The organism is Lactobacillus sp. WILCCON 0149, from assembly GCF_057197965.1.
In genome coordinates this window covers 1,839,310-1,895,957 of record NZ_JBUBHO010000001.1, presented here as the reverse complement: position 1 = coordinate 1,895,957, position 56,648 = coordinate 1,839,310, and the positions used below count along the sequence as shown (strand labels likewise).

At 50.2% G+C, this 56,648-nt stretch carries 57 protein-coding genes, 4 tRNA genes and 2 pseudogenes (2 of these 63 only partly in view); 61 read left to right on the top strand and 2 right to left on the bottom strand.

The window, feature by feature from the left end:
- From ACYVUV_RS08780 to ACYVUV_RS08735, 10 genes are all read left to right on the top strand, one after another.
- Window positions 1-462, top strand: partial view of a DNA-directed RNA polymerase subunit alpha gene (locus ACYVUV_RS08780; protein ID WP_270447288.1) — the 3' portion only. 477 nt of this gene lie to the left of the window's left edge; the window shows 462 of its 939 coding nt (coding positions 478-939); the start codon falls outside the window, past its left edge; the stop codon is at window positions 460-462.
- Between the two features lie 23 nt (window positions 463-485).
- Window positions 486-869, top strand: a complete 384-nt coding sequence (rplQ, locus tag ACYVUV_RS08775) for a 50S ribosomal protein L17 (RefSeq protein ID WP_002878136.1) — start codon at window positions 486-488, stop codon at window positions 867-869.
- A gap of 188 nt (window positions 870-1,057) precedes the next feature.
- Window positions 1,058-1,906, top strand: a complete 849-nt coding sequence (locus tag ACYVUV_RS08770; protein ID WP_439776239.1) for an energy-coupling factor ABC transporter ATP-binding protein — start codon at window positions 1,058-1,060, stop codon at window positions 1,904-1,906.
- Window positions 1,882-2,745 (top strand): energy-coupling factor transporter ATPase, encoded by an 864-nt coding sequence (locus ACYVUV_RS08765; RefSeq protein WP_439776240.1) that lies wholly within the window; start codon window positions 1,882-1,884, stop codon window positions 2,743-2,745. Before ACYVUV_RS08770 ends, ACYVUV_RS08765 begins: the two co-directional genes overlap by 25 nt.
- Window positions 2,738-3,535, top strand: coding sequence for an energy-coupling factor transporter transmembrane component T family protein (locus tag ACYVUV_RS08760; RefSeq protein WP_439776241.1), 798 nt, complete (start codon window positions 2,738-2,740; stop codon window positions 3,533-3,535). Before ACYVUV_RS08765 ends, ACYVUV_RS08760 begins: the two co-directional genes overlap by 8 nt.
- On the top strand, window positions 3,535-4,323 hold the full coding sequence (truA, locus tag ACYVUV_RS08755; RefSeq protein WP_439776242.1) for a tRNA pseudouridine(38-40) synthase TruA: 789 nt from the start codon (window positions 3,535-3,537) through the stop codon (window positions 4,321-4,323). Before ACYVUV_RS08760 ends, truA begins: the two co-directional genes overlap by 1 nt.
- Window positions 4,324-4,428: 105 nt before the next feature.
- A complete protein-coding gene (rplM, locus tag ACYVUV_RS08750; protein ID WP_003613334.1) occupies window positions 4,429-4,872 on the top strand; it encodes a 50S ribosomal protein L13 in 444 nt (147 codons plus the stop codon).
- Between the two features lie 12 nt (window positions 4,873-4,884).
- On the top strand, window positions 4,885-5,280 hold the full coding sequence (gene rpsI, locus ACYVUV_RS08745) for a 30S ribosomal protein S9 (protein WP_154546862.1): 396 nt from the start codon (window positions 4,885-4,887) through the stop codon (window positions 5,278-5,280).
- 294 nt (window positions 5,281-5,574) lie between these two features.
- Entirely contained in the window at window positions 5,575-7,206 is a 1,632-nt protein-coding gene (locus ACYVUV_RS08740; RefSeq protein ID WP_439775497.1) for a peptide ABC transporter substrate-binding protein, read from the top strand.
- A 114-nt stretch (window positions 7,207-7,320) separates the two neighbouring features.
- A complete protein-coding gene (locus tag ACYVUV_RS08735) occupies window positions 7,321-7,944 on the top strand; it encodes an NUDIX hydrolase N-terminal domain-containing protein (RefSeq protein ID WP_439775498.1) in 624 nt (207 codons plus the stop codon).
- Window positions 7,945-8,008: 64 nt separating this feature from the next.
- Here ACYVUV_RS08735 and ACYVUV_RS08730 read toward each other — a convergent pair whose 3' ends face one another.
- The gene (locus ACYVUV_RS08730; RefSeq protein WP_439775499.1) at window positions 8,009-9,178 is read right to left on the bottom strand and encodes an MFS transporter; all 1,170 of its coding nucleotides are present in this window, start codon (window positions 9,176-9,178) and stop codon (window positions 8,009-8,011) included.
- Between the two features lie 101 nt (window positions 9,179-9,279).
- Between ACYVUV_RS08730 and ACYVUV_RS08725 the strand changes: the two genes are divergently transcribed.
- The 41 genes and pseudogenes from ACYVUV_RS08725 to ACYVUV_RS08525 form a co-directional block, all read left to right on the top strand.
- A complete protein-coding gene (locus ACYVUV_RS08725) occupies window positions 9,280-9,771 on the top strand; it encodes a YbhB/YbcL family Raf kinase inhibitor-like protein (protein ID WP_439775500.1) in 492 nt (163 codons plus the stop codon).
- Between the two features lie 99 nt (window positions 9,772-9,870).
- Window positions 9,871-9,942, top strand: a tRNA-Gln gene (locus tag ACYVUV_RS08720).
- A 118-nt stretch (window positions 9,943-10,060) separates the two neighbouring features.
- Window positions 10,061-10,231, top strand: coding sequence for a hypothetical protein (locus ACYVUV_RS08715; protein WP_439775501.1), 171 nt, complete (start codon window positions 10,061-10,063; stop codon window positions 10,229-10,231).
- A gap of 325 nt (window positions 10,232-10,556) precedes the next feature.
- Entirely contained in the window at window positions 10,557-11,738 is a 1,182-nt protein-coding gene (locus tag ACYVUV_RS08710; protein ID WP_439775502.1) for an aminotransferase class I/II-fold pyridoxal phosphate-dependent enzyme, read from the top strand.
- Complete coding sequence (locus ACYVUV_RS08705; RefSeq protein ID WP_439775503.1) at window positions 11,725-12,780, top strand: PTS sugar transporter subunit IIC; 1,056 nt, start codon at window positions 11,725-11,727, stop codon at window positions 12,778-12,780. Before ACYVUV_RS08710 ends, ACYVUV_RS08705 begins: the two co-directional genes overlap by 14 nt.
- Before the next feature lie 75 nt (window positions 12,781-12,855).
- Window positions 12,856-12,937, top strand: a tRNA-Tyr gene (locus ACYVUV_RS08700).
- Between the two features lie 5 nt (window positions 12,938-12,942).
- Window positions 12,943-13,014: transfer RNA gene (locus ACYVUV_RS08695), tRNA-Gln, on the top strand.
- Window positions 13,015-13,303: 289 nt separating this feature from the next.
- Entirely contained in the window at window positions 13,304-14,911 is a 1,608-nt protein-coding gene (locus ACYVUV_RS08690; protein ID WP_439776353.1) for a peptide ABC transporter substrate-binding protein, read from the top strand.
- Between the two features lie 145 nt (window positions 14,912-15,056).
- Window positions 15,057-16,169, top strand: a complete 1,113-nt coding sequence (locus ACYVUV_RS08685) for a phage tail protein (protein WP_439776352.1) — start codon at window positions 15,057-15,059, stop codon at window positions 16,167-16,169.
- A gap of 12 nt (window positions 16,170-16,181) precedes the next feature.
- Window positions 16,182-17,249, top strand: coding sequence for a hypothetical protein (locus ACYVUV_RS08680; RefSeq protein WP_439776351.1), 1,068 nt, complete (start codon window positions 16,182-16,184; stop codon window positions 17,247-17,249).
- A 65-nt stretch (window positions 17,250-17,314) separates the two neighbouring features.
- Complete coding sequence (locus tag ACYVUV_RS08675) at window positions 17,315-18,016, top strand: GntR family transcriptional regulator (RefSeq protein ID WP_439776350.1); 702 nt, start codon at window positions 17,315-17,317, stop codon at window positions 18,014-18,016.
- 157 nt (window positions 18,017-18,173) lie between these two features.
- On the top strand, window positions 18,174-19,313 hold the full coding sequence (locus ACYVUV_RS08670; protein WP_439776349.1) for a CDP-glycerol glycerophosphotransferase family protein: 1,140 nt from the start codon (window positions 18,174-18,176) through the stop codon (window positions 19,311-19,313).
- A gap of 3 nt (window positions 19,314-19,316) precedes the next feature.
- Window positions 19,317-20,744: an oligosaccharide flippase family protein gene (locus ACYVUV_RS08665; RefSeq protein ID WP_439776348.1), complete on the top strand. Its 1,428-nt coding sequence runs from the start codon at window positions 19,317-19,319 to the stop codon at window positions 20,742-20,744.
- 50 nt (window positions 20,745-20,794) lie between these two features.
- On the top strand, window positions 20,795-21,529 hold the full coding sequence (locus ACYVUV_RS08660) for a WecB/TagA/CpsF family glycosyltransferase (protein ID WP_439776347.1): 735 nt from the start codon (window positions 20,795-20,797) through the stop codon (window positions 21,527-21,529).
- Window positions 21,529-22,629, top strand: coding sequence for a glycosyltransferase (locus tag ACYVUV_RS08655; RefSeq protein ID WP_439776346.1), 1,101 nt, complete (start codon window positions 21,529-21,531; stop codon window positions 22,627-22,629). Before ACYVUV_RS08660 ends, ACYVUV_RS08655 begins: the two co-directional genes overlap by 1 nt.
- Window positions 22,626-23,327, top strand: a complete 702-nt coding sequence (locus ACYVUV_RS08650; protein ID WP_439776345.1) for a glycosyltransferase family 32 protein — start codon at window positions 22,626-22,628, stop codon at window positions 23,325-23,327. The genes ACYVUV_RS08655 and ACYVUV_RS08650 overlap by 4 nt, the downstream gene beginning before the upstream one ends.
- 105 nt (window positions 23,328-23,432) lie before the next feature.
- Complete coding sequence (gene nadE, locus ACYVUV_RS08645; RefSeq protein ID WP_439776344.1) at window positions 23,433-24,263, top strand: ammonia-dependent NAD(+) synthetase; 831 nt, start codon at window positions 23,433-23,435, stop codon at window positions 24,261-24,263.
- Window positions 24,264-24,451: 188 nt separating this feature from the next.
- The gene (locus ACYVUV_RS08640) at window positions 24,452-27,136 is read left to right on the top strand and encodes a calcium-translocating P-type ATPase, PMCA-type (protein ID WP_439776343.1); all 2,685 of its coding nucleotides are present in this window, start codon (window positions 24,452-24,454) and stop codon (window positions 27,134-27,136) included.
- Between the two features lie 327 nt (window positions 27,137-27,463).
- Complete coding sequence (locus ACYVUV_RS08635; protein WP_439776342.1) at window positions 27,464-27,775, top strand: hypothetical protein; 312 nt, start codon at window positions 27,464-27,466, stop codon at window positions 27,773-27,775.
- Window positions 27,776-27,880: 105 nt separating this feature from the next.
- Window positions 27,881-28,279: a hypothetical protein gene (locus ACYVUV_RS08630; RefSeq protein WP_484499262.1), complete on the top strand. Its 399-nt coding sequence runs from the start codon at window positions 27,881-27,883 to the stop codon at window positions 28,277-28,279.
- 197 nt (window positions 28,280-28,476) lie between these two features.
- Window positions 28,477-28,887 (top strand): choline-binding protein, encoded by a 411-nt coding sequence (locus tag ACYVUV_RS08625; RefSeq protein WP_439776340.1) that lies wholly within the window; start codon window positions 28,477-28,479, stop codon window positions 28,885-28,887.
- Between the two features lie 68 nt (window positions 28,888-28,955).
- The gene (locus ACYVUV_RS08620; RefSeq protein WP_439776339.1) at window positions 28,956-29,771 is read left to right on the top strand and encodes a hypothetical protein; all 816 of its coding nucleotides are present in this window, start codon (window positions 28,956-28,958) and stop codon (window positions 29,769-29,771) included.
- Between the two features lie 111 nt (window positions 29,772-29,882).
- Entirely contained in the window at window positions 29,883-30,353 is a 471-nt protein-coding gene (locus ACYVUV_RS08615; protein WP_439776354.1) for a hypothetical protein, read from the top strand.
- 17 nt (window positions 30,354-30,370) lie between these two features.
- On the top strand, window positions 30,371-30,973 hold the full coding sequence (locus ACYVUV_RS08610) for an ABC transporter ATP-binding protein (RefSeq protein ID WP_439776338.1): 603 nt from the start codon (window positions 30,371-30,373) through the stop codon (window positions 30,971-30,973).
- 39 nt (window positions 30,974-31,012) lie between these two features.
- Window positions 31,013-31,474, top strand: a complete 462-nt coding sequence (locus ACYVUV_RS08605; protein WP_484499374.1) for a SprT family protein — start codon at window positions 31,013-31,015, stop codon at window positions 31,472-31,474.
- Window positions 31,475-31,505: 31 nt separating this feature from the next.
- A tRNA-Leu gene (locus ACYVUV_RS08600) sits at window positions 31,506-31,591 on the top strand.
- A gap of 117 nt (window positions 31,592-31,708) precedes the next feature.
- Window positions 31,709-32,326, top strand: a complete 618-nt coding sequence (locus ACYVUV_RS08595; protein WP_439774768.1) for an ECF transporter S component — start codon at window positions 31,709-31,711, stop codon at window positions 32,324-32,326.
- A 13-nt stretch (window positions 32,327-32,339) separates the two neighbouring features.
- Window positions 32,340-32,993 (top strand): glycoside hydrolase family 73 protein, encoded by a 654-nt coding sequence (locus ACYVUV_RS08590; protein WP_439774767.1) that lies wholly within the window; start codon window positions 32,340-32,342, stop codon window positions 32,991-32,993.
- Window positions 32,994-33,083: 90 nt separating this feature from the next.
- A complete protein-coding gene (gene pcrA, locus ACYVUV_RS08585) occupies window positions 33,084-35,339 on the top strand; it encodes a DNA helicase PcrA (RefSeq protein ID WP_439774766.1) in 2,256 nt (751 codons plus the stop codon).
- 10 nt (window positions 35,340-35,349) lie between these two features.
- A complete protein-coding gene (ligA, locus tag ACYVUV_RS08580; protein ID WP_439774765.1) occupies window positions 35,350-37,365 on the top strand; it encodes an NAD-dependent DNA ligase LigA in 2,016 nt (671 codons plus the stop codon).
- Window positions 37,362-38,507, top strand: coding sequence for a CamS family sex pheromone protein (locus tag ACYVUV_RS08575; protein ID WP_439774764.1), 1,146 nt, complete (start codon window positions 37,362-37,364; stop codon window positions 38,505-38,507). The genes ligA and ACYVUV_RS08575 overlap by 4 nt, the downstream gene beginning before the upstream one ends.
- Before the next feature lie 11 nt (window positions 38,508-38,518).
- The gene (gene gatC, locus ACYVUV_RS08570; protein WP_003620937.1) at window positions 38,519-38,824 is read left to right on the top strand and encodes an Asp-tRNA(Asn)/Glu-tRNA(Gln) amidotransferase subunit GatC; all 306 of its coding nucleotides are present in this window, start codon (window positions 38,519-38,521) and stop codon (window positions 38,822-38,824) included.
- The gene (gatA, locus tag ACYVUV_RS08565) at window positions 38,824-40,266 is read left to right on the top strand and encodes an Asp-tRNA(Asn)/Glu-tRNA(Gln) amidotransferase subunit GatA (RefSeq protein WP_439774763.1); all 1,443 of its coding nucleotides are present in this window, start codon (window positions 38,824-38,826) and stop codon (window positions 40,264-40,266) included. Before gatC ends, gatA begins: the two co-directional genes overlap by 1 nt.
- A 5-nt stretch (window positions 40,267-40,271) precedes the next feature.
- Window positions 40,272-41,702: an Asp-tRNA(Asn)/Glu-tRNA(Gln) amidotransferase subunit GatB gene (gene gatB / locus ACYVUV_RS08560; RefSeq protein WP_439774762.1), complete on the top strand. Its 1,431-nt coding sequence runs from the start codon at window positions 40,272-40,274 to the stop codon at window positions 41,700-41,702.
- A 35-nt stretch (window positions 41,703-41,737) separates the two neighbouring features.
- The gene (locus ACYVUV_RS08555) at window positions 41,738-42,664 is read left to right on the top strand and encodes a diacylglycerol kinase family lipid kinase (protein ID WP_439774761.1); all 927 of its coding nucleotides are present in this window, start codon (window positions 41,738-41,740) and stop codon (window positions 42,662-42,664) included.
- Window positions 42,665-42,724: 60 nt separating this feature from the next.
- Entirely contained in the window at window positions 42,725-43,453 is a 729-nt protein-coding gene (locus ACYVUV_RS08550) for a TMEM175 family protein (protein WP_439774760.1), read from the top strand.
- Window positions 43,450-44,796: a 23S rRNA (uracil(1939)-C(5))-methyltransferase RlmD gene (rlmD, locus tag ACYVUV_RS08545; protein ID WP_439774759.1), complete on the top strand. Its 1,347-nt coding sequence runs from the start codon at window positions 43,450-43,452 to the stop codon at window positions 44,794-44,796. Before ACYVUV_RS08550 ends, rlmD begins: the two co-directional genes overlap by 4 nt.
- Before the next feature lie 67 nt (window positions 44,797-44,863).
- Entirely contained in the window at window positions 44,864-45,793 is a 930-nt protein-coding gene (locus ACYVUV_RS08540; RefSeq protein ID WP_439774758.1) for a Fic family protein, read from the top strand.
- Window positions 45,794-45,883: 90 nt separating this feature from the next.
- Window positions 45,884-46,543: an IS607 family transposase gene (locus tag ACYVUV_RS08535; protein ID WP_484499261.1), complete on the top strand. Its 660-nt coding sequence runs from the start codon at window positions 45,884-45,886 to the stop codon at window positions 46,541-46,543.
- Window positions 46,467-48,065, top strand: coding sequence for an RNA-guided endonuclease TnpB family protein (locus ACYVUV_RS08530; protein ID WP_484499260.1), 1,599 nt, complete (start codon window positions 46,467-46,469; stop codon window positions 48,063-48,065). The genes ACYVUV_RS08535 and ACYVUV_RS08530 overlap by 77 nt, the downstream gene beginning before the upstream one ends.
- 375 nt (window positions 48,066-48,440) lie before the next feature.
- Window positions 48,441-48,506: pseudogene (locus ACYVUV_RS08525) on the top strand (Fic family protein); the annotation flags it as partial.
- 1 nt (window position 48,507) lies between these two features.
- On the opposite strand, the gene ACYVUV_RS08520 reads toward ACYVUV_RS08525, so the two are convergent.
- Window positions 48,508-49,017, bottom strand: coding sequence for a hypothetical protein (locus ACYVUV_RS08520; protein ID WP_484499259.1), 510 nt, complete (start codon window positions 49,015-49,017; stop codon window positions 48,508-48,510).
- Between the two features lie 148 nt (window positions 49,018-49,165).
- On the opposite strand from ACYVUV_RS08520, the gene ACYVUV_RS08515 reads away from it, so the two are divergent.
- The 10 genes and pseudogenes from ACYVUV_RS08515 to ACYVUV_RS08470 all read left to right on the top strand — a co-directional run.
- Window positions 49,166-49,546, top strand: a complete 381-nt coding sequence (locus ACYVUV_RS08515) for a hypothetical protein (protein WP_439775722.1) — start codon at window positions 49,166-49,168, stop codon at window positions 49,544-49,546.
- A gap of 183 nt (window positions 49,547-49,729) precedes the next feature.
- Complete coding sequence (locus tag ACYVUV_RS08510) at window positions 49,730-50,791, top strand: Fic family protein (protein ID WP_439775721.1); 1,062 nt, start codon at window positions 49,730-49,732, stop codon at window positions 50,789-50,791.
- Window positions 50,792-50,818: 27 nt separating this feature from the next.
- Window positions 50,819-51,373: a GNAT family N-acetyltransferase gene (locus ACYVUV_RS08505; RefSeq protein ID WP_439775720.1), complete on the top strand. Its 555-nt coding sequence runs from the start codon at window positions 50,819-50,821 to the stop codon at window positions 51,371-51,373.
- Between the two features lie 167 nt (window positions 51,374-51,540).
- A pseudogene (locus tag ACYVUV_RS08500) lies at window positions 51,541-51,831 on the top strand (hypothetical protein); the annotation flags it as partial.
- 190 nt (window positions 51,832-52,021) lie between these two features.
- Window positions 52,022-52,891 carry a LysR family transcriptional regulator gene (locus tag ACYVUV_RS08495; RefSeq protein WP_439775719.1) on the top strand — a complete coding sequence of 290 codons (870 nt, stop codon included), beginning with the start codon at window positions 52,022-52,024 and terminating at the stop codon, window positions 52,889-52,891.
- A gap of 83 nt (window positions 52,892-52,974) precedes the next feature.
- The gene (locus ACYVUV_RS08490; protein WP_439775718.1) at window positions 52,975-53,322 is read left to right on the top strand and encodes a cyclophilin-like fold protein; all 348 of its coding nucleotides are present in this window, start codon (window positions 52,975-52,977) and stop codon (window positions 53,320-53,322) included.
- A gap of 20 nt (window positions 53,323-53,342) precedes the next feature.
- The gene (locus ACYVUV_RS08485) at window positions 53,343-54,095 is read left to right on the top strand and encodes a carboxymuconolactone decarboxylase family protein (RefSeq protein ID WP_439775717.1); all 753 of its coding nucleotides are present in this window, start codon (window positions 53,343-53,345) and stop codon (window positions 54,093-54,095) included.
- A gap of 145 nt (window positions 54,096-54,240) precedes the next feature.
- A complete protein-coding gene (locus tag ACYVUV_RS08480) occupies window positions 54,241-56,166 on the top strand; it encodes a heavy metal translocating P-type ATPase (protein ID WP_484499258.1) in 1,926 nt (641 codons plus the stop codon).
- 20 nt (window positions 56,167-56,186) lie between these two features.
- The gene (locus ACYVUV_RS08475; protein WP_439775715.1) at window positions 56,187-56,414 is read left to right on the top strand and encodes a heavy-metal-associated domain-containing protein; all 228 of its coding nucleotides are present in this window, start codon (window positions 56,187-56,189) and stop codon (window positions 56,412-56,414) included.
- A 66-nt stretch (window positions 56,415-56,480) separates the two neighbouring features.
- On the top strand, window positions 56,481-56,648 hold the 5' portion of the coding sequence (locus ACYVUV_RS08470; protein ID WP_439775714.1) for an iron-sulfur cluster repair di-iron protein, ric. Its footprint extends 114 nt past the window's final position; 168 of the gene's 282 nt are visible here — the first part of the coding sequence; the start codon lies at window positions 56,481-56,483; its stop codon lies beyond the right edge, outside the window.

Sequence of the window (56,648 nt, the reverse complement as noted above, 5' to 3'; positions counted from 1 at the left end):
GGCGACATTCCAGTTGACTCACTTTTCTCACCAATCGAAAAGGTCAACTACCAAGTTGAATCAACCCGGGTTGGTAAGAGAGAAGACTTTGACAAGCTTACCCTGGAAATTTGGACAAATGGTTCAATCGCTCCGAATGACGCCCTCAACTTTGCCGCTCGTGTTCTGGTAGAACACTTCAAGGCCTTCGAATCAGCTGACGCTGCTGCCGAAATCGGCGAAGTTATGGTAGAACAGGAGAACGACCAAAAGGAAAAGAAGCTCGAAATGACTATCGAGGACCTGGACCTTTCAGTTCGTTCATACAACTGCTTGAAGCGGGCTGGCATCAACACCCTGCAAGACTTGACTGTTAAGTCAGAAGCAGAAATGATGCGGGTACGCAACCTGGGACGTAAATCATTGGAAGAAGTTAAGAATAAATTGGCAGACCTGGGTCTTTCACTTCGTCAAGAAGACTAGTCTGTAATAAAGGAGGCACATTAATGTCATACCGTAAATTAGGTTGGGACAGTAGTCAAAGAAAAGCTATGCTCCGTGAAATGACTACCCAATTGATCATTAACGAACGCATCGTCACTACTGAAGCTCGCGCTAAGGAAGTACGTCGCACTGCTGAAAAGATGATCACTTTGGGCAAGCGCGGTGACTTGGCTGCAAGAAGAAAGGCTGCTGCTTTTGTACGTAACGAAATCGCTGATATCCACGAAGAAGGCGACGAAGTAGTTGTTAAGTCAGCACTTCAAAAGCTCTTCAGCGACGTAGCTCCTCGTTACAAGGACCGTAACGGTGGTTACACCCGGATCATGAAGCTGGCAGTTCCTCGTAAGGGTGACGCAGCTCCTATGGTAGTTTTGGAATTGGTTTAATTCTCAAGCTGCAAATTTAATACTTTTTGAAATTATTCATGAAAGCGAGAATAAGCGCGATGATGATGGGGAAACCTTAGTCTAGCTTAGATGGTTCGATATCATCCCTCTTCATGGATGATTTTTTTTTCGCTTTTTTTCTGTCACTTGATACAATAGAAGGAAATGAGCAAATAGGTGGTGACGCGATGAGCGACAATATTATTTCTTTTGACCATGTGACTTTTACTTACCCAGACAGCCCGCGGCCAGCGGTGTCTGACCTTTCTTTCGCGATTGAGCGGGGAAGCTGGACGGCTTTGATCGGCCATAACGGCTCCGGCAAGTCGACGGTTTCTAAATTGATCAATGGCCTGCTGGCACCAGATGATTTGGATAAGTCCACCATTATGGTTGACGGGGTCAAACTGGGGGCTGACACTGTTTGGGACGTTCGAGAAAAGGTCGGTATCGTCTTCCAGAATCCTGACAATCAGTTTGTCGGAGCCACGGTCAGTGACGATGTCGCTTTTGGCTTGGAAAACCGGGCTGTCCCCCGGCCAGAAATGCTGAAAATCGTCGCTCAGGCGGTCGCTGACGTCGGTATGGCTGATTATGCTGGCAGCGAGCCCAGCAACCTCTCAGGGGGGCAGAAACAGCGCGTAGCGATCGCCGGCATCCTGGCGGTCAAACCCCAGGTCATCATCCTGGATGAATCGACCTCCATGCTGGACCCGGAAGGCAAGGAGCAGATCTTGGACCTGGTCCGGAAGATCAAAGAAGACAATGACTTGACGGTTATTTCCATCACCCACGACCTGGAAGAAGCAGCAGGGGCTGACCAGGTTTTGGTCTTAGACGATGGCCAGCTGCTGGACCAGGGCAAGCCGGAGGAAATTTTTTCCAAGGTGGAGATGCTGGAGCGGATCGGCCTGGACATTCCCTTTGTCTACCGGCTCAAGCAGCTGTTGAAGGAACGGGACATTGAGCTCCCGGATGAAATTGATGATGAGGAAAAGTTGGTTCAGAGCTTATGGCAATTAAATTCGAAAATGTAAGTTACGTCTACAGCCCCGGCTCACCGCTGGAAGCTATCGGTCTGGACCAGCTGAATTTCAGCCTGGAAGAGGGGAAGTTCATCGCTTTGGTTGGCCACACGGGCAGCGGCAAGTCGACCCTGATGCAGCACTTTAACGCGCTGCTCAAGCCCACCAGCGGCAAGATCGAAATCGCGGGCTACACTATTACCCCCGAGACTGGCAATAAGGGCTTGAAGGACCTGCGCCGCAAGGTGAGCCTGGCCTTTCAGTTCCCTGAGGCTCAACTCTTCGAAAACACGATTCTAAAGGACGTTGAGTATGGGCCAAGGAACTTTGGCTTCAGTGAAGATGAGGCCCGTGAGGCGGCCTTAAAATGGCTTAAAAAGGTGGGTCTGAAAGACGACTTGATTGAGCATTCGCCATTTGACTTATCTGGCGGGCAGATGCGGCGGGTGGCCCTGGCTGGGGTTTTGGCCTACGAGCCGGATATCATTTGTTTAGATGAGCCGGCAGCTGGCCTGGATCCAATGGGGCGGCTGGAAATGATGCAGCTGTTTAAGGACTACCAGGCAGCCGGGCATACGGTGATTTTGGTAACCCACAACATGGATGACGTGGCTGATTACGCCGACGACGTCCTAGTTTTGGAACATGGCCGCTTGATCAAGCATGCCAGCCCTAAGGAAGTTTTTAAAGACAGTGAATGGCTCCAAAAGCACCACCTGGCTGAACCCCGCAGCGCCCGTTTTGCCGCAAAACTTGAGGCAGCCGGCTTAAAGCTGCCGGGCCAGCCTTTGACCATGCCGGAACTAGCGGATGCGATCAGCCAAAGCTTGAAGGGGGGAGAGCATGAGTAAGATTATTATCGGCCGCTACCTGCCGGGTACGACCTTTGTCTACCGGGTAGACCCGCGGGCCAAGCTGCTGACGACTTTTTACTTTATCATCATGATCTTTCTGGCCAACAACTGGGTCAGCTATCTGGTGATCAGCATCTTTGGCCTGGCCTGCGTTTTCGCGACGGGACTGAAGGCCAGGGTCTTTTGGGACGGGGTCAAGCCAATGATCTGGCTGATTGTTTTTACCTCTCTTCTGCAGACCTTCTTCATGGCCGGTGGAAAAGTCTACTGGCACTGGTGGATATTTACCCTGTCCAGCGAAGGCTTGATCAATGGTTTGTACGTCTTCATCCGTTTTGCCATGATCATTCTGGTGTCAACAGTGATGACGGTGACGACCAAGCCTCTGGAAATCGCGGATGCTATGGAATGGATGCTGATGCCGCTCAAGCTCTTCAAGGTCAACGTGGGCATGATCAGTCTGGTGATTTCGATCGCCTTGCGCTTCGTGCCGACCTTGTTTGACCAGACGGTCAAGATCATGAATGCCCAGCGGTCCCGGGGCGCCGACTTTAACGACGGCGGCCTGGTCAAGCGGGCCAAGTCAGTGGTCCCGATGCTGGTGCCGCTTTTTATCGATTCTTTGGAAGTGGCCCTGGACTTGTCCACAGCCATGGAATCCCGGGGCTACAAGGGCAGTGATGGCCGGACCCGCTACCGGATTCTGGAATGGAGCAAGGTGGACCTAATTCCGGCTGTTTACTGCCTGCTGTTGACAATTTTGATGATCACGACAAGGATGCATTGATGACGAGCAGATACAAATTGACATTGTCCTATGACGGCCATGACTTTCATGGTTTCCAGTCCCAGCCGGGGCAAAGAACGATCCAAGGGACGGTAGAGGAGATCCTCAAGCGGATGACCAAGGGCCAGGAAGTCCGGGTCTTTGGGTCAGGCCGGACTGATGCCGGAGTCCACTCAGTCGGGCAGGTAATTCATTTTGACTATCCAGGCCGGGAAATTCCGGCGGCCAACATGATCAAGGCCCTAAATTCCCAGCTGCCGATGGATATGGTTTTTACCGACTGTGAAATTGTGGATAAAGATTTCCACTCCCGCTTTTCCGTCAAGGGGAAGTGGTACCGCTACCGGGTCAGCCTGGACAGCTTCGTGAACCCCTTCAAGCGTTTTTACACCGGCCATTATCCATATCCGGTGGATGTGGATAAGATGCAAGAAGCCGCCAAGGACCTCCTGGGCCGGCATGATTTTACCAGTTTCGCGGCCAGCGGCGGGCAAATTGAGGACAAAGTCCGGGACATGTACTATGTCAACGTGGCCCTGGATGAAGAAAACAACGAAGTGATCATGGACTTTATCGCGACCGGCTTTTTGTACAACATGGTCCGGATCCTGGTGGCCACCTTGCTGGAGATCGGCAATGGTCGCCGGCCGGTTCACGACTTAAAGCGGGTGATCGCGGCCAAGAACCGGCTGGAGGTCCAGCAGACCGCCCAGGCCAGTGGCTTGTACCTCTATCATGTCTTTTACGAGGAAGTACCAAGAAAATATCGGCTCGACCTTGATTTATAATTGACATTTTGGTATTTAGGACATATGATATAAGAGTATGTTTGTCCACGATAGGCCCCGGAAACTTATTGTATTCAAACTACGAATTAAACGGAGGAATTTACATTGCGTACTACACCATTAGCAAAGACTAGTGAAATTGAACGTAAGTGGTACTTGATTGACGCTACTGATGTTTCATTGGGTCGTCTTTCAACTGCTGTTGCTACTATCCTTAGAGGTAAGAACAAGCCTCAATTTACCCCAAACGTTGACACTGGTGACAATGTCATCATCGTTAACGCTTCTAAGTTGAAGCTGACTGGTAAGAAGGCAACTGACAAGATCTACTACCACCACTCAGAATACCGTGGCGGCTTGAAGTCTGTATCAGCTGGCGAATTGCTTGCCAAGAACCCTGTTAAATTGGTTGAATTGTCAGTTAAGGGTATGCTTCCAAAGAACACTCTTGGCCACCAAGAATTCTTGAAGATGCACGTTTATGCTGGTGAAGAACACAAGCACGAAGCGCAAAAGCCTGAAAAGTTAGACATTAACAATTTGATCTAGGAGGTAGTTTAGATGGCACAACAAGCTGCATATGCAGGTACTGGTCGTCGTAAGGACGCCGTAGCTCGCGTTCGTTTAGTACCAGGCGATGGTAAGATCACTGTTAACAACAAGGATGTTGCTGACTACATTCCATTGCCAATCTTGGTTAAGGACCTTAAGCAACCTTTGACTTTGACTGAAACTGAAGGCCAATACGACGTTATCGTTAACGTTAACGGTGGTGGTTTCTCAGGTCAAGCCGGTGCGATCCGTCATGGTATCGCCCGTGCCCTTCTTGAAGTAGACCCAGACTTCCGTGGTCCACTGAAGAAGGCTGGCTTCTTGACTCGTGACCCAAGAATGAAGGAAAGAAAGAAGCCAGGTCTGAAGAAGGCCCGCAAGGCTTCACAATTCTCAAAGCGTTAATCTTACGATTACGTTTTGCCTTCAAAAAGCGTTGTTCCGCAGGGAACGGCGCTTTTTTGTTTTTCTCCCATAAGCAGACCAATTTTTCTCCCCAACTTATCCACATAAGAAAATTAAGCAAAAGTCTAGACCAACTGAATAAAGTAAATCAGTCCCCGACAGAAAATTTCCAAAATGAAGAGTTTCCCGGAATAAAGTACAAGTCCTTGCATATGCTACAAAATGAAAATACAATGAATGCGAGCTTAAAAAGTGACCCGTGATGATAAAGATGTGAAAGCAGGGGACAAGACAATGAAAATTCCGAAAAACTTAGGTCAAGCAGCTTGCGTCTGTCTGGCGGCACTCGCATTAACGGCATGTGGTTCTTCAAAGGCAAGTTCTTCTAGCAAAAAGACCTTGAATTGGTCAGCTAGTGCTGAAATTCCGACCATGGACCTGTCAAAGGCGACCGACTCGGTTTCCTTTACCCAGATCTCCAACACCTTTGAAGGCCTCTACCGCCTGGGCAAGGACTCAAAAATTACTCCGGGCCTGGCAACCTCTGAAAAAGTTTCCAAAGACGGTAAAACTTACACCTTCACCTTGAGAAAGAACGACAAGTGGTCCAACGGGGACCCGGTGACGGCCCAGGACTTTGTCTACTCCTGGCGGCGGACGGTCAACCCGAAGACTGAATCAGAATATTCATACCTTTTCTCAGGCATCAAGAATGCTGACAAGATCGTAGCTGGCAAGAAGCCGGCAACGAGCCTGGGGATCAAAGCGGTTGGCAAGTACAAGCTGGTCGTGACCCTGGAACGGCGGATCCCATACTTCAACAAGCTGATGGGCTTCGCGGTCTTCTTCCCGCAAAATGAAAAAGCCGTCAAGAAGTATGGCTCCAAGTACGGGACAGCTTCCAAGTACCTGGTCTACAACGGTCCTTACATCCAGAAGGGCTGGACCGGGTCCAACCTGTCTTGGAAGATGGTCAAGAACAAGTACTACTGGGACAAGAGCAAGGTCAAGCTGAGCCAGATCAACTGGAGCGTGCAGAAGTCAACCACGACTTCTTACAACCTCTACCAGGCTAAGAAGCTGGACGCTACTTCCCTTGACTCCTCACAAATCAAGCAGCTGAAGAGCGACAAGGCCTTCACCTTGCTGCCACAAGGCGGGACCTACTACATGGAATTCGGCCAGGGCAAGAGCGGCAACGAATACGTTAAGAATGCCAACATCCGCAAGGCCCTGTCACTGGCAATTGACCGCGGGGGCCTGGTTTCTACCATCGACGGCGGGGCCAGCCAGCCGGCCAACACCTTGACTTCCAAGGACTTGACCAAGGTCAACGGCAAAGACTACACCAGCTTGATCTCCAGCAGCGCCAAGAGCCTCTACCCGAAGGACGGCAACAAGAAGCTGGCCAAGCAGTACCTGGCCAAGGGCTTGGCTGAACTGGGCAAGAGCAAGATCAAGCTGACCTTGATCTCCAGCGACACGGACAGTGCCAAGAAGACGGCTGAATCAATTCAGTCCAACATTGAAGCGACCCTGCCGCAGGTCAAGGTGGAAGTCAACAGCGTTCCGTTTAAGACCCTGCTGAACCGCCTGGCCAGCCACAACTTCCAGCTGGGGCTGATCGACTGGATCGCCGACTTCGCTGACCCGATCTCCTTCCTGGACCTGTTCACGACTGGCAACAGCCAAAACGACGGGCAATGGTCAAACAGCGAATACGACAAGCTGATTGCTGACTCCAAGACCACCACGTCTACTAGCCAGCGCTGGAGCGACATGAGCAAGGCTGAAGATATCCTCTTAAACGATGCCGGCATCTGCCCGCTCTACTACTCAACCAGCGTCATGCTGGTCCGGACCAGTGTTAAGAAGGCGGTCTACAACCGGGGCAACTGGGACTTCAAGGAAGCCTACGTCAAATAATCAAGATTAAAGATAGTCAAGAAAGCAGATCTCCGGATCTGCTTTTTTGCGCAAAAATTTTTCCCTTTGACTATAATTAAGGCAGAAACAATTACAGCAGAAGGAAAAGAGGGCATGATGAAAAAAGGCGACAAATTAATTGACTGGGCCATGGAAATCCAAGCGATCGGGCAGACCGGCCTGGCCTACAGCAAGGATGTTTTTGACACGGAGCGCTACAGCCGCTTGCGGGAAATTGCCGCGGAAATGCTAGCGGAAAAAAGTGAGGTCAATTATGACAAGGTCAAGGAGCTCTTTTGCAATGAAATTGGCTATCAGACTCCGAAGATCGCGACCAGGGCAGCCATCTTCAAGGATGACCAGATTCTCCTGGTCCAAGAAAAAGAAGGGCACTGGTCCCTGCCCGGCGGCTGGTGTGACGTCGACCAGTCCCCAGCTGACAACTGCGTCAAGGAGTGCCGGGAAGAGTCCGGCTTAACTGTTAAACCGGTCAAAATTATTGCTGTTCAAGATCACTTTAAGCACCATGGCTCCATCCACCCTTACGGAATTACCGACATCTATTATCTCTGCCAGTCCCTGGGCGGGGAATTCAAAGCCAACTCCGAAACCAGCCAGGCAGCTTGGTTTAAGGAAGCTGACCTGCCGCCTCTGGCGGAAAACAAGAACTCGACTGAACAGGTCAAGATGTGCTTTGCTGCCCAACGTAACTCTGACTGGCAAACTTTATTCGACTAAAAAAACTCGCTGTGAGGCGAGTTTTTGTTTTCTATCTCTATTTTATTCTCTATTCTGTTTTTCTTTACTTCTTAGCAGCTAATTGCCGGCAAACCAGGATCATCAGAAGGCAGCTGAGTAAGCTGTAGACACCGCCAAAGTAGGGGGTGCTGGAAATACCAGTCAAGCCTGCCGCTTGTGCAGCTGTAAAGGAGCCCAGGGAAATGCCGATATTGGCAAAAATCGAGTTGAAGCTGGAGGCAAAGTCAATTGACTCTGGATATTCAGCCGCGGCCAGGTCCAGGAAATAAACCTGGGTGGAAGACCCGTACATGCTGTTGAGGCAGCAGATGCCGACGATGCATAGGAAGGCCAGCCAGGACAGCGGCAAAAGCGGCGCCAAGAGGAAGAGCAGGACGGTCTGGATGCCGAAAACCAATGGCAGGCGCTTGATTCCGCCATGGTCGGCCAGAAAGCCCCCAGTCTTGTTGCCGGCGATAAAGGCCAAGCCCAGCAGCAAGAGCAAGATGTTCAGCCAGCTCTTTGGAAAATGCATGTAGTCGGTGATCAAGGACCTGATATAAGTATAGTAGGTATACTGGGCCGCGCAGACCAGGACGATGGCCAAGAGGGTCAGCTGGATCTGCCGGTTGCCCAGGATGGCAAACTGCTTATTGCCCTTGCTGGACTGGCTCTGCGGGGTATCCCGGGGCACGAATACCAGTAAAAGGACGAAGGTTACAAGTGTCAGAACTGAGATCATCCAGAAACTGGCATGCCAGGAAAAAGTGGTTGAGATGAAGGTACCAATCGGCAGGCCGATGATGGAAGCAATCGAGAAGCCGGCAAAAATCCAGGACAGAAGCGAGGCTCTTTTTTCCAAGGGCGCCACGAAATTGGCGATAACCAGGATCAGGGAAATAATTGCCCCGGCCGTAGTGGCAGACAGGATTCTGGACAAAAGCAGGCTGATATAGCTGTGGGACAATGCCGTCCAGGTGTTGCCGATGAAGAAGACGCCCATCAAAAAGAAGAGGAGCTGGTGGCGCTTGAAATACTTGGTTAGGGAAGTAACTATGGGCGTAGCGATGGCATAAACCAGGGCAAATACGGTAACCAGGTAGCCTAAGCTGCTGAGTGAGGCATTTATTTCCCGGGAAATATCCGGCAAAACACCGACGATCATATATTCATTGCAGCCGAGCATGAAGGCCACGAAGACAAAGAGAAAAGCTTGAATTTTATAACGTGACATACTAAAACTCCTATAAAAGACACTGTTAATTAGTTTAACAGAAAAAATGTTAAAATGAAGATGATAATAGTAAGTCTTGAGTAAAGAAAGCAGGTTTGACCATGCAAATTCAAGTGAAATTGAACAAGGGCTATTTACCCGACGAATATGCCAAGTATGCCAGCGTTAAAGAAGCTGGCAACCCGGTAGTGTCTTTTCCGTTTACCCTGACGGACCTGCCAGAAGGGACCAAGTACCTGGCCTGGTCCTTGGTCGATTATGATTCCATTCCGGTCTGTGGCTTTGCCTGGATCCACTGGCTGGCCAGCGACGTGCCAGCAGCCAGCGAAATTCCAGCTGACTTCAGCCGGACGACGGATACTCCCCAGGGCTACAACAGTACCGTTTCCCGCTTTTTGAATGATCCAGAAGAAGTACATACGGGCTATATCGGGCCAACTCCGCCGGACAAGGACCACGACTACCGCTTCCGGGTTTACGCTTTAAGCGAGAAGCTGGACCTGGAAGAGCCTTATTACTACAATGAATTCTTGCGTGCCTTGGAGGGCAAGGTCTTGGCTGAAAGCCAGCTTGACCTGCCGGCCCGGGTTTAAGGAAAAAGTTTTTTAGAAAAAAGTTGCCGAAAACTGTTGACCACAGCTGGGAAATTAGGTAATATATTATTTGTTGAGCGATCAGCTCACAAGTAAGATTGCGTTATAGCCAAGTGGTAAGGCAACGGTTTTTGGTACCGTCATGCGCTGGTTCGAATCCAGCTAACGCAATAAGTTAGGCCAGGCTGGAAGGCTTGGTCTTTTTTGCGCTCTCAAAAATGCAAGGCAAAAATCTGGTAAAATGGAAAAGAACTTTTGTAGGCAGATTTTTTAAGAAAAGAGGCAGCAGATGGCTGGAAAAGAAGAAGAAGTGGAGAAAATGCAAAAGCTGCTGGGCCAGCTGGAAGAAGAAATTTCCTTGAGCTACTTCCTTAAGCCTGGCACCATTACGGTTGGCCGCGACCTCCTGCAGGCCATGCAGGACCTGTTGGCCAATCCTGAAAATTGGGAAGAAAATTAACGCATCGCGCTTGACTTTAATTTATCTTTAAGATATAGTTAAAGCATCAAATGTTGAGAGAGGACAAGAATCATGAACGCTTTAATCAGCAAGAACGCGAAATTCTTTAGCTTTTATTACTGGAACTAGCTTGCATCTGCGGATGCAAGTCTTCAAGCAAGAACATGCATCTGCAGTTTCAATAATAAGAGTTTTCTCAGCATTTTTTGAAACGGCAGGAATCAGGATCCGGCGGTTTCAAGAACACGCGCATTAGCAGACTTTGGTAATCGTGGATCATCTGATCCGCGATTTTTTTATTTTTACGGTAGCCAAGGAGGACACCATGGTTGATTTAACTAAGCACTTTAAGCAGGGGGTAGCGGAAGTAAAGTCTTCAGCTATTCTGAATTTTGCCAAGTATACGAGCCAATACCCGGACATCGTCAAGTTCACGGTTGGCGAACCGGACTTCAACACCCCAGACCATATCAAGACGGCTGCCATCAAGGGGATCGTGGACAACCACTCCCATTACGCGCCTTCAAACGGGACGCCTGGCCTCAGAAAAGCCGCGGCTGACTTCCTGGCCCGGCATTACGACATGCACTATGAGCCAAGCGAAATCATTGCCACCAACGGGGCAACGGAAGCCATCTACACGGTCATGTCTGCCATTATCAACCTAGGCGACGTGATGGTCCTGCCAACTCCGATCTTTCCTTTATATATTGCCGACGCGGCCTTGGAAAAAGCGGAAGTTGTCCAGATCGACACTTCCAAGACCGGCTTCAAATTGACGCCAGACCAGCTGCAGGCGGCAGTTGACGAATACGGCGACCGCCTCCGAATTCTGGTTATGAACTACCCGACCAACCCGACCGGGGTCATGTACAGCCAGGAAGAACTGGATGCTTTGGCGGCAGTGATCAAGGACCGGCCAACTTTTGTCCTCTGCGACGAAATCTACAGTGAACTGAACTACGAGCAAGAGCACGCCTCAATGGCCAAGTCCCTCAGAAGCCAGGCCATCGTTTTAAACGGGGTCTCCAAGTCCTGGGCCATGACCGGCTACCGGATCGGGATCATGGCTGCTCCCCAGGAAATTACTGACCAGCTGGCCAAGGTTCACCAGTTCATCACCACGACTGAACCGACGCCAATGCAGGACGCGGCTGAGGAAGCTTTTAAAAACGGGGACCGGGATGCCCGGGAAATGAAGGCAGCCTTCAAAGAGCGCCGGGACTACCTCTACCAGGCTTTAACTGAGATCGGCTTTGAAGTGATCAAGCCGCAGGGGGCCTTCTACATCTGGGCCAAGATTCCGGCCGGTCTTAACCAAAAGGACACGGAATTCGTCTACGAGCTGGCTGACCAGGCCCATGTCGGGGTCTGCGCTGGTTCCTGGTTCGCCAAGGGTGGGCAGGGCTGGCTCCGCTTCTCCTACGCGACGGCACTGGACGAAATCAAAGAAGGCGTAAGCAGAATCAAGAAATTTGTCGAGGAAAATAAGAATGACGGAAAGTAAAGAAACAAATGGCCTTAAGCAAGGCACGCTGAACATTTTAAACGGGATCGGACTCGGGGTTATTGCCGCCCTGGTGCCGGCTGCGCTTTTAGGACAACTAATGAAGGCCCTCTTGGGCGTGGCACCAACTTTTGCCCAGACGGTCATCAATATCACGACTTTTACCCAGAGCCTGCTGGCCGCCATGGCTGGCTTCTGCGCTGCCTACCTCTTCCAGATGAACATGATCCAGATGTGTTCTGTTGCTGCCGCGGCCATGATCGGTTCTGGCGCGGTTACTTTTAAAAACGGCTTGATTATGGTGGCCGGGACTGGTGACGTCATCAACATCGGTTTGACGATCACCCTGGCCATCCTCTTGATCAAATTGATTGGCAACAAACTGGGTTCCTACACCACGATTCTTTTGCCAATCATCGTCTTGGTCGTTGGCGGCGGGGTTGGTCTCCTAATTCTGCCATACGTTAAGACCGTGACCACCTTCATTGGCATGATCGTCATGGCCTTCACCAAGCTGCAGCCACTCCTGATGGGCGTTTTGATCGGGATGTCCTTTGCGGCCATGATCGTGTCGCCAATTTCCTCAGTTGGGATCGCGGTGGCGATTGGCTTGACTGGGGTTGCTTCCGGGGCCGCCAACCTGGGCATTACCGGGGCTGCCTACACTCTGGGGATCATGAGTTACAGCGTCAATGGGATGGGGACCACCTTGGCCCACTTCATTGGGACGCCAAAGATCCAGATGGCCAACATGCTGGAAAAGCCGAAGCTTTTTGTTCCGGTCCTGCTTTCATCTGGTCTGTCCGGTCTTCTGGCCGCCATCTTCAACCTGCAGGGGACGCCTAATTCCGCTGGCTTTGGCTTCAGCGGCTTGATCGGGCCTCTGGCGGCTTACGCAAAGATGACGCCAGGCTGGGGGAGCATCATCCTTTTGACGGTGCTCTACGTCGTTTACCCGGTTGCTTTGGGCTTCTTCATGCGCTGGCTCTTCATCGACCGCTTGAGTTTTGCCCAAGCAGAGGACTTGCGCCTGGAAGTTTAAGCTAAAAAACAAAAAAATTACCAAAAAAGCTTGCACTTACCCTGTTTTTTCGTTAAGATAATAGAGTACTTCAACGGAGGAATAGCGAAGTGGCTAAACGCGGCGGTCTGTAAAACCGCTCTCTCTGAGTTCGGTGGTTCGAATCCACTTTCCTCCATTGATTGCGTTATAGCCAAGTGGTAAGGCAACGGTTTTTGGTACCGTCATGCGCTGGTTCGAATCCAGCTAACGCAATTGTTCTAAAGAACACCCAACCCGAAAGAAGAGCTTCTGACTGAGTCAGGAGCTCTTTTTTTGCCAGAGCAAAAGAAAAGCAATTTTTTCCAAGAGAAAATGCTTAAAAATAGATGAAAAAACTTACTTTTCAAGAAAATGTTTTTCTTTCATAAGTAATGATGTACTTTCTTTGCGTAACTTGCTATACTGAAAAGTAAGTTGTTGGTTACTTTTAGTAAGTTTGATAAGTACAAATGCAAGTAAGATTAGATTGGCTAGATTAAGTAAAATTTCGGGAGGCAAAAAATTGCATAAGAAGAGGATCGTGTCAGTAACGCTTTTAGCAACGGCGGCGCTTTTGACGGCCTGCGGACAAAACAAGCAGGCTTCCAGTTCCAAGCAGGTGATGAAGACAGCCGTAACCGGCGAAATCAGCACCCTGGACTCCAGCAAGTACGGGGATACCGTCAGCTCTGAAACCCTGCAGAATTCCATGGAAGGGCTCTACCGCTTCGATAAAAAGGGGCAGGCTCAGCTGGCCGGAGCGGTCAAGGTGACCAAGTCCAAGGACCAGAAGGTCTATACTTTTACTCTTAGAAAAAACGCCAAGTGGTCCAACGGGGACCCAGTGACTGCCCAGGACTACGTTACTGCCTGGCGGCGGACGGTTGACCCCAAGAACGATTCTTTGGACAGCGACAGCTACCAAGTGATCAAGAACGGGACGGCTGTAGCAGCCGGCAAGAAGAAGGTGTCCAGTCTGGGCATCAAGGCCTTGGGCAAGTACAAGCTGCAGGTCACCCTGGAAAACCCGATCCAGTACCTGCCAGACCTTTTAACCGGGGCCCAGTTCTACCCGCAGGACACGAAGATCGTCAAAAAGTACGGGTCCAGCTACGGGACCAGTTCCAGCAAGCTGGTCTACAACGGGCCGTTTACCGTCAGCCAGTGGGATGGGTCCAGCCTCAAGTGGACTTTGAAGAAGAACAAGACTTACTGGAATTCCAAGTCAGTCAGCTTGAGCGCGGTCAAGGTCCAGGTCATCAAGACCACTTCAACCGGCCTCAACCTTTACAAGGGCGGGCAGCTGGATTACGCGCCAGTTGATGCTGACTACGTCAAGCAGTATGAAAAGAATGCCGACTACCACACTAAGACCACGCCGACCAACGGCTACATGGTTTTCAACACCAAGCGCAAGACCACTGGCAATGTCCACGTTCGCCGGGCAATCAGCCTGGGCGTAAACAAGCAGGAATTGGTGAAGACGGTCCTGCACTCAGGCAAGGCTGCCCAAGGTCTGGTCGCCAGCGACTTCATCTACGATGAAAACGGCAAGGACTACCGAACCAGTGCCGGCAAGCTGATGACTTACAATCTGAAGCAGGCCCAAAAGGAATGGGCTTTGGCTAAAAAGCAGCTGGGCAAATCTAAGATCACCATCGAACTGTTGACCAGTGACATGGACGCGTCTAAGCGGGTGGGCGAATACCTGCAGAGCAACTTGATGAAGAACCTGCCGGGCTTGACTGTTAAATTGCGGTCGATTCCGCTGAAGTCCCGCCTGGCTGACACGACCAAGCACAACTTCGACATGGTTTACGGGACTTGGCAGCCAAGCTTCCAGGACCCGATCGACTACTTGACCATCGGTGGCCTCTTCAACCTGGAAAGTGACTACAAGAACAGCACTTTCTGGAAGGAAATCAAGCAGGCAAGGAGCACTTACGCCACCCAGCCGGCCAAGCGGCAGGCCAGCTTGATCGCTGCTGAAAAGCAATTGATCCAAAAGGATGCTTTCGCGGCACCGCTCTACCAAGCCGGGGTTTCCTACCTGCTTAAGTCCAAGGTGACCGGCTTCCGCCTGTCTCCTTACGGGACTGTTGCCTACTACTGGGATGTCAAGATTAAGTAAAACAAGTTTTAAACCGGTAAAAGCTGCCAGTTTCTTTCAGTAAGGAAGAAACTGACGGCTTTTTTGCGAAAAAAGAAGCATTCTTCAACTATTTTGCCTGTATAGCGGGTACAATAGTATTTAGTTTTTTGACCAGGAGGCGGACATGAGCAAATACATCAAAGTTGGCAGCGGCGGCGGTGAAGTGACCTGGCACCGGGCCATGCTCGACATGGAGCCGGGGGACTATCTGCTGCTGGAGCCCGGCTATTACGTTTGGCCCCGGGGCCGGCTATTAGAAGACGTGACCATCAAGGGCCTGGGGGCCAGCCCGGAAGACACCCGGATCCGCAGCTTTTTCTCCATCGGTGAAAACAGCTCCCGGGTGGTTTTTGAAAACTTGACCCTGGAACCTTATGGGGACGTAAACACCCTGGATTTGCCGGAAGAGACCAACAGCTACTTGATCCTGCGCGGCTGCGTCTTGACCGGGACCGGCAGCAAGACGACCACGATTTCCATCAACGGCCAGGACACGGTGGAGATGTACTCCTGCCGCCTGCTCAACGGGACCCTGTCCTTTTTTGAAAAAGCCAATTTCCGCCTGGAAATGGCGGACTGCCTGCTGGACTATGAGTCAGAAAAATTCGGGACCATCTCTTTGGAAGGAACCGGGACGGCCATCATCAATAATTCCGAGATCCGGGGGACGGTCAACAGCTTTGATTCCAGCAATATCGAACTGAACATCAATAACTCAGCTATTGGTAACCTCAACTTAGGTGGCAAGAGCTGGGTCAACGTTTACGCCTGCCGCTTTATCAACCGGGACTACAGCCTTTATGCCCGGGGTGAATGCTGGCTGAACATCCTGGAGAGCCAAATGCCAAGCCAATTGGCGATTGAAGACCACTGCCACTTGCTAATGCAGAACAGTCAGCTCTATAATTTCCAGGCGCGGGGGGAGAGCCAGAGCTTTTTGTCCAATGTCCAGATCGCGGCCGCGGCCAGCCTGGAAGGAAAAAGCTTCATGGAGGGGAGTTTAGTGACCTTCTCAGGCAACGGCGACTACCCTTACTTTATCTTCCTGGTCGACCAGGCGGTATTGAAGGGGCGGAACCTGCAATTTGACCCGCAAAACTGGCCGGTTTTGGTAGACAATGATGCCCGCTTAGTGGCCAACGCCCTTTACTACCAGGGGGCGCCACTGGAAATCAAGTGTGAGCATCCGGAAAACATCTCTTTGCTGGGGATCAAGTGGACTGAACGGAAGGAATAGAAAGGAGCCACCATGCGCTTAATCAAAGTAAGCCAGGACCCCCGGGACTTGTCCTGGGAGCAGGCTTTAGACCAGCTGGAAGACGATGACGTGCTCATGCTGGCTCCCGGCTTTTATGAAATTCCTTTTGGGCAAAAGCTGAACAACATCGTGATCAAGGGGACGGGGACAGCGCCAGATATGACGGTCCTGGTTGGTCAAGTCGTCCTGTCTGGCCGCTATTTGACCCTGGAAAACCTGGCCGTCAAGACCAAGGCAATTGCCGGGGCCCTGGTTAGAGTTTATGTAGGCGAAAATGCTCCTTACTTGACCCTGCGCGGCTGCCGGCTGGAAGCGCCAGAAGGAGAAGGGAGCACGGCCCTCATGACTCTGGGTCCGGTTTGGTTGGAACTTTACTCCTGTCAAGTTAGGGGAAAAATCCGCCTGGTTGGCGGAGAAGAGCAGCATGTCCAGATTTCGGGAAGTGAAATCAAGGCAGCTCCGGCTGCTTTTACCGGCGATGGCTTTGGTCCCTTGGTCATCAGCCAGTCTCAAATCAAGGGAGAATTTGTCCTGGAGGAAAATTCGGCTTATGAAGGCCATTTTGACCAGACGGCTTTTGACCAGGTGACCAGCCTGGGAAAAAACAACGGTCTTTACTTCACCGAATCTACCATGTCTTTAACTCTGAAAAATGGCCAGGCTGACCTTTTGAACTGTGACTTGCAGGGGACGGCTCTTTTGGAAAAAGCCAATTCCGCCGCTTTCCAAAACTGCACTTTTAAGCAATTTAAGCAGGTCAGCGGGAGCAGCAACTTAACCAACTGTCACTTGGTGGCAGGAGAAATTGAAGGCCAGGGCAAGGCTGTTTTTTGCCGGCCACACTTTTCCTGCAGCGAAGGCACTTGGCTTAGTTTAAGCGGCGCGAGCCAGGTTCGCCTGCAGGATGCCCTCTTAAACGTGGCAGGCAGCCACTTGCGGTTAGCCGACAAAGCCGGGATCTTGGGCAATGTTTTGGAGAGCGACCAGGAACAGCTGCTGGTCAAGCAGACTGGCCAGGGCAAGGTAAAATTGACAGGAATTAAATGTAAACTTGTCTAAAGACCGCCTTTTGCTATAAAATTTAATTAAGATCTAAGCTGGATGATTCTGTGGGGGGGAAAACGATGCAAGAACCAATGTACATCAAAATTCACAATCAGCTGCGCCGGGATATTGAAAACCATGTCTACCAGGTGGGGGACCGGATTCCAGCTGAACGACAGCTGGCTGAGCAGTTCAAGGTGTCGCGGATGACCCTGCGCCAGGCCATCAAAACCCTGGAAGAAGAGGGGATTCTGGAAAGGCGGCTGGGCAGCGGGACCTATGTGGCCAGTCAGAAGGTTCAGGAAAAAATGTCCGGGATCATGTCCTTTACCGAAATTACCCGGGCCAACGGGCAGACTCCGTCCAGCAAGCTGGTTTCTTACAAGATCACCCAGCCTTCCCTGTCGGAAAAAGAACGCCTGGCTCTGGAAGGCAGCGACAAGGTCCTGCGCATGGAGCGGATTCGCTATGCCGACCAGGTGCCGATCTGCCATGAAATCGTGACGGTGCCGGAAGACCTGATCGCGCCTTTTGCCAAGGATGACGTGTCAAGCCACCTTTACCAGACCTTGGAAAAGCAGGGGGGCTACCAGATCGGGGATGCAACTGAGTACATCTCAGCCGCTGTTGCCAATGAGCAGGAGGCCCGCCTGCTCAACTGCCGCCGGGGCGAGGCCTTGATCACCCGCCGGCAGGTCACCAAGCTGGTCGATGGCCGGCCTTTTGAATACACGCGGGCTTCATACGTGGGTGAGCGCTTCGAATTTACTTTCAGCAAATAGCCAGCTATAAATAAGCGAATGACAAAGAGGCAGGAATCAAACCTGCCTCTTTTTCCTTCCTTTAAAAAAGGGCAAAAGATGGAACTTGCTTTTGGCGGCAGGGGGCGAATTTGCTAAAATGGACTTGACACTATTAGCTAATGATTAACGAGGCACTATGAAAAGCATACTATTCCGCCTGTATCTGGCAGTCATGAAATTTTTGGCCCGCTGGCAAAAAGAAGATCCCAACACATACGTGATCTTGAATGGGGCCGGCCGGTCGGGATCAAATGGCTACCTCTTTTATAAGTACCTGCGCCGCGAGCACCCGGAAGTCACGGCCTACTTGATCGAACCCTGGCCGTCTTCGCACCTGCCTTGGTCGGACTGGCAAAAAATCGGCCGGGCCAAGTACGTCTTGACCACCCACCAGCCCTTCAAGGTCCGGAAAAGCCAGGTCAACCTGGCTCTCTGGCACGGGATTCCTCTAAAGCGGATGGGGACCATGGCCAACAATACCCAGCGCCGGGACAACCAGAGAAACGAAAAGCTCTGGCACAAGACGGCCGACCTGGTCACCTCCAGTTCTGAGCTCTACGAAAGTCTGATGAGCGCCTGCATGGGGATTGAAGGTCCCCGTTATGTCCAGCTGGGTTTCCCCAGAATCGATTCCCTGCTCAAGTCCCCTTATAAAAAGGACCAGCTCCTGGCTGACTTTTTCTCCTGCCAGGACCCGGAGGCTCAAGTGGGGATCTATGTGCCAACCTTCCGCTATGAATTAGAAGACCCGGAAGTGATGAAGCGGATTAAGGCAGGGAACTTTTTTGCCTTCAGCGACTTTGACCTGGCCGCTTTAGACCAGGCCCTGGCTGCTAGAAAGCAGTACCTCCTGGTCAAGCTCCACCCTTGGGAAATGAAGCTCTTTAGCGACTTTCACTTAGAAGCCAAGCACGTGGCTTTTTTGAACAATTCTGATCTTCTGGCCAAAAAATTGGATCTCTACGAAATCCTGGGGGCAACCGACTTCTTAATGACCGACTTCTCCTCGATCTACTTTGACTACCTCCACTTGGACAAGCCGCTGATTTTCATCACCAACTACCTGGCCCAGTACGAAAAGACCCGGGGCTTTTTGCTGGGGCCTTATGAAAAAATCGTCCCTGGTCCCTGCGTAGCCAGCCAGGCTGACCTGGTCAAGCAGCTGGGGGAAGGCGACAAGTATGGTCTTGAACGGAAAAAGTGGCTGGAGCTGAGCGACCAGGCCGACCACGGCCAGGCCTGCCAGACGATTTTTGATTATTTAAGCGGGGTCTGATCCTTGAAAAAAACTTTTCTGAACATCTTCTATAACGCGGTCTACCAGGTCTTCCTGGTCCTGGTGCCCTTGATCACGGTTCCTTACCTGTCCAGAGTCCTGGGCCCGACGACCTACGGGATCTATTCCAGCGTCAACAACACGGTCCAGTTTCTGATGATTTTCTGCGTCCTGTCTTTATCCAATATCGGGGTCAGAAGCATCTCTAAAGCCCGGGCCAAGAGCAAGAGCGGGGAACTGACTCAAGCCTTCTGGGGCCTGTGGTACTTCCAGTTTATCGGCGGGGCAGTCACCATCGTTTTAACAGTCTTGACCTGTCTGGTCCTCAAGGTCCGCTACTGGAACTACTTCTTGCTGATGCTGCCGTACTTAATTTCAGCTCAGTTTGACATCTCCTGGTTCTTCCAGGGCCTGGCGGATTTTGGCCGGGTGGTTCTTAGAAACACTATCGTCAAGATTGTCAGCGTGGTCTTTATCTTGCTTTTGATCAAAAGTCCGGCTGACTTGTGGAAGTATTTCTTGATCATGTCCATTTCCACCATGCTGGGTTCTTTTGTCTTCTGGTTCAGCATCGGCAAGTATGTCGGCCGGCCAGTCAAGCACTTTTACCATTTCGCGGAAACCCGCCGGGCCATCATGACCTTGATGATTCCCCAGATCGCGACCCAAATTTACACTTCCTTGGACAAGCCCCTTTTGGGCCTCTTCCAAAATACGGCCCAGGTCTCTTACTATGACAACTCCCAGCGGATTTCCAACATGATCCTGGGGGTCATCACCAGTATTTCCCTGGTAATAATGCCGCAGATGGCGGTCCAGGGGAAGGAAACCCAGAAGAAGGTCTTGAAGAAGTCCCTAGAAGCCACGACTATGCTGGGAACCATGTTTGCCGTGGTGGTTATGGCCAATACCAAGGAATTCGTGCCCTTTTTCTTCGGGAAAAAATATATCCCGATGACTCCCTTGATGTTCTTCTTTACCTTGACCATCATTTTGATCCCCATGGGCGGGGTCTTCGCCAACCAGTTTGCCCTGGCCAACAAGCGGGACAAGGACTATGCCATTCCGGTTACGATCGGGGCGGTCCTGGAGCTGGTCTTCAGCTACTTTTTGGACCGGCCTTTCGGGGCAGCGGGCGCCATGGTGGCGATCCTCTTGACCGAAGCAGTCGTTCTCTTTCTTCGTTGCTGGATCGTGCGGGACGGCTATGACTTCAAGGAAACTTTCAGTGATGTGCCCAAGTGCTTCTTGGCCATGGGGATCAGCCTGGCGGCAGGGATGCTGTGGCCTTGGCAGATTCCAAGTGCTTTTATCAACATGACGGTCAAGTCCCTGGCCATTATGGCCCTTTACCTGGTCATCCTCTGGCTCTTGAAGTTTGACTTGAACGAAGACTTGGTTACGATTGTCAAAAAGCGCTTGAAAAAATAGCTATTAATAAGGAAGAAATTAGCAAAAATAAACAAAGAAAGCGTGTGAGCATGGTAAAAATCAACATTTTGGGCGTTGGCTTCGACAAGTACAGCTTGGCGGAATTTGAAGCCCGTTTTTTGGACCGCTTGCGGAAAAAAGAATCCACCCTGGTGGTCACGGCCAACCCGGAAATCGTCATGGCCGCTAAAGAAGACCCGGAATACAGGGAAATCATCAACAATGTAGCTGACTACGTGACGGCTGACGGGATCGGCATCATCAAAGGGGCCAAGATGCTGGGGCTGAAATTGCCAGAGAGAGTAACCGGCTACGACCTCTTTTGCTGGTATCTGCAAATTGCCAATGAAGACCACTTGCGGGTCTACCTGATTGGGGCCAAGCCAGCCGTGATCGCCGCCGTTAAGGAAAAAATCGCCAAGGATTACCCGAATATCGACTTAGTTGGCGCTGAAGATGGTTACTCCAAAGACGCCCTGCCGGAAATTGCCAGCCGGATCGCCCAAACCAGGCCCGACCTGGTCTTCGCGGCCCTGGGCTTTCCCAAGCAGGAGAAGCTTCTGGCCATCTTGCGCCAGCAAAACTTGCCAGCCAGCATGATGGGGGTGGGCGGCAGCTTTGACGTCTTCGCCGGTGCCGTCAAGCGGGCACCCAAGGTCTTCCAGGATGCCCACTTGGAATGGTTCTACCGCCTCTTGAAGGAACCAAGCCGGATCGGCCGAATGATGGTTTTGCCAAAATTCGTCGTGGAAGTTAAAAAGAGCAAGAAGCAGGACAAGCAATAATGAAAGTACTGCACATCAACGCCGGCCTGGAAAGCGGGGGCGGGCTGACTCATATCGTGAACCTGCTCTCCCAGGCCAAAAGAGCCGGGCAGGATTTTGACCTTCTGACCTTCGCTGAAGGACCGGTTGCCCAGGCTGCCCGGGAAAAAGGAATCAAGACCATCGTTTTAGGTGGATCCAGCCGCTACGACCTGGCCCTGCTCAAGCGGCTGAAAAAGACAATCAAGGATGGACATTACGACCTGGTCCACAGTCACGGAGCCCGGGCCAACCTTTTTGTCAGCTTGATCAAGTCTTCCTTGCCTTGTCCCTGGCTGATCACCGTTCACTCAGATCCCGCGATCGATTTTGAAGGGCGGGGAATCGCGGGGAAAATTTTTACCAAGCTGAACCTGCGGGCGATCAAGCAGGCTGATGGGGTCTTCGCCATTACTCCCCGTTTTGAAAAAATCCTGCTGAATTACGGAGTAAAGCCAAGCCGGATTCACGTCATCTACAATGGAATCAATTTTAGGGACAATAAAAATGTACTGGCCAAGGAAGACCATGCCGGCTTCAACATCATCAATGTTGGCCGCCTGGAAAAGGTCAAGGGGCAAGATCTCTTGCTCAAGGCTTTTAAAGCAGCCGATTTGCCGCAAGCTCACCTCTATATTGCCGGCAGCGGCAGCCAGGAAGCAGATTTGAAAAAACTCTGCCAGGACTTGGCCTTAACAGACCAAGTAACCTTTACCGGCTTTTTGACCCAGGAAGAATTAAGGCAGCTCTACCGGAAGATGGACCTGGCCGTCTTGTCTTCTTACTCAGAAAGCTTCCCCCTGGTCTTGCTGGAAGCAGCCGACAACCTGGTCTCGCTTTTATCCACTGACGTGGGCGGGGCCAGGGAACTGATTCCAGAAGGAAAAGGCTGGGTCGTGCCGGTCAAAGAAGAAAAAGCCATGGCCGATCAGTTAAAAGCAATCGCGGCTTTGCCAAAAGAAGAACTGGCAGCAATTGCTCAAGCGGAAAAAGCCTATGCCAGCCAGCATTTTTCCCTAGACCGGCAACTGGCTGACGTTCTGGCCGGCTACCAGGCCTGCCTGCAAGGAGAAAAAGAATGATTCCCAAAATTATCCACTATGTCTGGGTCGGCGGCAATCCCAAGTCCAAGACCATCCAGACCTGTCTGGCCTCTTGGCGAAAGCGCCTGCCGGACTACGAAATCATCGAATGGAACGAAGATAAGCTGGACCTTGATGCCAACCGCTACGTTAAGCAGGCCTACCAGGCCAAGAAGTGGGCCTTTGTTTCTGACTATGTCCGGGCCAAGGCCCTCTATGAAATGGGCGGGATCTACCTGGACACCGACGTCATGGTCTTAAAAGATTTTGACGACTTGCTAAATGACCGGGCTTTTATCGGTTTTGAAAACAATGACTACCTGTCAGCCGCCATTATCGCGGCGGAGAAGGGTCATCCTTTTATGGCTGACATCCTGCACTATTATGATGACCTGGATTTTGCCTTTGACCAAAATGACCAGCTGGCCGGGGTCAACTCCCTGTCAGTCACGGAAATTCTCAAAGAAAAGTACGGCCTTAAGACCGGCAACCAAGAGCAAGTATTAAAGGAAGGAATCCATGTTTACCCGGACGGGATCCTTTGCAATCCTTCGCCTCAGTCCCGGTCCATTCACCTTTTTACCGGGACCTGGCTGGAAGGAAAAAATTCCTGGAAGCACGACCTGGTTACCTTTTTGAAATTACATATCCGTAGTCAAAAAGCTGCGAAAATTTACTATCAGCTCTTCAGACGCTAATTTTTTAAAGAATCTCGTGAAAATACATTTCTGAAAACAAGGACTGCATTTTTTGAGTATAATTAAAAGGTAGAAAACACAAAGTAGAAGATTGCGAGGCAGCAAATGAGAGAGTTGCAAAAGAAAATTGTCGAATATGAACACGTTTTGCCGGAAATCGATCCCCAGGAAGAAATCCGCAAGACGGTTGACTTCTTAAAGGGTTACTTGAAGGCTAACCCCTTCTTGAAGTCATATGTTTTGGGTATTTCCGGTGGCCAGGACTCAACCTTGACTGGGAAGCTGACCCAGATGGCAATTTCCGAAATGCGGGAAGAAACCGGCGATGACAGCTACAAGTTCATCGCCGTCCGCCTGCCATACGGCGTCCAGGCTGATGCCGCTGATGCCGCTGATGCGGTAGCCTTCATCAAGCCGGACGTGGACTTGATCGAAAACATCAAGCCAGCCACTGATGCCATGGTGGCAACTTTGAAGGAAACGGGCGTGGAAATGACCGACTTTAACAAGGGCAACATCAAGGCCCGGCAAAGAATGGTCATGCAGTATGCCATTGCCGGGGCCAACCAGGGCGCGGTTGTGGGTACTGACCACGCGGCCGAAAACTTCTCTGGTTTCTACACCAAGTACGGTGACGGCGCGGCAGACCTTACTCCGCTCTTCCGTTTGGACAAGCGGCAGGGCAAGCAGCTTCTGGCTGCCTTGGGCTGCCCGGAACACCTTTACTTGAAGGCCCCAACGGCCGACCTGGAAGAAGAAAAGCCATCCTTGCCAGATGAAGTTGCCTTGGGCGTGACCTATGATGAAATCGATGACTACCTGGAAGGCCGGGAAGTCAGCGACAAGGCAGCTGAAAGAATCGAAGAATTGTGGACTAAGAGCGAGCACAAGCGCCATTTGCCGGTCACGATTTTTGACGATTATTACAAAAAATAGCGGCGAATTTGGTAAATTACTTGTTTCAAGCGCCAATTTTTGCTATATTAATCATGTCATAAGGGAGTAACGGCAAGCATAGCTTGCGACAAGCCCAACAGCCGGGAGCCGCGTTGGTTTCCTGGGCTTGTCTTAATTAGTGAGACTTATGTGCTTTTGTAAAGGGGCACGTAAGTCTCTTTTCTTTTTTGAAGGAGGAAAATACTGTGGCTAAGAAGTATTACAGCCAGGACATCCCAGGCACTTTAGCCGAGTTTGACTCGGACGCCAACCACGGGATCAGTTCGGCTGAAGCCAAGAAGCGGCTGGACCAATACGGCCCGAACGCTTTGGCCGGCAAGAAGAAACGTTCAATGTTTGCCCGCTTCATGGACCAGTTCAAGGACTTGATGATCATCGTCCTGCTGGTTGCCGCTGTCTTGTCCGGGGTAGTTGCCCAGGAATGGACTGACGCGGGGATTATTTTGGTAGTCGTGCTTTTGAACGCGATCTTGGGCGTGATCCAGGAAGCTCGCTCAGAAGCAGCGATTGAAGCCTTGAAGGACATGTCCACACCGAGCGCCAAGGTGCGCCGGGACGGAGCGGTAGTTGAAGTTCCGTCAACGGAAATCGTGCCCGGTGACGTGGTCTTGCTGGAAGCCGGCGACGTGGTCCCGGCCGACCTGCGTCTTTTGGTAGCGGAAAGCTTGAAGATTGAAGAAGCTGCCTTGACCGGGGAATCAGTTCCGGTGGAAAAGAGTAATGAAACCCTGCAAGGGGAGGACATTGCCCTGGGTGACCGGATCAACATGGCTTACTCCAGCACCAACGTGACCTACGGGCGCGGGGAAGGTGTAGTTGTCGCTACGGGGATGAACACGGAAGTCGGCAACATCGCCAAGATGCTGAACGAAGCTGATGAAACTGACACTCCTCTTAAGCAGAACTTGAACCAGCTGGGCAAGACCTTGACCTACATGATCCTGGCCATCTGTGTGGTTGTCTTCATTATCGGGGTTATCCGGAACCCGCAGCATGAACCGATGAATGCTTTGCTGATCGATATGTTCTTGACGGCGGTTTCCCTGGCGGTTGCCGCTATTCCGGAAGGGCTGCCGGCGATTGTGACGATCATTTTGGCTCTGGGTACCCAGACCATGGCTGATCACAAGGCCATCGTCAGAAAGCTGCCAGCCGTTGAAACCCTGGGGGCAACGGATATCATTGCTTCTGACAAGACTGGTACCTTGACCCAGAACCGGATGACGGTGGAAAAGGTCTACTACGACGGGATCCTGCATGATGCCAGCGACGACATCGACTTGACCAACCAGGCCATGATCACCATGCTTTTGGCCAACGACACCAAGATTCAGGACGGCGGGGAGCTCTTGGGTGACCCGACTGAAACTGCCTTGGTGCAATATGGCTTCCACAAGGACCTGCCAGTGAGCGACTTTTTGGCAGAACACCCGCGGGTAGCGGAAGTGCCATTTGACTCTGACCGGAAGCTGATGAGTACGGTCAACAAGTATGACGGCCAGTTCATGGTTGCCGTCAAGGGCGCGCCGGACATGCTTTTGGAAAGAGTCAAGTATGTCAACATCAACGGCGAGCTGAGCGAAATCAGCGCTGAACAAAAGCAGGCTATCTTAGCAAGCAACAACGAAATGGCCAAGCAGGCCCTCCGGGTTCTGGCCATGGCTTACAAGGTTGTTGCTGAGCCATACGCTGATCCGACGACTGACAATGTTGAACAAGATCTGATCTTTGCCGGTTTGGTCGGCATGATCGACCCAGAGCGGCCGGAAGCCAAGGACGCGATCGCGGAAGCTCACCGGGCCGGGATCAGAACGATCATGATTACTGGTGACCACCAAGTTACGGCGCAGGCGATTGCCGAACGGCTGGGACTGGTTGAAAAGGGCCGTGACGATGCCGTGATTACCGGGGCGCAATTGGACAAGCTGAGCGACGACTACTTCACCAAGCATGTCGGTGACTACAGCGTTTATGCCCGGGTTTCACCAGAACACAAGGTTAGAATCGTGAAGGCCTGGCAGGCAAATGGCAAGATCGTGGCCATGACCGGTGACGGGGTCAACGACGCGCCGAGTCTGAAGCAGGCCGACATCGGGGTCGGCATGGGGATTACCGGTACGGAAGTCTCCAAAGGCGCGGCCGACATGGTTCTGGCTGACGACAACTTCGCGACGATCGTGGAAGCGGTCAAGCAAGGGCGGAAGGTCTTCGCCAACATTCAGAAGGCAATTCTGTACCTGATGAGCTGCAACGTCGGCGAAGTATTGACGGTCTTCTTGATGACTTTGCTGGGCTGGGATGTTTTGAAGCCAGTGCAGCTTTTGTGGATCAACTTGGTAACTGACACCCTGCCGGCTATTGCCTTGGGTGTTGAACCGATTGAAAAGGGGATCATGAACAAGAAGCCGCGGGGGAAGAATTCCAACTTCTTCTCAGGTGGCGTGGCCAGCTCGATTATCTACCAGGGGATCCTGGAAGGTGTTCTGGTCTTGACCGCTTATGGTTTGGGTCTGCACGTTTTGCCGCGGGGGACCAACCCGCATGAAGACGCGTTGACCATGGCTTTCCTCACTTTGGGTCTGATCCAGCTCTTCCACGCGGTCAACTCTAAGTACGTGAAGCAGTCAATCTTCCAAAAGAGCACTTTTGCCAACAAGTGGTTCAATGGCGCGATTATTCTGTCGGCTTTGATTATGGCGGCAGTTGAATTGCCATTCTTGACCAGAGTCTTTGCAGTTTCAGAATTGCACCTGGATCAATGGCTGACTGTGCTGGGGATGGGCGTTTTGATGATCGTGATCGTCGAAATCGTTAAGTTCTTTGAGAGAAAAGCTGATCAACGGAATAGCTAAAAAGTTAAATAAGAAGCCTGGACGAAAGTCCAGGCTTTTTTGCGTGGAAAAACAAGAAGGCGAGGAAGGTAAAATAAGCTGATGTAAGAAGAAAAGATATAAGGAAATAGATATATGAATTCAAAGGCAAACGCCTTGAAATGGCGAGGATGATAGCCCTTTTATAATGTGTGAACTGGCTATAAAAACGAAAAAAGCAGCTTAAAATGGAAAAATACGGATTTTAAAAGGGAAAGTATTGACTACACTTTGAAGTAGACTATAATTCAAGGTGTAAAGCTCATTTTTTCACGAGTGCGGCAGTGTAAAACAATGGAGGAGAGAAAAATGTTAACCAGGACGAAAAAAATATATGTAGGAGTTGTGGCTGTCTACTTGTTGATTATTATTGGTCAGTTAGCATATGCGATACATGGCAACCTTCCAACTTTGAAAAGCAACTCCTATGGCTTTGATTATATGTTTAATTCGGTTCAGCCTGAAGGCGTCGAAGAAACGATGGCTGGGAACATTGCCGTTTATTTATTACTTCCTATTGTGGGTTCAGCTCTAGCAATCTATATCAAGAATAATCACGAACTCTATAGTGTGATCGGTAGAACTGGCTGGAAAAAAATTTTTCAAAAAAGTTTAAGTTAGGCGTTCATTGGTGCGGCTGGCCTATATTGGTTAGGTTGTCTACTGGAAGCTCCGATATTCAGTATTTTTTACCGCCAATTTGTGTATATGCCCAGAGCGGAAATAATGTTGATGCGAGGAGACGGGTATTTCTCACTCAATAACCTGGCCAACCTGCTAATTAAAGTGTTGCTCTTCGGTATCGGCTGGGGAATTTATGCCGCTTTTATCTTTGCAGTGGCTTTATTTATCAAGAAGACAAGTCTTTGCCTGTTTTTAGGGCCAGTTGTCGGCTATCTCATTTTTCTTCAAGAAAATTTGTCAATTGATGTCGGAGAAACGTTTAGTAATATTTCTAACATCTGGGATATCGTCAATCTGACTAATCCATTGGAAAGATGGGTAGGAGAAAACCAATTCCCCGCAATCTACTATCTGAACTACGTGACGACGGCGGTGTTTTACATCGCGTTGACGGCTGTATTATTAAGACTTTGGTACGTGAAGAATGTTGAGAGAGGATAAGTGTGTTTTTTAACAAGAATAATTTGGTTAAAAAATGCAGGCTATGACACTAAAAAAGTGTCAAAAAGTGAGTATTTATGTTTTTTAGGGAAAAGTATTGACAGAGTGGCGAAGTGTAATATAATCATAAATGTGAACGATATTTTTTGTTCACTGATTTGTATAATAACTGTGCTATATAGAAAGGAGATAAGAAAATGAAACATAAAGTGTTAACCAAAGCTGCTTTATGTGGAATGTTGCTACTGCCATTTGCCAGTGCGGCTGTTGTACAAGCTGCGGGAACTTGGACTATTAGTGCCGAAGATGTGTCATCCTATGGGAGATGGAGCAGTTGGGGAAATCCTAATGTTAAGCAGACTCAATCATCGTATGCTTCATTCAATGGTGACGCACTTCCTGGCTCAAACAGAGTTATTAAGGTGAAGTTGATCAACAATAAGGCTCAAAGAAGATCGAATACGGTCGTTTTAAAGAAAAACAAGACTGTTCATGCAGCTAACAATACTGGATTAAGAGACCGTAAGTATTGGGGAGATGCTCGAACAGAAAAGGATGATCCACATTCAACAAGAGTGAAGTTTCACTTTAGTGCAGATTACAAGTAGCTAATTGGTGTGAGCAAAAGGCGAATGAGTGGAGATGCTCTTTCGCCTTTTTATATTTTGCGAGGAAAATGTTAACTAAAACTAAGAGATTAATCATCACAGGAATTGTTGCGTACCTGTTAATCATAGCAGGGCAAGTGGAGTATGCGATCTATGATAACCTTCCTGTATCAGCAACTGATAATTACGCTTTTAACTACTTGTTCGACACAGTTCAACCTTATGGAACTGATGAAACTATGATTGGCTCCATTGCGATTTTTTTGCTTTTGCCTATTATAGGTTCAGCTTTAGCAATCTACATCAAAAACAATCATGAATTGTACAGTGTGATTGGACGAACAGGTTGGAAAAGCTTCTTTAAAAAGTGCATGGGATATACTTTTTGGGGAGCAACTGGCCTGTACTGGCTAGGATGTTTGCTTGAAATTCTGATGATCAACACTTTTTATCATCCATTCATTTATACAGCGTTTAGCAATGATATTTTGCAAGGTGGGTATGGCTACTTTTCGCTGAACAGCTTGGCGAACTTGCTAATTAAGATCATCCTAAACGGTATTGGTTGGGGAATTTATGCTTTGTTTATTTTGAGCGTGGCTCTTTTTATCAACAAAGTAAGCATAGCTTTGTCTTTGGGGCCGGTTATTGGCTTCGTGATTATTTTGCAAGAAAAATTTGCTCCAGATGTGGGAAGAGTTTTGACCAATATTTCCAATATCTGGGATATTACCAATATCACTAATCCATTGGAAAAGGGAATAGCAGGTTTGCCCACCCCCGCAATCTACTATCTGAATTACGTGACGACGGCGGTTTTTTACATCGCGCTGACGGCTGTATTACTAAGACTTTGGTACTTGAAGAATGTGGAGAGGGGATAGCTTATGTTAAAAGCGCGTTATCAACGTTTAATCGCCTTGACGCTCATTTTGGACTTTGCGGTCAGCTTATGGTGCGGCCTGCAGTTTGCCCTAGACGGCGGGAAGGGTGAAATGCCCATGTACTACCTGAATGCCAACTTGATCAGCCTGTACATCCAGCCAGCCTTGACCGTCATGGCGGCAATTCAAATCCTCTCTTTCCGTTCGGTCCGCCCCCTGCTGGCTCCCCGGGGAAAGATGAACTTTTTTGACCAGCGCCTGGCCCAGCTCTTAGCCTTGGATCTGGCAATCTACCTGTTTTTCTCTATATTTCCATATTTCTTTGGCAAAAATCCGCTCTTTCGCTTTGGATCAGCCCTAACTGGCAGCCTATTGCTTCTGGCCCACTACCTGCTCTTCATTGTCTGCTTCATGCTGGTCCTGTCCTGCATCAAGGCGAAATTTCCGTTTTTTATCATTGTCATCAGCAGCACCTTGCCAATTCTTTATCATTACTGGCTGGAGAAGGCCTGGCTTTTGCCAAAATACGCTAATATTTATGACCCACTCTGGCGGGCCATCCACCACATGTATATACTCTAAGTCGAGGAGGAGTTTGTATGTTAAAAGTGTCACATGTTAAGAAGAGCTTTAAAAAACTGGCCGTTTTAAAGGACATCTCTTTAGAAACCAAAGCGGGTGAACTGGTCCACATCTCCGGTGTCAATGGTTGCGGCAAGTCCACCCTGTTCAAAATCATCGTCGGCCTCTTAAAAGCTGACAGCGGGGAGATTCACACTGACAAGGATGACTACCTCGGTGCCCTGATCGAAAACCCTGGCTTTATCGAATATGAAACTGCCTGGGACAACTTGACCTTTTTAGGTCACTTCAATCACCGCTTCCAGCCCGAAAAGACCCGGGACCTGCTCAAGGCCTTTGACCTGGACCCGGACAACCCGCAAGCCGTTGGCAACTACTCAGTCGGGATGCGGCAGAAGCTTGGGATCACCCAGGCCGTGATGGAAGACCAGAACATCATCCTCTTGGATGAACCAACCCGGGGGATCGACAAGGAAGGGGTCGACCAGTTCGTTAAGCTTCTAGAAGACTTGCGCAGCGAAAACAAGACCGTCATCGTGGCCAGCCACGACGAAATTCCCGGCCTGGTCTACGACCGCCGCTTAAGAATGAAAGACGGGATCTTGCTGGCCGAAGAGTAAAAGTTGGCTTTTTCTGCACTGACCAGCTACAATAATCCCATGATTAATGAACAAGAACTGCAGCAGCTGGTCGAAAGGATCTCCCTTGAATCCTTTGGCCGGCCCTTTCTCCACCAAGCGAAAATCAACCGCCGCCTGAAGACTACCGGTGGCCGCTACCAATTATCTGACCATCACCTGGAATTTAACCCGCTCTTTCTTAAGGAAGAAAACCTTCATTATCTGCCGGGCATCATCAAACATGAACTGGTCCACTACCACCTCCACCTGGCAGGTTTGGGCTATCAGCACAGGGACCGGGACTTCAAGCTGCTCCTAAAAAAGGTAGGCGGCAGCCGCTATGCGCCAAGACTAGAAGAGAGTAAAAGAAGCCGCTGGCACTACCGCTGCCGGCAATGCGGGCAGGACTACTGGCGCCAGCGGCAGGTTAACGTCAAGAAGTATTTCTGTGGCCGCTGCCGGGGAAAATTGGAAAAAATCGCTGGCCCCCTTGCCAAATGAGGGCAGCTTTGCTAAAATATTAAATGTATTTGCGGGCGTGGCGGAATTGGCAGACGCGCAAGACTAAGGATCTTGTGACCGCTTTTGGTCGTGGAAGTTCAAGTCTTCTCGTCCGCACTAAGATAAGGAGTCGTTGTGAAACGGCTCCTTTTTTGTTGATTCTTTAAACTTGCTTTTCCTCCAATCTGTTATAATGGATAGAACGCAATGCAAGATGAATAGAAGGGTGTCTAAATGTACGATTTTGAAGCCAGACAGAAGACCCTGAACCTGACGATCAGCGCGGTCTTTGTGGCCATTCTGCTGCTGGAAGCTTTTATTCCCAATGTGGGTTACATCACGATTTTGCCGGGCCTGCCGGCCATCACCACGATTCCGTTGACAGTCGCGGTCTTTGCCTCTTTAAGAGGACCTAAAGCCAGCGCGGCCTTTGGCCTGGTCTGGGGCTTGACCAGCTTGATCAGGGCATATGCTGCTCCAAACGGCCTGGTTACTATTCTCCTTTTCCAGAACCCCTTGATTGCCTTATTGCCCCGGGTCGCGGCCGGCTGGGCAGCGGGCATGGCCGGGCAATTGGCTGATAAATGGGAGGGCAAGCGGCCTCTGGCTTACGCCTTAAGCGGCCTTTTCGCTTCAGCGGTCAACACGCTCATGGTGATTCTTTTGTCTGACCTGGTCTACTTCAGCCATCCCCAGAAGCTGGCTTTAGCCCTGGGGGCCAAGAGCGGGCAGTCTTTGCTGGTCATCCTCTTTACGGCCCTGGCCGTCAACGGCATTTTGGAAGCAGTCTTCAGCGGCTTGATCACGCCGCTCATTACCGCGCCCCTCAAGCAGCGACTGAAGCGGCGCTAGAAAGGTGATAAGTATGGCTGGACACAGAAAAACACGCAAGGGCAAGCAGACGACCACCATCCTCGTGGTCCGCGTTTTTGCCATCATCCTCTTGTGCCTGGGCTTGTTCGTGGCCTTCCGCTACTACCGCCGCCAGGCCCTTGAGCAAGAGCAGATCCGCCAGGCTGAACTGGCCAAGCAGGAAGCAGCCGCTAAGCTTTTGCGGCAAAAGAAGGCCTTTATCAAAAAGGTGGGGCCGATCTCCCAAAAGGTTGACAAGGGGACCGGTCTTTTGCCAAGCATCACCATCGCCCAGGCCTGCCTGGAAAGCAACTACGGGCAAAGCGACTTGTCCCAGAAGTACAACAACCTCTTCGGAGTTAAAGGGACTAACCCTAACACTTCGGCCGTGATGACGACCAAGGAGTACACCAATGGCAAGTGGGTGACCGTCAAGGCCCGCTTCCAGATTTATGACTCTTATGAAGCCTCTATCCGGGCTCATGTCCGCCTCTTCCAGCAGGGAACCAGCTGGAACAAGGACCAGTACAAGGACGTTTTGGCGGCCAAGGACTACAAGAGCCAGGCCAAGGCCCTGGTCACCGACGGCTATGCCACCGACCCGGACTACTCGACCAAACTCATCAATTTAATTGAACAATACAACCTGAATAAGTACGATAATTAAGCAGGTTTGACCAGGCTGCCAGAGCTTTTTGGCAGCTTTTTTTGCTATAATGGATAAGCTAAGTTTTTTGATTTATTGAAAGGGAAAAGCATGTCTGAAGCAACGATTTTACAAGGTTTGAATCCGCAACAGGTCCAGGCAGTCAAGACGACTGAAGGGCCCCTTTTGGTAATCGCCGGGGCCGGCAGTGGGAAGACTTCGGTTCTGACCAGGCGGATCGCCTACTTGGTGGAAGAAAAGCGGGTTGCTCCCTGGAACATCCTGGCCATTACCTTCACCAACAAGGCCGCTAAAGAAATGAAGGAAAGAGAAGTCAAGCTCCTGGGTGACCAGGCGGAAAGCATCTGGATGTCCACTTTCCACGCTCTCTGCGTCCGTATCCTCCGCCGGGACGGCCACTTGATCGGCTATGACCGGGACTTCTCCATCGCTGACCCTTCAGAGCAGGTGACCCTGGTCAAGCGCATTCTCCGCCAGCTGGACCTGGATCCCAAGCAGTACCTGCCCCGCAACATCTTGAGCCAGATCTCCAATGCCAAGAACCGCCTGCAGACCCCGAAGCAGTACGAGGCCAGCGCGGTCGGTCCTTTTGAAAAAGTCGTCGCCGACGTCTACAAGAAATACCAGTCCAGCTTGGAAAGAGACCAGATCCTGGACTTTGACGACTTGATCATGCAGACGCTGACCCTTTTTGAGGCCAGCCCGGACACTTTGGCCTACTACCAGCAGAAGTTCCGCTATCTGCTGGTTGACGAATACCAGGACACCAACGAGGCCCAGTACGAGCTCTGTCGCCTGCTGGCTGACGGCTACCACAATATTTGCGTTGTCGGGGATGCCGACCAGTCAATCTATGGCTGGCGGGGAGCCAACATGGAAAACATCCTCAACTTTGAGCATGACTACAAGAATGCCCAAACTGTCAAATTGGAGCAGAACTACCGGTCAACCGGCCATATCTTGAAGGCGGCCAACTCGGTTATCGACCACAATGAAAACCGGAAGGCCAAGAAGCTGTGGACCGACAAGGGCGACGGGGAAAAGGTCCACTACTACCAGGCCCAGAGCGACCGAGACGAAACCCGCTTCGTTCTTTCCAAGATCAAGGAAGAAGTCGACAAAAAGAAGCGTCATTACCAGGACTTCGCCGTCCTTTACCGGACCAACGCCCAGTCCCGTGGGATGGAAGAAACTTTGGTTGAAGCCAATGTCCCTTACCAGATCGTTGGCGGGCACAAGTTCTACGACCGCAAGGAAATCAAGGACATTATGGCCTACCTCAAGCTGGTGGCCAACCCCAGCGATTCCATGAGCTTCAACCGGATCATCAACGTTCCAAAGCGGGGGATCGGCCAGGCTACGACCACCAAATTGGCTGCTTTCGCTGACGAAATGGGGGGCGGAATCTACGAAGCCATGCGCAATGTCGAATTGGCTCCGATTTCTTCTGCCGCTGCCAAAAAGCTCCTGGCCTTCAGCGACCAGCTGACTAGCGCCATTGCTTACGCCCAAGACCACACGGTCAGTGAACTGACCGACAAGATCCTGGAAGACTTCGGCTACACCAAGGCCTTGAAGGAAGAAGAAGCCCAAGGGTCCCTGGAAGCCGCCGCCCGCCTGGAAAACCTGCAGGAATTCGCTACGGTTACCAAGCGCTTTGACGACAATTACAATGAAGAAGAAAACCCGGACAGCAGCCGCTTGAGCGACTTCTTAGCGGAAGTATCCCTCTTAAGCGACCAGGATGACCTGGAAGAAAGCGATGACCGGGTAACTTTGATGACCCTGCACGCGGCTAAGGGTTTGGAATTCCCAGTCGTCTTCTTGATTGGGATGGAAGACAACATCTTCCCGCTTTCCCGGGCCATCAAGGACGAAGACCCGAACCAGCTGGAAGAAGAACGCCGTCTGGCTTACGTGGGCATTACCCGGGCCAGAGAGGAGCTTTACCTGACTTCGGCTTACACCCGGATGATGTACGGGAGCAAGCAGTACAACGCCCAGTCCCGCTTTATCGGCGAAATCAAGGATGAGGACCTGGACATCGTGGCCTCAACTGCCCCAAAGTCCAGCACTTCCTTCTTAGACCTGGACCGGCTGCCTTTTGCCAAAAAGTCCCAAGCCAAAGCAGCTAAGCCGGTCCACCGGGCCAGCAAGGCAGCCGGGGCCGTCGGCGCTGAAAAGAAGGGCTGGCACCCTGGCGACCAGGTAGAGCACAAGAGCTGGGGCAAGGGCGTGGTCATCAAGGTCACAGGCTCTGGCGACGACATGGAACTGGACATTGCTTTTGCAAGCAAGGGCACAAAGCGCCTGCTGGCGGCTTTTGCCCCGATCAAGAAAATTTAGGTGAAAAAGCATGGCTGAAAGTTTAGAAGAAGCAAAAAAGGAAGTCAGCGAGCTGCGCGCTCAGCTGGACCAGTGGGCCAAGGCCTACTACGAGCAAGACGCTCCGGTGGTTGAAGACCACGTTTATGATGAAAAATACGCCCGCCTGCTGGAACTGGAAGCTGCCTATCCGGAATTAAAGGCAGCTGACTCCATCACCCAAAGGGTCGGCGGTGAGGTGAGCAGCGACCTGCCTAAAGTTGAGCACCCAGTGCCCATGCTGTCGATGGGGGATGTTTTTTCCAAAGAAGAGCTGGCTGAATTTGACCAGCGGGTGCAAAAAGCCATCGGTCACCCTGTTGCCTACAATGTCGAGTTGAAAATCGATGGCCTTTCCCTGTCTCTGGAATATGAAGAAGGGCGCTTAAAGCGGGCTTCAACCCGGGGCAACGGCCAGGTCGGCGAAGACGTGACCAAGAATGTCAAGTATATCAAGGATGTGCCCCAGAAATTGCCAGAAGCCATTACCACCGAAGTGCGGGGAGAATGCTACATGGGCAAGGAGGCTTTCGCCAAATTGAACCAGGAGCGGGACGAGGCAGGGGAGAGCATCTTCGCTAATCCACGAAACGCCGCGGCTGGTTCTCTGCGCCAGCTGGACCCGAAAGTGACCAAAAAGCGGCAGCTGAGCACCTTTATCTATACCTGGATCAATCCGCCAGCTGGCATCGACTCCCAGCACCAGGCGATCGGTGAAATGGCCAAGCTGGGTTTTCACACCAATGAAAACGGCCGCCGGCTGGAAAATCTGGCAGCCGTCTACGACTATATCGATGAATTTACCAAAAAGCGCGACAGCCTGCCTTACGGGATCGATGGCATCGTCTTGAAAGTCGATGACCTGGCCTTGCAGGCGGACCTTGGCAATACCGTCAAGGTGCCCCGCTGGGAAATTGCCTACAAGTTCCCGCCGGAAGAAGAAGAAACGCTTGTCCGGGAGATTGAATGGACCGTGGGCAGAACCGGGGTCGTGACCCCGACCGCCGTGATGGATCCGGTGCAATTGGCCGGGACCACGGTTTCCCGGGCCTCTTTGCACAATCCTGACCTCTTGGCCAAACTGGACGTCCGCTTGGGCGACACGGTCAAGCTGCACAAGGCCGGCGACATCATTCCGGAAATTTCCGAAGTCGTCTTAAGCAAGCGGCCAGAAGACTCAGTTCCTTATGAAGTGCCAACTAAGTGTCCATCCTGCGGGGAAGACCTGGTCCACCTGGATGAAGAAGTGGCCTTGCGCTGCATTAACCCGTCCTGTCCGGCCCAAGTTGAAGAAGGGATTACCCACTTCGCTTCTCGGCAGGCCATGAACATCGCTGGTCTTGGCCCAAAGATCGTCAAACAGCTGATTGAAAAGGACCTGGTGCACAATGTCGCTGACCTTTACTATCTGACCGCCGACGACTTGAGCCAACTGGACCACTTTAAAGAGAAGTCCATCAACAATCTCCTGGCGGCCATTGACCAAAGCCGGAAGAATTCCGTTGAGCTGGTCCTTTTTGGCTTGGGGATCGACAATGTCGGCGCGAAAGCCGCTCAGTTGATTGCCCAGAAATTTAAAAATATGTCTAAAATCGCTTCAGCAAGCGTGCAAGAACTGACTGCAATCGATACAATAGGAATGACGATTGCTGAGTCTTTGACGGCTTACTTCCAGCAGGAAGAAGCCAAGAAGCTGCTGACCCGGCTGGAAGAGGCCGGGGTCAACATGGACTACCTGGGTGAAGACGGGGAAGCTGAAGACAACTTCTTCAAGGGCAAGACCGTGGTCTTGACCGGGAAATTGGCCCACTATAGCCGGGCTGAGTTTACCAAGAAGCTGCAGGCCCTGGGAGCCAAGGTAACCGGGTCAGTCTCCAAGAAGACTGACTGCCTGGTTTACGGGGAAGACGCCGGCAGCAAACTGGCCAAGGCAGAAGCCCTGGACATTCCGCGCTTAACGGAGGCAGAAGCAATCTCTAAGATCGAAGAGAAGGACACGGAAAAGTGAAGAGATTTTTACAGGCAATAACTTTGGCAAGCTGCAGCCTCCTGCTGGCGGCTTGCGGCAACTTGAAGAATTCCGACCTGGCCAGCAACTCAACGACAACGACCAGCAAGACCAAGAAGTACGAGACGACTTCCAGCACTGACGGCGGCTACTCAGTCCTTTTGAAAAAGGGGGTCTACAAGACCAGCCCGATTTCCGGCCTGGAAGCCACCAACTATGACAACAGCGTGGACGAGTCAGCTATGGAACGGGGCTTGATCCGGGTGTCCAAGAAGGTCTTCTCAACCAAGGACTATGTCATCCAGGAAGGCCAGCAGCTCGACGAAACGACGGTCACCAACTGGCTGGGCCGGTATTCAAAGAGCAATAAAGAGGGGCTGAACCTCAAGAACAATGGCAAGACCGGGGAGGCGACCAGAAACCCGATCATCCTGCAGCAGATCATGGAAGAAGACTTCTATGTCAAGAGCGGGTCCAGCTACAAGCTGGCCGGCATCAGCATCAGCCTGGGCCTCAACTCAGTCGACTACTACACCAAGACGACTGACGGGGCGGAATACAGCACTAAGATTTCCCTGGCCAAGCGGCGGGCCTTCGGGCAGAAAACGGCCAACACGATCGTCTCCCGCCTGCACGCCAAGAAGAAGCTCAAGAATATCCCGATCATGGTCGGCCTGTTCTCTAAGACTGACACTGACTCATTAGTCGGGGGAACTTACTTCTCATATGGGACAGCCAGCGCAAATAGTAGTAAAATATCTAAATGGAATTCCGTGAACGAAAAGACCCAGGTTCTGCCGACGGTCGATGGGGCCAGCGCGGTCAGTTCCAGTGACGAATCCAAGTTCACCAGTTTTAAGGATGAAATTGAGAACTACTTCCCGAACGTTTCCGGGGTCACGGCAACTCTGCGCTACTACGATGGCAAGCTGGCTTACGAAAGCATTGCCATCACCACGCAGTTCTATGGCTATCTGCAGGTGCAGAGCTTTGCCCAAACGGTTATGAGCCGGGCGAAGAAGTATCTGGGAACCAGCTCACCGGTTGAAATAACCATTTCCTCGGTCAACGACACCCAAGCGGTCGTTGCCAAGGAAACGGCTACCGGGTCTTATCGGATGCACATCTATGGCGGTAATTAGGAGGTACATAAGTGGAAAAGGTAACAAATGATACCATCAAGCACGTTGCGGCATTAGCCCAGCTTGAATTCAGCGAAGAAGAACTGGCCAAGTTCACCCCGCAAATGGGGAAGATTCTGGAAATGGCAGAAGAACTTCAAGCCGTTGACACGACTGGCGTTGAAGAAACGGTACAAGTAGTTGATCGCGACACTGTCTTCAGAGAAGACGTTCCTGAAAAGTGGCAGACCCGCGAAGAAATGATGAAGAACGTTCCTGACAAGAGCAACGGTTTTGTCAAGGTACCTGTAATTATCGATAAGGATGATAACCAATAATGAACTACTTAAACGAAACGATCGATTCTTTAAACGACAAGCTGAAGAGCGGCACTGTTTCTGCTGACCAATTGGCCCAGGACACCATCACCAACATCAAGAAGACTGACGAAAAGATCAATGCCTTCATCACTGTAAACGAAGACGTTAAGCCAGCCGAAGACCTTGACTTTAACAACAAACTGGCCGGCGTGCCGATTGCCATCAAGGACAACATCATCACCAACGGCTTGAAGACGACGGCAGCCAGCCACATTTTGTACAACTTTGAACCGGTTTACGAATCAACTGTTGTTGCTAAGCTGAAGGCCGCCCAAGCCACCATCATCGGCAAGACCAACATGGACGAATTCGCCATGGGGTCATCCACTGAAACTTCTTACTTCGGTGACACCAAGAACCCATGGAACCTGAACAAGGTGCCTGGCGGTTCATCCGGTGGTTCAGCAGCTGCTGTTGCCAGCGGTGAAGTTGTTGCTGCCCTGGGTAGTGACACCGGTGGTTCAATCCGCCAGCCAGCATCCTTCAACGGTATCTTCGGGATCAAGCCAACTTACGGCCGGGTATCTCGTTGGGGCTTGATTGCTTTTGCCTCATCACTGGACCAAATCGGGGTGATGAGCAAGCGGGTCAAGGACTCAGCTGAAGTTCTGAACGTGATCGCCGGGGCTGATGACCGCGACGCCACTGTTTCAGAAAAGGAAGTACCAGACTACACCAGCTTCCTGGGCAAGGACGTCAAGGGCCTGCGGGTTGCTGTTCCTAAGGAATACATGAGCGATGCTGTTGAAGAAGGCGTCCGCAAGGCAGTTGAAGCGCAAATCGAACTTCTGCGGGCAAACGGGGCTATCATCAACGAAGTATCCCTGCCGCACACCAAGTACGTGGTGCCAACTTACTACATCATCGCTTCCAGTGAAGCTTCGGCCAACCTGGAACGTTACGACGGGATCCGTTACGGCTACCGGGCAGAAGCCAAGAACCTGGATGAAGTCTTCCTCAAGTCCCGGTCAGAAGGCTTCGGCGACGAAGTAAAGCGGAGAATCATGCTGGGTTCTTTCGCCCTGTCAGCCGGCGCTTATGACAAGTTCTTCCTGCAGGCTGCCAAGGTAAGAACCTTGATCTGCCAAGACTTCGACAAGATCTTCGAAGACAACGACGTTATTGTCGGGCCGGTTTCTACCGAAACTGCTTTTGACTTGAACTCAGAAATTTCTGACCCGATCAAGATGTACAACAACGACATTTTGACGATTTCCGCCAACATGGCCGGGATTCCGGCAGCCAGCGTGCCAGCCGGCTTGAGCGAAACGACGGGGATGCCGGTCGGCTTCCAAATCATGGCCAAGCGCTTTGACGAAGGCCATGTCTTCCAAGTAGCTGACTTCATCGAACGCAGCAACAAGTTCTACGAACAAACACCAGCTGGATTGGAGGATTAATTTAAATGAATTTTACGTCAACTATCGGTCTGGAAGTCCACTTTGAGTTGAAGACCAAGAGCAAGATCTTTTCACCTTCACCAGTAACTTACGGGGCCAAGCCAAACACCGAAACCAACGTTATTGACTGGGGTTACCCAGGTACCTTGCCAATGGTCAACAAGGAAGTCTACCGCCTGGGCTTGATGGTCGCTTTGGCCACCCATTCCCACGTCAACCCGGTAACCCACTTTGACCGGAAGAACTACTTCTACCCGGATAACCCGAAGGCTTACCAAATCACCCAATTCTTCAAGCCATTGGCTGAAAACGGCTATGTTGAAGTCGAAGTTCACGGCAAGAAGAAGAAGATCCACATCCACGAAATGCACATCGAAGAAGACGCCGGTAAGAACACTCACGGGACCAACGGCTTCTCCTACGTTGACTACAACCGGCAAGGGGTACCGCTTTTGGAAGTCGTTTCTGAACCAGAAATGACTGACCCGGACGAAGCTGTTGCCTACCTGGAAAAGCTGCGGGAAATCGTGCAATTTACCGGGGCTTCCGACGTTAAGATGGAAGAAGGGTCAATGAGAATTGACACCAACATTTCCATCCGTCCAGCTGGCCAGAAGGAATTCGGGACCAAGGTCGAAATGAAGAACTTGAACTCCTTTGAACACGTCCGTCTGTCCCTGGCTTATGAACAAAAGCGTCAGCAGGAAATCCTCCTGTCTGGCGGCCGGGTTCGCCTGTCCACCCGCCGTTTTGACACCAACACGGGCAAGACTGTCCTGGAACGTGTCAAGGAAGGGGACGCGGACTACCGTTACTTCCCAGAACCAGACCTGGCTCCATACCACATCAAGCAGGAATGGGTTGACGAAATCGCGGCCAACTTGCCAAAGACGGCTGACGAACGGCGGAAGATCTATGTTGATGAATACGGTTTGAAGCCATACGACGCAAATGTTTTGCTGCAAAACAAGGAAAGCTCAGACTTCTTTGACGCCACTGTAGCAGCCGGTGCTGATCCAAAGCAGGCAGCCAACTGGATGAACACCCAGGTTAACGGCTACTTGAACGAAAAGCACGCTGAACTCAAGGACATTGCCTTGACTCCAGAAAACCTGGCTGCCATGATCAAGCTGATTTCTGACGGGACGATCTCATCCAAGATTGCCAAGAAGGTCTTCGCGGAAACTGTTGCCAACGGCACTGACCCGAAGAAGTACGTTGAAGAAAACGGCATGGCGCAATTGTCAGATGAAAGCGTCCTGGCACCAATGGTCAAGGAAGTTGTCGACGCCAACCCGCAGTCTGTTGAAGACTACAAGAATGGTAAGGACCGGGCTATCGGCTTCCTGGTTGGGCAAATCATGAAGCAGACCCGGGGCAAGGCCAACCCTAAGGTGATCAACAAGCTCCTCTTGGCCGACCTGGCCAGCCGTTAAGGCAGGAGAAAATTTTTTAGAAAAAGGTGAAGCAGATGACTAAGCGCGCGCGCTTGATTTACAATCCGGTTTCCGGGCATGAACAGATGCCTAAGAACGTTTCTGATATTTTGGATATTTTGGAACAAGCGGGTTATGAAGCCAGTGCATTCAGAACCACGCCAGCTCCGCTCAGTGCTCAAAATGAAGCAACCCGGGCAGCCAAGGACGGTTTTTCACTGGTCGTGGCAGCTGGCGGGGACGGCACGATCAACGAGGTCGTGAGCGGGATCGCCTTTTTGCCTAAGGAAGAGCGCCCGCGCATGGCCATCATCCCGGCGGGGACGACCAACGACTACGCCAGAGCCTTGAAGATTCCGCGCGACGACGTGGTTGAAGCAGCCAGAGTGATCCTCAAGGACAATGTCCAAAAGATGGACGTGGGCCGGGCCGACTTCGGCGACGGCAGCCAGAAGTACTTCGTCAACATCGCTGCTGCCGGTTCTTTGGCTGAACTGACCTACGGGGTTTCTTCAGACGTCAAGTCCGCTTTGGGCTACGCTGCCTACCTGATCAAGGGGGCGGAAATGCTGCCAAACCTCAGCGAATGTGAAATGCGGCTGACTTTTGACAAGGGCGTTTACGAAGGCAAGCTGTCTCTGCTTTTACTGGGGATGACCAACTCCATCGGCGGTTTTGAAAAGATCATGCCAAACGCCGAGCTTTCAGATGGCCTCTTCCAGCTGATCGTGGTCAAGCCAAGCGACCCGGGCAACCTGCTCCGGCTGATGGCTCTGGCCTTGAACGGCAAGCACGTGGATGACCCGAACATCATCTACACCAAGACGACCAGTCTGAAGGCTGAACTGATTGGTCACAACCGCGATGACAAGCTCTCCGTCAACCTGGATGGGGAAGAAGGCGGCATGTTCCCGGTAACTTTTGAAAACTTGCGGGAACGGATCGAATTCTACGTCGGCTAGACTGTTATAATAGAGTTTGACACTTTTGTCAGACTCTATTTTTGTGTTTAGAGGAAAAGCATGATAACCAATAAAAAGAAAGAATTAGCAAGAAAGCGGGCCCAACGGTCCTTGCCGCCTCTGTCGCCAGAAGAGCAGAGCGAGTGGGACCAGCTGCGCCGGTACCGGGAGAAGGCTGTTAAGGAGTCCGGGGCCAAATTGGCAGAACACCTGATGACTTTTAACGACGGGGTAATCGCCATCATCATCACTATTGTGGTGTTGGAGATCGGGGCGCCTTTGACCAAGAGCGCCTACCATGACTTCTTCAGCCAGATTTTGATCTATTTGATTTCATTTTTCGTGGTAGCCAATTTCTGGTATGAAATCCACCATGCCTTCAGTTTTCATATTATGCGGGCAGGAAAGATGACCATGGTCTGCGACTTCGCCTTTTTGGCCAGTCTGTCGCTGATTCCGGTCATGACCAAGTGGATCATGGGGAATTTGTCGGTCTTGAGCGTGGTCTGTTATGGGATCGTCTACTTTTTGGTCCAGATTTTTGAACTGGCAACGGAAATGGTGGGGATGCGGAGCTCACTGCCGCATATTAAGACCTTCCGGAAGCTCTGGGGCCGGGTTTCCTGGTTGCGCTTTATTTGGCTCTTCCTGCTCAATTTAGTCTTTATTTTGATATCTTTCGTCCAGCCAAGGTTGGGGATGATTTTGTATCTGGCCTTCCCAATCATCAACTTTGTCACGCCAGATAACCGGAGCCAGCGGGCCCGCAAAGGAGAAAATCAATCATGAAGAAAAACGAAATCGTCGAAGTAGAAATCACCGACTTATCATATGAAGCCATGGGGGTCGGCCATGTCAATGGCGAAACGGTCTTTGTCAACAACGCCTTGCCAGGTGAAGTGGTCAAGGCGCAGATCTTGAAGGACAAGAAGAGCTATGCTTTTGCCAGAATTTCTGAGATCGTCAAGGAAAGCCCGGACCGGGTCAAGGTGCCTCTCCGGCAGTACGTGCAGACTGGCCTGGCCAGCCTGGCTCATTTGAAGTATGACAAGCAGCTGGAATTCAAGCAAAAGCAGGTTAAGGAGCTTTTGAGCAAGGCCCACTTGGACCAGATCAAGGTAGCGGAAACTTTGCCAAGTCCCTTGGAAACTGGCTACAGAAACAAGGCCCAGGTACCGGTCAGAATGGTCAAGGGGCAGCTGGAGATCGGCTTTTTCCGTCGGCACTCACACGACCTGGTGCCGCTGGAAGACTTTTTCACCAATGATCCGGAAATTGACCGGGTCCTGGTAGCGGTCAGAGATATCTTGCGGGAAAAGCGGATTCCGGCTTATGACGAAGAAAAGCATCAAGGGCAGGTAAGATACCTGGAAGTCCGCCGGGGAACGGCTACGGGCGACATGATGGTCGTCCTGGTCTGCTTGGACCGGGACTTCCCAGGCCTGCACGCGGTCGTTGACGAGATCAAGGAAATCGACGGGGTGAAGTCGATCTTCCTCAACCACAACCCAAAGAGAACCAACGTCATCTTGGGTGAACACGACTACCATTTGTGGGGGAAGAGATACATTGATGACAAGATTGGCGATTTGACCTTTGAAATTTCGCCGCAGTCCTTCTTCCAGATCAACTCCCTGCAGACGCCGCGCCTCTACAAGCTGGCCATTGACCAGGCGGGCTTGAGCAAGGACGACTTCATCGTCGATGCCTACTCCGGGATCGGGACGATCGGTCTGTCAGCGGCCAAGTACGTCAAGGAAGTCCGCGGGGTAGAAGTGGTCAAGGCAGCGGTCAAGGACGCCAAGAACAACGCCCGGCTCAACCAAATCCACAATGCCAAGTACTATGCCGGCAAGGCGGAAGAATTGATGCCGAAGTGGGCAGCCGAGGGCTTGAAGACGGATGTGATTTTTGTCGACCCGCCGAGAAAAGGCTTGACCAAGGAATTTATCGATGCCGCGGTTAAGACAGGTCCAAAGAAGGTTGTCTACATCTCCTGCAACCCGGCAACGCTGGTGCGGGATATGCAGCTCTTGATGGAGGCTGGTTACACGACTGACCTGGTTTCCCCGGTCGACATGTTCCCGCAGACGCCACATGTGGAATGCGTGACCGTGCTGACGAAGGAATAACTTAGTCGGTCGAGCGACCAAGATAAGCGACTAAGTTACCGACTAAGATAAAGAAGAGGAGGCAGGGATGAGTGAATATGTACCGCCATTTCAGATGACCGACAACATAATGAACCTGCTGGCGGAAACCAGTGAGCAGATTGGCCGGATCAAAGTTTTGTCGCATGGCAATCTGAATCCACATTTTCGGAAGGAAAATAGAATCCGGACAATTCACTCATCTTTGGCGATTGAGCAGAATTCTCTAACGCTTGAACAGGTTACGGCTATCTTAGACGGTAAGCGAATCCTTGGCAATCCCAATGAAATCCGGGAAGTGAAGAATGCGTACGCTACTTATGAGATGATGCTTGAACTCAACCCGTATTCTGTAGATGACTTGTTAGAGGCGCACAAGCAGATGATGGCCGGGCTGATTTCTGAAAATGGCAGGTTCCGGACCAGTGGGGTGGGAGTTTTTGCCGGTGACCAAGTCATTCACATGGCTCCGCCAGCCAAACTTGTCCCAGGTGAGATTCAAAATCTGATCACTTGGTACCGTAATTCTAAGGCCCATCCCTTGATTAAGAGCGCGATTTTCCATTATGAGTTTGAGTTCATCCATCCTTTTGCCGATGGTAACGGGAGAATGGGCCGGCTCTGGCATAGTTTGCTGCTGGGTAACTGGAATGAAATCTTTTTCTGGCTGCCGATAGAGGAACTGATTCGGTCCAGACAGGAAGAATACTACCAGGCACTTGGCAAGTCTGATGAACAGGGAGAAAGCAGTCATTTTGTGGAATTCATGCTAGAAGTCATCTTGGACACGCTGAAGGAAACCACAGTTGTTGGTAAAACAAAGAAAGCAGAAAATCCCCAGGTTCAAAAACTGTTGGAAGTTCTTGATGGTGAAGAGCTATCAACGGCGGAATTAATGGAACGGTTGGGGCTTTCTCACAGACCAACTTTCCGGAGAAACTACTTAAATCCGGCGTTGGAAGAAGGGTGTGACTGCTAAAAATTATTCATTTCATCCGATGCTAAATAGCAACGTTTCTTACCAATTCTTGATATAATATCTATATCGAAAGATTGGAAGGAAGAAACGATGAGCGAATACATGTCCATATCAAAAGCAGCTGAGTACCTTAACGTTGCCAAGTCAACTCTCCGCAATTGGGAAGCTGAGGGATTGATTACACCGCTTAGAACTGCCTCCAACCAACGCCGCTACACTAAAGAAATGCTAGATGAAGTTCTGCAAGGAAATGTGAAGGCATCTAAGCCTAAGAAGCTACTGACCATCGGCTATTGCCGGGTTTCTTCTGGTCATCAAAAAGAAGACCTCCAAAGGCAGAAGGATGTAGTGTCTAGATATTGCGAAGTCAATGGCTATCAGTTTAAGATCATTCAAGACGTTGGATCTGGTCTCAACTATAAGAAAAAGGGCCTGACAGAGCTGATCAACATGATCTGCAAGAAGCAGTGCGAACGAGTCGTGGTAAATTACCAAGACCGGCTTGTTCGTTTTGGCTTTGAAATAATTGAGACAATCTGTCAGGCAAACGATGTAGAGCTGGTTGTCATCAATCAGACAGACAACGTTGATCCAAATTCAGAACTTGTAGAAGATGTTTTATCTATAATCACTGTTTTCTCAGCTAAGCTGTATGGAAAGAGGTCGCATCAGAATGCAAGAGTCATCCAAGAAAGCAAAAAGCTCTTCAATCAAGCAGACAGTGACAAAGACTCAGCCCAAGACGATTAGAGTCTACTCCAAAAAGTTAAGCGATGAAGAATTTGCCAGAATGTCCGACTTCTTTGAAAGATACGGCAGGTGCCGGCATTTCTTTTTGAACCGCTACTGTGGCATCAAGTCGATGCTTGCGGTTAATAACTGGCAGACTCTGCGTAACCAAGTTCGCAAATGGGACAAGCCGGTTAAGGGATCAAAAGGAAAGCTGGAAGCAGTCTACAACTTTCAGACCAAGCACTGGGTAGGCGCTCTCCGTGAAGCATGCGCCAACATAAAAAGCATGTGGTCGAATCTGGCTAACCGCTTGAAGAAAGTGATCCAAGGAAATGAAAATCTTTCTGCAGATCAGCGCCACCTTTTGTTCTTTATCTTAAAATTTAAAAGTGCATGGCAATCCGTTCTTCTTCACAAGCCAATTGAGCTGCCGGAAGAATACACTGAAGCTTTAACTGAAATAGAAGCCAAGCTGACGGATAAGCAAATCAAGCAAGCATACAGCTACTTACGCCGGATTACGTATCGCTATCACTACCGGGCACGCAAGTCGGGCAAGCTTGGCTCTAGCATGAAGTGTGACTTGAATTGGGCATTTGAAGGAAATACTTTTTTATTCAGTTCAGATGTGCCTAGAAAGCAGTTTTCTGTGGAGATGACCAGTCCGTGGAGTTATCCACGTACCGGCGATATCACAGTGGTGCTTGACCGCGTCAAGCAGCGCCTCGAAGTTCATAAGCTGATCACTAGCAAACGCTATAGCAACGATTCAAAGAAGGCGATCGGCATTGACAAGGGGCTTGCCACCTTGCTTTCCTGCAGCAGCGGCAATGAATATGGTAAAAACTTCAGCAAGCTTGCCAATGCCATCGTTGACAAATATGGCAAACGAAACGCAAATCGGCAGCCTTATATGAGTTTGCGCTGGCTGCTCAATCAGCAGCTTGAGCAACTGGAAAAGGCAGACAAGCCTTTATCCAAGACAGCTTCGAAGAAGAAAAGAAAACTGCTTGGCAAGCTTAAGAATCTGGAGCAAAACAATATCGGAAGAAAGTCGTATGACAAGAGCTACCGCTCAGCTCAAGAAACCGTCCGAAGCTTTATCAACTGTGCGATAAACAGGATGATTGAGAAAGAGTATCCGGCGGTCATTGCCAAGGAAGACTTGACGTTCGTAAAAGAAAAAGGCATCAAATCAGATAACAGCAGATTCGCAAGAAAGATGCGCAAGCGCTTGAATTCATGGACTAAGGGCCAACTGGATGAACGCATTGAATATCTTTCAAGCAAGAATTCGATTGAAACTCATGATGTCAATCCGGCATATACTTCTCAGTATTGTCCGATCTGTGGGCAGCATTTTGAGGAAAGATACGGCAGTCATCATGAACTGACTAAATGCAAGAAATGCGGCGAGATGAATGCGAATATCGCCGCAGCAAAAAATATATTGAGTAGATTAACTGACGAAGAAATCACGCTTTACACGCCTTACAAGCGAGTTAAGGAAATTCTTGACAGTCGGATAAAAGAAGCATAAGCCTAGTAATACTACAAAGTTGAAGGCTCTAGCATGTAAGAGCAGTCAGCTTTAACGAACTCAGTTCGGGGTATTAAAATCGCGGCTTGACTGCTTCGAGAAGGCATCACGATATGCTTGCCTGCTTTTTTGCGGGCAAGATGCCTTCAAGACTGCCATGCTAAAAGTTTTCAGTGGGGCAGATAAAAAGCTATTGGATGACGCCATCCGGCGTTGTTTGACAGCCAACCGTACTCACTGACCTTAACTTCAAAAGGTTAAAAATCTGATTTCTTTTTCCAAGTTGAATCTACCCATAGATTTAACTAGAAAGGAATATCAGAAAAACTTACCAATACTGATGCGATTATCAAGATTTAGTAAGTTTTATGATTCGGATTTATAGAAATGACCATTCCGGAGAAGCCGAAAAGCAGAAATCAAAAATACCGAAGAAAATAACTTAGTCGGTTGAGCGACCAAGATAAGCGACTAAGTTACCGACTAAGATAAAGAAGAGTCCCTTCATGCTTAAGCGTGAGGGGACTTTTTTAGTCCAATTATTTGCTCTTTCGTCCAAAATCGGGCAAAATTGGACGAAAAAAGCATCTCTAGCAAGAAAGTTATCCTGCCAGGGATGCTTGTTTTGGTTGATGAGATAATATTCCACATCTAAATCGGGCAAAAGTTCCTTGAAAGTTTTGCCCTCAAACAAGGGAACGTCTTCCACCAACTTACGGAAATTCTTATTTTGAATTATGACTTTTCCACTGAGTTCTTCGGCAATCATATAGCCACCGTCACCGTAGGCTGCGGTAATGATATATCTAATACCGTGATACCAGAAAAGAAAATCCATTGTTAAAGGCGAATCGTCCTTTCTTTTCGGAAATTCGTTCCATGATTCAGATAACATAAAACTTTCCCAAGTGAAAGGCTTATCTTCTTCTACGTGATCTTTGTTTGTCTTCATTCTTTTTTCTTCCAAGTTAGATGTTTTGCTTTTTGAATACTCTTAATATACCAGAGTTATCAAGAAAAGCGTAAACTATCTCATAGAAGTATTTTTAGGGATGTAACGACGATGAAAAAATTTATCAATATGAGGAAGGAAAGTATAGATGTATAAGGTGATTGCAATAAAAGAATATGAATTTACGCGAGATATCATTGTTGAAAGTCAAAAATCCAAACAGCAATACACAGTATTTGATGATTCGGATTTAATTGGAAATGATCAATTCTCTTTTGTGAAAGAGCAAGAGATTTATGATTGTAAGATAGGCATACTATACGAAGAAAATCATTCTGGAAAAACCTTTTATGTTTTATCTCGGGAAAAGGTTGGTAAGATGAACTTATTTAGGGTATCAAATTCAGACGGTGATAATTTTTATTTGCCAGCCACCACAGATGTAAAGATTGGTAGTCAAATTAACTTGATAGTAAAAAGATATGATTTGCTCTCAGTTAATAATGTAATAAATGATAGGGTGCTATAATTTTTGTTTATGGTAGATGGGGATGAAGTACATTGGAAGAATTATTATGGCTACAACAGCATTAGGAAGTAACGTCCCTTCATGTTTAAGCGTGAAGGGACGTTTTTAGTCCAATTATTTGCTTTTTCGTCCAAAATTGGGCAAAATTGGACGAAAAAGAGCTAGTTGGACGAAAGGAAACTTATGAGGTCATTTGATTACAGCAAACTTGCTGAAAAAGCCTGGGACATGGACATAGTCAATCTCGTGGCCAAGATTCATGAATACAAGGGCAGACAGGACTTGTTTGTCCGGCAAAAGCCCGTGGAACTTGACCGCTTGGTTGAAATAGCCAAGATCCAAAGTACCGAAGCCTCAAACAAAATTGAGGGGATCGTGACGACAAGCACACGGATGAAGCAACTTTTTGCCGAAAAAACGCGACCAAGGAACCGGGATGAAGATGAAATCATGGGCTACCGAGATGTTCTGAACACAATCCACGAGAGCTATGAGTATATCCCCGTCAGGCCGTCTTACATTCTTCAGCTTCACCGAGATCTGTTAAAAAGAGCTAGCTTCTCTTATGGCGGCCACTTTAAGAGTGTCCAGAATTATATCAATGAAACCAGGCCAGATGGAACGTCAGTTACTAGATTTATCCCGGTTTCGCCTGCCGATACGCCGGAAGCTGTGGAAAGACTGTGCAATGCTTATGAGCAGGCTAGCGCGACCGAGCAAATTGATGCTTTAATACTAATTCCTGCTTTTATCTGCGATTTTCTCTGCATTCACCCTTTCAATGATGGCAACGGCCGAATGAGCCGGCTGTTGACCCTGCTCCTTTTGTACAAGAGTGGCTACAATGTCGGAAAGTACATCAGTATCGAAAAGCAGATTGAAAAAACTAAGGACCGCTACTACGATGTTTTGCAGCAGATTGACTTGGGCTGGCATGAAGAAAAAAATGATCCTACGCCTTTCATCCGCTACATGCTGCAGGTGATCTTGGCTTGCTACACTGAGTTTGAAGATCGCGTCGGATTAATGTCTGAGCATGGCCAAGGCAGTACGGCATATGATATCGTGAAGCACTATGCCCTGGAAAAAATTGGCAAATTCACTAGCGCGGACGTGCTGGCCCACTGCCCAAGCGTCAGCCGGTCATCAGCACTTGCCGCGTTAAAGAAGCTCACTGAAGAGGGGCTTGTCATCCGGAAGGGATCTGGCCGGGGCACTTTCTACGTGAAAGCTGACAGCAGATAGTTTTTAGAATGAAGAGGCAACAGTCACATGAAGACAACTTGGCAAAAAGATGGCTTTACGATCCGCCTGGCACAAGCCAGCGATGTGGACGATTATTATTTCCAGAACTACTGCCCCTTGGACAAGGAAGTAGCCAGACTGACCGGCTGCAAGAAGGAATTTACCAAGGAAGAAGTGACTTCTTTTTTCCTAAAAGCTATCGAAGAAACGGACAGATACTTCTTCTTGATCTTAGATCCAAACGGTAAAATCATCGGCGAGAGCGTGATCAACGAAATCGACTGGGACCTGCGCCGGGCTAACTTCCGCATCTGCATCTTTCATCCGGCGGAAAGAGGGCAGGGCATTGGCAGCTGGGCGGTTGAAGTGAGCCGGGATTTCGCCTTTGACCAGCTGCACCTGCACCGGCTTGAACTGGATGTCTTCTCTTTTAATCCCCGCGCGGAAAAAGCTTACCTGCGGGCGGGCTTTAAGCGGGAGGGAGTTTTGCGGGATGCAGTTTTCGACAGGGGCCAATACGCTGATGACATCTTGATGGCGATCCTGGAAGATGATTGGCGAGAGCTTAAAAATGGTGAATAATGATATTTTTATATGAAAAATATTCTATCAACTCGTTATTTTATAAATAGTAAGTAAACTTGCTATATGATATACTAAATATAGTCATGACGTGATATAGTTATTTTTAAATAGTTAAAACTCCCTTTAACGTTAAAGCGATAACCATGATTTGTTGAGGAAAAAATATGACTAAATACCGCGCCGACATTACGGCACTTAACGCAGAAAAAATTGGCAGCCAGGCTCACGGCTATGTAGAATTCACGACTGAGGGAGACAAGCTCCACATCAAGCTGGAGATGTTCGACACCCCGGCTAACATCCAGCACTGGGAACACTTCCATGGCTTCCCGGACGGCAAGGATGCCCAAGTGCCAACCCTTGCCCAAGATACCAACCAGGATGGCTTTATCGATCTCTTGGAAACCGAACCAGTCTCCGGCACGATTATGGTGCCCCTGGACGCAGAAAGCCATTCAAAACATGATTCCGCCCAAGCAGCGGAGTCATGTTTTTTTGCCCGCAAAAGGCGGAGAAATCGGTAAAATTAAGTAGAAGAGAAAATCCAGACAGGAGAGATTGCCATCTTTGAGCAAGTTGGCTGAGTTTAATCTGTCTGCTGGCTTGGTGTCTTTTTTAAATAAAGATGGAGATGGAGCAACTTAAATGGAAATCAAGGCCTTGCAATATTATCTGGCGGTAGTCAGAGAAGGAAATATCTCAAGAGCGGCAGAAGTGCTGCACGTGACCCAGCCAGCCTTGAGCCGGCAGATCGCCCAATTGGAAGAAGAGCTTGGCACGCAGCTGTTTATCCGGGGGCGGCGGCTGAAGCTGACGAACGCTGGCATCATGCTGCAGCGGCGGGCTGAAGAAGTGACGGCGCTGGTTGAAAAAATCGAAGATGACTTCGCTGATGCTAAAGAAATTGGCGGCGTCATTTCGATTGGCAGCGGCGGCCTGTACTCCTCCCGGGTTTTTCCGGAAATCATGGCCAATTTTCGCAAAGACCACCCTAACGTCAGCTATCGCTTGTACACCAACAGCGCGGAATACGTCAAGCAGCAGCTGGAACAAGGCTTGCTTGATTTCGGCCTTTTGCTGGAGCCGGTTGACGTAACAAAATTTGACTATGTCCGGATGAAGGACAAGGAGCGCTGGGGCCTGCTTTTAAGAAGAAGCCACCCACTGGCCAAGAAGGAGTTCATTACCCGGGAAGACCTGTGGAATGAGACGCTTATTACTTCTGACCGCCTGCCAGTCCAAAAGGAACTCCTAACCTGGATTGGCCGGCCAAAAGCAGAACTGGATATCTTTTGCACTTTCAACTTGATTACCCAGGCGGTAGATATCGTGGACGCCGGCCTGGCTTCCGCGTTGACAATCGAAGGAGCTGTAAACATGTATCCGACTGACCGCCTGGTCTTCCGGCCGCTCAAGCCGGAGCTTTACATGAGCTCGGTCTTTGCTTGGAAAAAGCCCCTGCCGGAATTTGGCGCGGCTGCTGCCTTTTTGAATTATTTTAAAAGCATGCTTTGAAGGTATACCTCTCCATAAAACATAAGCATTTAACATACTTGTTTATTGCTCTTATAATAGAAAGCATAGACGAGGTGAGAGAGATGAGGGTCAGTATTACAGCCGGCAAGCACACGGTTTACGCGAAGCTTTACGACAATGCCGCGGCCAGGCAGCTTTATGATAAACTGCCGGCAACCTTGACCATGCTTAACCTCTATGGCAGGGAAATGTGCTGCCGGATGGGGGCAGGCAGCCTGCCGGCCACTGAGGCCGTGGTTACTGGCTATAAGATTGGCGATATTTCTTACTGGCCGCCGGCTGGCAGCCTGGTCATTCTGTATGAACAGAACGGTGAAGTGTTTAACCAGCAGCCGATCGGCCGCACTGAGGACGACATCTCGTTTTTTGCCGGGATGCCCGACACGGACGTTATCTGGAAAAAAGCATAGTAAAATCAGGAGGCAAAACAATGGCAAAGATCATTCAAACTGCAGGCCGAGACCAATTAGGCGATTTCGCGCCGGAATTCGCGCATTTTAACGACGATGTGCTTTTTGGCGAAAACTGGAACAACCAGGATATCGATCCCAAGACCAGAAGCATTGTCGTAATCTCAGTCTTCATGGGCCGGGGGCTGGTGGACGAATCCTTGAAGTACCACCTGCAGACTGCCAAGAAAAACGGGGTTACCAAGAAGGAAATCGCCGCCATCATCACGCACGCGGCCTTTTACGCCGGCTGGCCGGTAGCCTGGGCTGTCTTTAACATGGCCAAGGATATCTGGACTGAAGATGAAGCAGCCGACCTGTCAAAAGAAGCCTACGAGAAGACGATCTTCTTCCCTATCGGCGAGCCAAATGATGCCTATGCTAAGTACTTTATTGGAAACAGCTACCTTGCCCCGGTAACTGATGCTCCATTCCCGATTCACAACGTTACCTTTGAACCGGGCTGCCGGAACAACTGGCACATCCACCACGCGGACAAGGGCGGCGGCCAAGTATTGATCTGTGTTGGCGGGGAAGGCTGGTGCCAGATTGAAGGCCAAGCGCCAGTAAAGATGACCCCGGGCAAGGCAGTCATCGTTCCAGCCAACACCAAGCACTGGCATGGGGCAGCCAAGGACAGCTGGTTCTCCCACCTGGCCTTTATGATTCCAGGCGAAAACATGAGCAACGAATGGCTTGAACCGGTTGATGACGAAGAATACGGCAAGCTGTAAAGCAATAATAATTAGCAAACACGTACTGATGGCAAATCAGTACGTGTTTTTTTGCGTGAAAAATCCCGATCTTGATAGAAATCAATTGGGGAATTCTGCTTTCCCAGTATATTAAAAGCAGCAAATCAAGGAGGTCGAAAGATCAATGCAAAAATGGTTAATGAAAAATCGCAACCGGCTGACGGCAATCACAGGCATCTTAATCGTCCTGGCCTTTGCCGCTAAATGGCTGTTTAAAAGCGAAGCAGCAGCCAGTCTGCTCTTGGCCGCCTCTCTTATCGGCGGTTTTCCCATCGCCTTAGAGGCTTGGCAGGCCCTAAAAGTCAAAGTCATCAGCATCGACTTATTGGTGACCCTGGCCATCTTAGGCGCCTTCGTCATCCAGGAATTTGAGGAATCGGCCATCGTGGCCTTTCTCTTCTTGTTTGGGGCATACCTAGAGCAAAAGACCCTGGCCAAGACCCGGTCAGCAGTTAAAGAATTGGTGGAGATGGTGCCAGAAACAGCCCTTAGGCAGACTGAATCAGGCGAATTTGAAGAAGTTGACTTAGGCGAATTGGACGAAGGGGACATCCTCTTGGTCAAGACCGGGGGCAAGATTCCGGTCGACGGGGAAGTCGTCTTCGGCTCCGGAACGGTCAACGAGTCCAGCATCACTGGTGAGTCCATGCCTTTAGGCAAAAAGCCTGGTGACTTGGTCTACGCCGGCACTATTTTAGAAAATGGGACTATCCGGATCAAGGCCGAAAAAGTCGGGGATGAAACGACTTTTGGCAAGATCATCGAACTGGTCGAAGAAGCCCAGGACTCCAAGTCCCAGGCTGAGCGCTTGATTGACCGCTTCTCCAAGTACTACACTCCAGTGGTCCTGCTTTTGGCCATTATTGTTGGCCTGGTTACTCAAAAGCTGGAACTGGCCGTGACCATCCTGGTTCTCGGCTGCCCAGGCGCTTTGGTTATTGGAGTGCCGGTCTCAAACGTGGCTGGAATCGGCAACGGGGCCAAGCAAGGGATCCTTTTTAAGGGCAGTGAGGTCATCACCAAGTTCAGCAAGGTCGATACGGTCATGTTTGACAAGACCGGGACCCTGACTTACGGCGACCCCCGGGTCAGCCAGGTGAAAAAATATGGCCAAGGCAAGGAGGCTGAAGAGCTTTTGGTCAGCGTGGAAAAAGAATCCTCCCATCCCCTGGCCAAGGCGATTACGAGCTACTACGTGGACCTGGAAGCAAAAGAAGTTGAAGCTTCCCAGACTCTCCAAGGCGGCGGGATCGTTGCTCAAGCAGCTGGCCAGCAGGTCCTGGTCGGCAACCGCTACCTGCTTGACCAGTACCATGTTCCAGTCACGGAAGAAATGGAAAAGGACTTAAAAGAGCTGGCAGCAGCTGGCAATTCCCTGGTTCTGGTCGCCGTCAATGGCCAATTAGAGCTTGCCTTAGGCTTAAAGGATGAGATCCGGGCCGGGGTCAAAGAAGACCTGTCCGCTTTAAAAAAGCTGGGCGTGAAGAACCTGCTCCTTTTGTCCGGTGACAACCAGCAGACGGTTGACCTGGTGGCTGAAGAATTGGGCCTCACTGAGGCATATGGCCAGCTTTTGCCAGAAGACAAGGCAGACTTTGTCCAAAAGCGGCAGGAAGCCGGCGAGATCGTGGCCTTTGTCGGCGACGGGATCAACGACAGCCCGTCCTTGGCCCGGGCCGATATCGGGATTGCCATGGGCAGCGGAACCGACGTGGCGATTGAAACTTCAAACGTGGTCCTCATGAACGGCAGCTTTGACCGGATTCCGCGGGCTCTGGCCCTGGCTAAGGCTACCCGGCGGAACATGATCGAAAACATTACCATCGCCCTGGCTGTCGTAGCGGTCTTATTGGTCAGCCTTTTGGCCAGTTCCTGGATGAACATGGCCATCGGGATGTTTGTCCACGAAGGCAGCATCCTGGTCGTGATCCTGAACGCCATGCGGCTGCTAGCCTACCGGTCAAAATTGCAAAAAGCGCAAAAGTTGATAGAAAACAATTTTTCTCAAGCAGAAGGCCCGTATACTAAGGGCATTGAGAGCATCCAATAAAAAAGAAAGGACGAAAAATCATGCAAAAAGCAATTTTACAACTCGAAACGTTAGCCTGCCCGACCTGCATGCAGAAGATCGCAGGGGCGATTGCCAGCGTTGACGGGGTTGAAAAGACCAGCGTCAAGGTCCTCTTCAACGCCAGCAAGGCCAAGGCCAGCTTTGACCCGGCCAAAACCAGCCTGGAGACGATCAGCCAGACCGTGAAAAACATCGGCTATGACGTTTTAAAGGCCAGTGCTAAATAAAAGAAAAACAAGAAAAGCAAAAGAAAAAAAGAAACAATAAAACGACTGATTGAAAAAAGGAGAAAAATGATGATCAAGGAATTTTTCGCAAAGAACGATGAAATGTTAGACTTATATACGCAGGCAATTACCAAGGCCCACGGTGCCCACCACCCGGAAGTCTTTGAGGTCCGCAAGCTTTACGAAAATATTCAAAAAGAGGTCAAGAGTGGCCAGGAAGACTTGACGGCCGAC

Bases quoted from the DNA above. Each gene is read 5' to 3' on its own strand.
- rplQ (WP_002878136.1), top strand. From the start codon at position 486: ATGTCATACCGTAAATTAGGTTGGGACAGTAGTCAAAGAAAAGCTATG.
- ACYVUV_RS08770 (WP_439776239.1), top strand. From the start codon at position 1,058: ATGAGCGACAATATTATTTCTTTTGACCATGTGACTTTTACTTACCCA.
- ACYVUV_RS08765 (WP_439776240.1), top strand. From the start codon at position 1,882: ATGGCAATTAAATTCGAAAATGTAAGTTACGTCTACAGCCCCGGCTCA.
- ACYVUV_RS08760 (WP_439776241.1), top strand. From the start codon at position 2,738: ATGAGTAAGATTATTATCGGCCGCTACCTGCCGGGTACGACCTTTGTC.
- truA (WP_439776242.1), top strand. From the start codon at position 3,535: ATGACGAGCAGATACAAATTGACATTGTCCTATGACGGCCATGACTTT.
- rpsI (WP_154546862.1), top strand. From the start codon at position 4,885: ATGGCACAACAAGCTGCATATGCAGGTACTGGTCGTCGTAAGGACGCC.
- ACYVUV_RS08740 (WP_439775497.1), top strand. From the start codon at position 5,575: ATGAAAATTCCGAAAAACTTAGGTCAAGCAGCTTGCGTCTGTCTGGCG.
- ACYVUV_RS08735 (WP_439775498.1), top strand. From the start codon at position 7,321: ATGATGAAAAAAGGCGACAAATTAATTGACTGGGCCATGGAAATCCAA.
- ACYVUV_RS08730 (WP_439775499.1), bottom strand. From the start codon at position 9,178: ATGTCACGTTATAAAATTCAAGCTTTTCTCTTTGTCTTCGTGGCCTTC.
- ACYVUV_RS08725 (WP_439775500.1), top strand. From the start codon at position 9,280: ATGCAAATTCAAGTGAAATTGAACAAGGGCTATTTACCCGACGAATAT.
- ACYVUV_RS08715 (WP_439775501.1), top strand. From the start codon at position 10,061: ATGGCTGGAAAAGAAGAAGAAGTGGAGAAAATGCAAAAGCTGCTGGGC.
- ACYVUV_RS08710 (WP_439775502.1), top strand. From the start codon at position 10,557: ATGGTTGATTTAACTAAGCACTTTAAGCAGGGGGTAGCGGAAGTAAAG.
- ACYVUV_RS08705 (WP_439775503.1), top strand. From the start codon at position 11,725: ATGACGGAAAGTAAAGAAACAAATGGCCTTAAGCAAGGCACGCTGAAC.
- ACYVUV_RS08685 (WP_439776352.1), top strand. From the start codon at position 15,057: ATGAGCAAATACATCAAAGTTGGCAGCGGCGGCGGTGAAGTGACCTGG.
- ACYVUV_RS08680 (WP_439776351.1), top strand. From the start codon at position 16,182: ATGCGCTTAATCAAAGTAAGCCAGGACCCCCGGGACTTGTCCTGGGAG.
- ACYVUV_RS08675 (WP_439776350.1), top strand. From the start codon at position 17,315: ATGCAAGAACCAATGTACATCAAAATTCACAATCAGCTGCGCCGGGAT.
- ACYVUV_RS08670 (WP_439776349.1), top strand. From the start codon at position 18,174: ATGAAAAGCATACTATTCCGCCTGTATCTGGCAGTCATGAAATTTTTG.
- ACYVUV_RS08660 (WP_439776347.1), top strand. From the start codon at position 20,795: ATGGTAAAAATCAACATTTTGGGCGTTGGCTTCGACAAGTACAGCTTG.
- ACYVUV_RS08655 (WP_439776346.1), top strand. From the start codon at position 21,529: ATGAAAGTACTGCACATCAACGCCGGCCTGGAAAGCGGGGGCGGGCTG.
- ACYVUV_RS08650 (WP_439776345.1), top strand. From the start codon at position 22,626: ATGATTCCCAAAATTATCCACTATGTCTGGGTCGGCGGCAATCCCAAG.
- nadE (WP_439776344.1), top strand. From the start codon at position 23,433: ATGAGAGAGTTGCAAAAGAAAATTGTCGAATATGAACACGTTTTGCCG.
- ACYVUV_RS08635 (WP_439776342.1), top strand. From the start codon at position 27,464: ATGTTAACCAGGACGAAAAAAATATATGTAGGAGTTGTGGCTGTCTAC.
- ACYVUV_RS08630 (WP_484499262.1), top strand. From the start codon at position 27,881: ATGTTGATGCGAGGAGACGGGTATTTCTCACTCAATAACCTGGCCAAC.
- ACYVUV_RS08625 (WP_439776340.1), top strand. From the start codon at position 28,477: ATGAAACATAAAGTGTTAACCAAAGCTGCTTTATGTGGAATGTTGCTA.
- ACYVUV_RS08620 (WP_439776339.1), top strand. From the start codon at position 28,956: ATGTTAACTAAAACTAAGAGATTAATCATCACAGGAATTGTTGCGTAC.
- ACYVUV_RS08615 (WP_439776354.1), top strand. From the start codon at position 29,883: ATGCCCATGTACTACCTGAATGCCAACTTGATCAGCCTGTACATCCAG.
- ACYVUV_RS08610 (WP_439776338.1), top strand. From the start codon at position 30,371: ATGTTAAAAGTGTCACATGTTAAGAAGAGCTTTAAAAAACTGGCCGTT.
- ACYVUV_RS08605 (WP_484499374.1), top strand. From the start codon at position 31,013: ATGATTAATGAACAAGAACTGCAGCAGCTGGTCGAAAGGATCTCCCTT.
- ACYVUV_RS08595 (WP_439774768.1), top strand. From the start codon at position 31,709: ATGTACGATTTTGAAGCCAGACAGAAGACCCTGAACCTGACGATCAGC.
- ACYVUV_RS08590 (WP_439774767.1), top strand. From the start codon at position 32,340: ATGGCTGGACACAGAAAAACACGCAAGGGCAAGCAGACGACCACCATC.
- pcrA (WP_439774766.1), top strand. From the start codon at position 33,084: ATGTCTGAAGCAACGATTTTACAAGGTTTGAATCCGCAACAGGTCCAG.
- ligA (WP_439774765.1), top strand. From the start codon at position 35,350: ATGGCTGAAAGTTTAGAAGAAGCAAAAAAGGAAGTCAGCGAGCTGCGC.
- gatA (WP_439774763.1), top strand. From the start codon at position 38,824: ATGAACTACTTAAACGAAACGATCGATTCTTTAAACGACAAGCTGAAG.
- gatB (WP_439774762.1), top strand. From the start codon at position 40,272: ATGAATTTTACGTCAACTATCGGTCTGGAAGTCCACTTTGAGTTGAAG.
- ACYVUV_RS08555 (WP_439774761.1), top strand. From the start codon at position 41,738: ATGACTAAGCGCGCGCGCTTGATTTACAATCCGGTTTCCGGGCATGAA.
- ACYVUV_RS08550 (WP_439774760.1), top strand. From the start codon at position 42,725: ATGATAACCAATAAAAAGAAAGAATTAGCAAGAAAGCGGGCCCAACGG.
- rlmD (WP_439774759.1), top strand. From the start codon at position 43,450: ATGAAGAAAAACGAAATCGTCGAAGTAGAAATCACCGACTTATCATAT.
- ACYVUV_RS08540 (WP_439774758.1), top strand. From the start codon at position 44,864: ATGAGTGAATATGTACCGCCATTTCAGATGACCGACAACATAATGAAC.
- ACYVUV_RS08535 (WP_484499261.1), top strand. From the start codon at position 45,884: ATGAGCGAATACATGTCCATATCAAAAGCAGCTGAGTACCTTAACGTT.
- ACYVUV_RS08530 (WP_484499260.1), top strand. From the start codon at position 46,467: ATGCAAGAGTCATCCAAGAAAGCAAAAAGCTCTTCAATCAAGCAGACA.
- ACYVUV_RS08520 (WP_484499259.1), bottom strand. From the start codon at position 49,017: ATGAAGACAAACAAAGATCACGTAGAAGAAGATAAGCCTTTCACTTGG.
- ACYVUV_RS08515 (WP_439775722.1), top strand. From the start codon at position 49,166: ATGTATAAGGTGATTGCAATAAAAGAATATGAATTTACGCGAGATATC.
- ACYVUV_RS08510 (WP_439775721.1), top strand. From the start codon at position 49,730: ATGAGGTCATTTGATTACAGCAAACTTGCTGAAAAAGCCTGGGACATG.
- ACYVUV_RS08505 (WP_439775720.1), top strand. From the start codon at position 50,819: ATGAAGACAACTTGGCAAAAAGATGGCTTTACGATCCGCCTGGCACAA.
- ACYVUV_RS08495 (WP_439775719.1), top strand. From the start codon at position 52,022: ATGGAAATCAAGGCCTTGCAATATTATCTGGCGGTAGTCAGAGAAGGA.
- ACYVUV_RS08490 (WP_439775718.1), top strand. From the start codon at position 52,975: ATGAGGGTCAGTATTACAGCCGGCAAGCACACGGTTTACGCGAAGCTT.
- ACYVUV_RS08485 (WP_439775717.1), top strand. From the start codon at position 53,343: ATGGCAAAGATCATTCAAACTGCAGGCCGAGACCAATTAGGCGATTTC.
- ACYVUV_RS08480 (WP_484499258.1), top strand. From the start codon at position 54,241: ATGCAAAAATGGTTAATGAAAAATCGCAACCGGCTGACGGCAATCACA.
- ACYVUV_RS08475 (WP_439775715.1), top strand. From the start codon at position 56,187: ATGCAAAAAGCAATTTTACAACTCGAAACGTTAGCCTGCCCGACCTGC.